We start from the raw sequence: 57,671 nt of genomic DNA on the forward strand, positions 1-57,671 counted from the left end.
CTAAATTATTGTTTATCAAAGGGGGAATTTTATATGACAATCAACAATATTAAAGAAAACAAAATTGCCCCATTTGAAATTGACGATATTAAATTGACAAGATTATTTAGCTTTTTCTTACACTCAGCACCAACGATTGATAGTAACTTAGCGTCAAGAATTGATGATGATAGATTGTTAAGTAATTGGAACAACTTTGTATCACGATTTACAAACGGGAGAATATCATTATATTCAGATTCATATTCTTCCGAAAAACTCATACAACAGTTTGAAAGACACGGATTGAGCGATGAATCAGCAGTCAGTCGCAGGTTAAAAGCCATAGTTTGCAAAAGAAAAAACAAAACAGAAACAGATTATCAATGTGTGCTACGCCATTTGAGAAATTCAATAGCTCACGGCAATCTCTATTTATCAAATGCAGGTAATAGAAAATACATATTGTTTGAAGATTATAATAAAAGAGGAAATATTACAGCAAGGATACTTCTATCTCAGGCAGATTTATCATTGCTTAAACAAGAAATAGTGAAATAAAGGAGAAATGAAAATGTCGGGATTATATACCGAAGCTGATTATGAAAATTCAGTAATCGAGCTGTTCAGAAATGATTTGGGATACGAGTACGCATACGGTCCCGATATAGAAAGGGACTTTTACAGTCCGTTGTATGAAGATGTACTCTATGACTGCATTGAAAGAATAAATTCAAACATGCCTATTTCGGCACTTAATGAAGCAATCTTTAAGTTAAAAAACTTTGAAAACGGAGAGCTTGTTCAGAAAAATGCCGTATTTATGGATTATTTACAGAACGGTATTCCTGTTTCCTACTTTGATGACGGAGATGAACGCAGCGGTATAGTATATCTTGTTGATTACAAAAATCCCGACAACAATTCCTTTATTGTAGCTAATCAATGGACTTTTATTGAGAACAGCAATAAACGACCTGATGTAATTCTCTTTTTGAACGGCTTACCGGTTGTACTGGTCGAGCTGAAATCCCCGTCCCGTGAAGAAACGGACGCTTCCGAAGCGTACAGACAGCTCCGCAACTATATGAAAGAAATCCCATCTATGTTCATTTACAACGCAATTTGCGTAATGAGCGACCAGTTGACCTCAAAAGCGGGTACGATCACCTCCGGTGAAGACCGCTTTATGGAGTGGAAAACAAAAGACGGTGACTACGAAAACACGCAGTATGCACAGTTTGATACTTTCTTTGAGGGTATGTTCCAAAAGGCACGACTGCTTGATATAATCAAAAACTTTATTTGCTTTTCTAACGAGGGTATCAACTCGTTTAAGATACTTGCAGGTTATCATCAATATTTTGCGGTCAGAAAAGCGATTGAATCCACAAAACACGCTACCGTTACCGACGGTAAGGGCGGTGTATTTTGGCACACCCAAGGCAGCGGCAAATCGCTGTCTATGGTGTTCTATGCTCATTTGTTGCAAGAAGCGTTAGAAAGTCCAACGATTGTTGTTATCACAGACAGAAACGACCTTGACGACCAGCTTTACGGTCAGTTTGCAAAGTGCAAAGACTTTTTAAGGCAAGAGCCGGTACACGCTACTTGCAGAAAGTTGACAGAAACTTCGGGTAAAAATGATGTCGGATTAAGGGACTGGCTGGACGGCAGACAGGCAAACGGCATTATTTTTACCACTATGCAAAAGTTTGAGGAGTCCCACGAAGCGTTATCCGAACGCCACAATATCGTTGTTATGGCAGACGAGGCGCACCGTGGACAATATGGACTGACTGAAACTGTGGATGAAAAAACCGGTAAGATTAAAATCGGTACAGCTCGTATTATCCGCAACACTTTGCCTAACGCTACATATATCGGCTTTACAGGCACGCCTATTTCTTCAAAAGACCGCAGTACCCGTGAGGTATTTGGTGACTATATCGACATTTACGATATGACACAGGCGGTTGAGGACGGAGCAACACGCCCTGTTTATTACGAAAGCCGTGTAATTAAGCTCAATCTTGATGAAGCAACGCTGCGGCTGATTGATACCGAGTATGATGTTATGTCCGCCAACGCAGACGAAGAAGTTATCGAAAAAAGCAAGCGTGAACTCGGTCAGATGGAAGCAATCCTCGGCAATGACAACACAATCAACTCGCTTGTAAGTGATATACTCGACCACTACGAGAACAACAGAGAAAACCTGCTGACAGGCAAGGCAATGATTGTTGCCTACTCTCGTCCTATCGCTATGAAAATTTACAAGCGTATTTTAGAGCTGCGCCCTGCTTGGACGGAAAAAGTTGCGGTTGTAATGACTTCCGGCAACAACGACCCGGAAGAATGGCGTGAGATAATCGGCAACAAACACCACAAGGATGAGCTTGCAAAGAAGTTCAAAGACAATAACAGTCCTTTGAAAATCGCTATCGTCGTGGATATGTGGCTGACCGGATTTGATGTGCCGTCTCTTGTCACGATGTATGTTTACAAGCCTATGTCCGGACACAATCTTATGCAGGCAATCGCCCGTGTAAACCGTGTGTTCAGAGACAAGGAAGGCGGACTTGTCGTTGACTATGTAGGAATTGCCACCGCCTTAAAGCAGGCAATGAATGACTATACTTCCCGTGATAAGAAGAACTACGGCGATACCGATGTTGCTAAGGTCGCTTATCCGAAGTTCTTGGAAAAGCTGTCTGTTTGCCGTGATAAATTCCACGGATATGATTATTCCAAATTCCAAAACGGCACAGACCTTGAAAGAGCAAAGACTATCAGCGGTGCTGTCAACTTCATTATGGGCAGAGAAAAAATCGACGATAAGGACTCGTTTGTAAAAGAAGCGCTTATGCTTCATCAGGCTTTGTCCCTTTGCTCCTCTATGGTTGATGAGGATGACCGTATAGAAGCAGCGTTCTTTGAGTCTGTGCGTGTACTTGTTTTGCGGCTTGCCAATACAGGCGTAGGCAAGAAAATATCCTTGCCTGAAATGAACGCAAGGATTAACGAACTCTTAAAGCAGAGCATCAAGAGCGAAGGCGTTATCAACCTTTTCTCGGATATTAAAGAGGAATTTTCTCTCTTTGACCCTAAGTTCCTGCAAGAAGTTGCGAATATGAAAGAAAAGAACCTTGCCGTCGAGCTTTTGAAAAAGTTAATTGCAGAGCAGGTTTCTGTTTACCGCAGGACGAATGTAGTTAAGTCTGAAAAGTTTAGCGAGATTATGCAGCGTTCGCTCAATGCGTATTTGAACGGTATGCTGACCAACGAAGAAGTCATTGAAGAAATGCTGAAACTGGCAAAGCAGATTGCGGCAGCACAAAAAGAAGGCGACCAACTCGGACTTACAGCCGATGAGCTTGCTTTCTATGACGCTCTCACGAAGCCGCAGGCAATCAAGGACTTCTACGAAAATGACGAACTCATTGCCATTACTAAAGAACTTGCCGATACTCTCCGCAGAAACAAGACGATTGACTGGCAAAAGCGTGAGTCCGCAAGGGCAAAAATGCGTATGCTCATTAAGAAACTTTTGAAAAAGCACAAGTACCCGCCGGAGGGTATGGATGACGCAGTTCAAACGGTTATGACCCAATGCGAACTTTGGACGGATAATGTAATGGAAGTATAAGTCGCCTGAAGTTGATGATGAATTATTATTCAAGAAAACAAAAAAAGAATACATATTTACAAATTATTGTATAATATGGTATAATTAATTTACATAGCGAGTCATTATTATTAATTTATTCCTTTGGTAAAAAGTGTAAAACTGTTGTTTGGATTAAAATATTTTTATTTTTGAAAGGGGAAAAGTAAATGTCTTACAGAAACAAAGTATATGTGTCTATGGATGCAGACAATGATCTTAGATATTACTACTTAATGAAAGCATGGAAACAAAACGACAACACATCTTTTAATTTTTATGATGCTCACGATTTAAACAATATTTATGATAAAAGTGAAGCATCAATTAAAGCAGGATTACAGGAAAGATTTATGAATACTAAAGTTTTTGTTCTTTTAGTCGGAGATCATACTAAATACTTATACAAATATGTACGTTGGGAAATTGAGCAAGCCATAAAAAGAGAACTTCCTTGTATCGTTGTAAACCTCAATGGTAAAAGAAGTGCTGATGAATCTCTTTGTCCCGCATTGATGAGAGATAATCTTGCTATATATATTAGTTTTAATGCAAAGATACTTCAATATGCTTTAGAAAACTGGCCTGAGTTTGACGAAAAATATCGAAGAGAAGGAAAAATAGGGGCATATTATTATAAAGAGAGCGTATATGAAAAACTGGGGTTATAAACTATATATTCAATACATATTGCCTATAACTAAAAAACCTTTTGTTTATATTTCAACATTATTTGCAATTGTAGGTGGTTATTACACACTCTGTGAAATTGAGCAAAATGTATTTAAAACGGATTTTTTAATTGGTTGTTTTAGAAAACATATCGCTTGTTTTATAATTGTATTTATATTAATTACTATTTGTATTCTCAAAGAAAAATCTGAAAAAAGTTCTTATATTGGCTCGAAAGATACTATTGTTTCTTTGAAATTGGCTAATTTATTAAGCATAAAAAAATCAGCAATAGTTATTCCTACAAATACTACATTTGACACAATAATTAACGACGAATTTATCAGTGTTAAAAGCATTCAAGGCCAATTTCAAAAAAAGTTTTATGGTAACGACTATTCAGAATTAAATAATTCTATTAAAAGCTATTTAGATCAATTTCACGCTAATAGTTTTAGTGTTTTACAAGATCGAACAAAAACTAATACTAAACGTTATGATATTGGGACAGTTGCAAAAGTCACTCAAAGGGGCCAGCATTTTTATTTTTTAGCCGTTGCTGATGTTTCTCCGACCGGTAAACCTAAAAATGTTACAATGCAAAATATGACAAAAGCTCTTGTTGGATTATGGGATTTTCTTTCGCAAGAAGGGCACAATGAGCCAATCACGATACCAGTTATAGGAACTGGTCGTGGTGGCTTACGAGATGGAAAACTTGAGGATGTTGTTCACGAATCTATTTTTTCTTTTATTACAAAAAGTCAGGATGAATTTGTATCAAGAAAAATGACTGTGTGTATATATCCACAATCTCTTTCAGATGCTAATGTAACTTGGGAAGACTTATGTGATTATTTACAATGGCAATGTAAGTTTAATAATGAGAATATACGAAAAGCACAGAATTCTTCAGTTCACGGAAAAGGTATTACTTAAGATTTATTACTTTAAAGTATTGATACTAAACAAGCGCTATGGTATAATATCATTACTTCGTGGCAACGATATGGCAACAAAAAATCGGATAGCGTATGCTTTACCGATAATTCAAATAATATAAATACTCTCTGATAAATTTCATAAACAAATGTGTTTAAGTTTAATTTACAGGGAGCGAGTGGGAATAACAAACAGTAATGCCGAAAGCCTGTATTTATGCAGGTTTCCAGCTTTTGTTTTATTAAATGATTTGCTCAATTTGTGGCGGAGTAAAGTTGAGCTTTTTGATAGAGAGTAGTATAAAAGAGAGGGGATAAAAGTGTTTAAGATTGCAATCTTACAAAAAAGAGCCACTAATGCGCAAATAGATAAGAATATTGAAACTATCATTATGGCAATGGAAGAGGCTTCGGTAAACCATGCAGATATTCTATTGTTGCCAGAATGTTTTATTACAGGATATGATTTGCCTATGTCATACGAAAAAAGCATTGCAGATGATGATATAAGAATTGCAATAATATGTGAGAATGCTAAAAAATATAAAATTGGTGTGGTACTCACTGCATTTACAAAAGGTAATAAGCAACCACAAAACTCAGCTTTTGTTATTAATAAGTCGGGCGATATATTAATGAAATACTCTAAGGTGCATACCTGTGATTTTGCAGATGAAAGAAATGTTGAATCAGGTAAAGAATTTAAGGTGTGTGATTTTGAAGGAATACAATTAGGTATTATGATTTGTTATGACAGAGAGTATCCCGAAAGTGCAAGAATACTGATGCTAAAAGGTGCTGAAGTTATTCTTGTCCCAAATGATTGTGGTTCTATGCAACCAAGAATCAGAGCACTTTCTACAAGAGCATATGAAAATATGGTTGCAGTTGCTATGGCGAATCCGAATGGAGATAACGCCGGATGTTCTTGTGCATTTAGTACAATTTGTTGGGATGAAAACGGAAAGTGTGTTGATAACACAGTTTTGTTGGCTGACGATAAAACTGAGGGGATTTTTTATGCTGAGATTGATATGGAAGATATAAGAAAATACAGAAATCGAGAAATGTTAGGAAATACATTTCGTAAAGTAGAGGCGTACGAGCAATTACTAAGTGATGAAATCAAGCCACCTTTTATAAGAAATGGTCAGAATAGATAATTATGTAGGAGTTTGTTTTTTGCCGTTAGAATTAAAAAGAAGAATGGTACAATTTTAAAAGAACAATTCTTTAAAAATACGGTCATAAATTTTATCTTTAAAAACTAAACTTTGCGTCAGATAATAAAAAATCCAAAGTCGATTTTAGTCGGCTTTGGGTTTTTGTTTATTCGTTATATGGTTTATAATAGGTGTCAAGTATTAGCTTGTAGAACTCGTCTTCGTTTATATGAAACTCTGTATATCGCTCGCCTTTTTTTAATTCACCGGGTACAGATACCATTGTCATATTCATACCGTTGTGGCTGAGCATATTCTGCGAAAGGTAACATATTTTAGACGGGTTTAGGTTCGTGCATGAGTATGGGGCAGAGGCGTTGAACAGACTTACAGGAGTTGTAATATCCTTTTTGGTCTGCGCAAGAACCGTATTCATAAATGAATCAAGGTAAACCTGCTGTCTTTGCATACGCTTGCTGTTTGCGTCAACACTTTCGCTATCTCTCACACGAACAAAATTTTCGGAGTCTTTGCCCTCAAGATGATAGCTTTCGCCTTCTTTAAAATCACCTATCGTTTCGGGAGATACGACATCAACTCCGCCGACTGCATCATTGATAGCTGAAATTCCGTCAAGGTCAAGCGCAAAATATGAATTAATGGGAATATTGTAGAAAAGTCTTTCGACCGCTGTTACGGTGTTTGCACAGCTTGAATCTTTACCGTTACCGTAAGCGTAGGCAAGACAAATCTGCTCATTTACTGTTTCTACATAATAACCGCTTGCCGAATAAACCGCAACATCGGTCATTGTATCTCTTGAGATATTAATGAGTTTTGTTTCGCCTGTTGAAGTGTCTATCGCAGCAAGAATGAGCACATCGGCTTGTCCATTTTCGCCTTTAATATTGCTTGCACTGTCAAAAGTGGACTTATCTACACCCATACAGAGAATGCTCGTCATACTATTGTTAAATTCATAGGTCTGTCCGTTATACACAACATACTGACCGCCGTTTTGCACAACGACATTTGTCGGAGCGGATATTATGTTGGTATTATTAAGTAGCTCCTTTGAGCCGTTGTAGACAAACCAAACAAGCAGTCCGCTAACTATAATTACAAGAGAAAGAATTACGCTTGCAATCGTGAGAATTACTCTCTGCCATCTTTTAAAGCGCCTTTTCTTTTTCTTCATGACTTTTCGCTTTTTTTTAATAACTTTTTTTTGCTCTTTAGAACCCATTGCAGGATGAGTGCTTTTTACGAGCTCATCGTATTCCTGTAAATATTTTTCGTTGCCTGAGCTTTTTGTACTGCACTTATGAGCACTTCCTTTTGCAGGGCGTGAGCTTTGCACCAGCAGGGTATCTTCGGCATTTTCTGTATTTGAATGATGATGGTGGTGATGATGATGACTATGACTTCTATGAGCCTTAGTGAATATATAATCATCTATATCATCATTTATACTGCGTTCGGCATATTTTACCTCGCCGAGTTCACCGTCGCTTGCCACGCCCTCCTCGGTTTGAGGTGGCAATTTGCTTGAGTAGCTGTATATATCATCAAAGTTATTAGTTTTGTTGTCAGCAGTATTTTCCGCATTACTGCTGTTTTCACTGCTATTTTGTGAGTTCATCCTTTATTAACACCCCCTGTAAAAGAAGTCTTCCTTCACCCGAATTTAAACAGGTGCTGAGTGTAACAATTTTATCGTTTGTTGTCAGCTCAAGATTATCTCTTACAACTTTTGTGAATGACCTTGGATTCTGTATATAATCAAGGTACTCCTGAAATACCTCGTCCTTATCAAAATCAAAGGAGTTCATAATGTGTCTGTCATCATATGAATATACCGAGGCGATACGATAGGTTAGTTTGTGCTTAGGTCTGTAAATATAAAAATATTCGTGATTGTTAAAAAAGTCACTATCGGTAAATTTATACAGATCGGCAAACATACTTCCGTCTGCCATATTGTGACCATAGAGCACCGTTACCCTGTCGTGCATATAAATGGAATTGCAGTACTGCGAATATATCGAGCCTGAAAAGCTGTAATTTCCGTAAATATCATGGTCGAGATAAAAATTATCATTACTGTTGCTTCTGCATACTGGATAATTTATATTGGTATCGGGAATATATATCCACGAATAAATTTCATCATTTTGCTTTTGCAGAGAAGTAAAGTCGATAGGATTATCGGCAAGTGCTTCATCTATTGACGGAGTTGTTACTTCGTTTGAAATACTCGGAGCAACCGAGCTTGCAAGATTATTGTATTCCTGCTGTGTTTTTTGCTGAGAATTCATACGGTACATAACATACACAATACAGCAAATAAGCAGAATTATTGTAATGATAAGAATTGTTATTAAAAATTTATTTCGGTTTCTTTTCATAGGTAAATCTCTCATATAATTGTAACAAACATCGACAACAAAGTCAACATTTATCCAATATCATATAGGAATATAGCGTTTATAAGCATTAAAAAACAGCTTCCGTTTTGCGAAAGCTGTTTTAAAAGCAAATTAGTTTGATTTCTTAGACTTAACAATAGTTACGCTGACAGCAACAGCAATAAGTGTTAAGCTGATCATCACATAAGGCATTGCGTTTGAAGGGCCGGTCTGAGGTGATTTGTCAGAAGTATCAGTTGTAACAGACTGTGTAGGTGACTCGCCGTCCTTTGTGTAGTAAGGAGTTACTTTAATATCACCTGTGATAATAAGATCAAGATCTTTATCTGTGAGTGGCTGATCTGTTCTGTAAGGACCGTCGATTACCCAGTGGTCAAAAGTATATCCGGGATTTGGTTTTGGAGTAATATGAACATTCTGGTTACCGTCCTCGTCAATATCTGTTGTAAATTCATAGTCACCGCTGCCACCCGGTGTAGGAACAACAACAACTACATAAACATATGTTCCGGTCGGACTTGGTGCGGCAAATACCGGAACTGCCGCTACAAGCATCAGCACAAGTGCCAACGCAATTGAAACAACCTTTTTCATTGTACTAACCTCCTGTTTAATCCATAATAAATTAAGATAAAGCAGAGAAACCCTACTTTTACATATTCATTATTATATCACAAGTAAATCATAAAGTAAAGACAAAAAAGCAAATAAATTTCGTCAAATATGCTAATATATAATTATTATTGCAACTAAAGACTAATAATATTTACAAATTAAAAAGACCTATTGCAATAGTAGGCAAAAAAATGTATAATTAAGTATATTATGTAAGAAAAAATGTGAAAGGAAATGTATATATGAATATTTCTGAAGTTCAAAATAAAATTCTTGAGTTGAAAAAGGAAAAGGATGTTTGTATTCTTGCACACAGCTATCAGGCAAGAGAAATTTGCGAAATCTCCGATTTTACAGGCGACAGTTACAAGCTCAGTGTAGATGCAAGTAAGGTGAAAAATAAAAATATTCTTATGTGCGGAGTTCGCTTTATGGCAGAAACCTGCAAAATTCTCTCACCCGACAAAACAGTTTATCTCGCTCAGCCGAGCGCAGGCTGTCAGATGGCTGACCAGATGGATAAAGAGATGATTTCTTCTGTAAAAGAAATGTATCCCGATTATGCAGTTGTTGCATACATAAATACTACCGCAGATTTAAAAACTATTTGTGATGTTTGCGTAACAAGCTCATCTGCCGTAAAGATTGTAAGCAATATGCCTGAAAAGAATATTCTTTTCATTCCCGACTGCAATCTCGGCGACTATGTAAGCCGTCAGCTTCCCGACAAAAACTTTAAGCTTTTGCATGGCGGCTGTCCTATTCACGCTTGCGTATCGGCAGAAGATGTTAAAAAGGCAAAGGCTCAGTTTCCAAACGCAGAGCTGCTCGTTCACCCTGAGTGTCAGCCTGCTGTTGTTGACCTTGCAGATTATGTCGGCTCAACATCGGGCATTATGAATTACGCAAAAAACAGCGACAAAAAGGAGTTTATTATCGGTACAGAAATCAGCATTGCAGAGCATTTGCAGTTTGACTGCCCTGATAAGAAATTCCATATTCTTACACATAAGCTCATTTGCCCTAATATGAAAGCTACTACACTTATGGATGTATTTAATTGCCTTAACGGCGAGGGCGGCGAGGAAATTATCCTTGATGAGCAGACTATTACAGACGCAAAGAAATGTATTGACGAGATGATAAGACTTGGCGGTTAAGGAGAATAATATGACCGAAAGGGCATTAATAGCAATGAGCGGAGGAGTAGACAGCTCGGTAGCGGCTTGCTTAATAAAGGAGCAAGGCTATGACGCTACGGGTATTACTCTCAAGCTTTTTGATAATGAAGATATAGGCGAAAAGAAAGAAAAAACCTGTTGCTCGCTTGACGATATTGACGATGCAAGAAATGTTTGCAGAAAAATAGGTATTCCGTACTATGTTTACAACTTTAAAGACAGCTTTAAGGAAAATGTAATAAACCGTTTTATATCGGCATATGAAAACGGATGCACACCTAATCCTTGTATTGACTGCAACAGATATATTAAGTTTGAAAAGCTAATGCAGAGGGCAGACGAGCTTGATTTTGACTATGTTGTTACAGGGCATTACTCTGTCATTGAGTATGACGAGGGATTGCAGAGATACTTACTGAGAAAATCTCCCGATGTAACAAAGGATCAGAGCTATGTGCTGTATTCGCTAACTCAAAAACAGCTTTCAAGAACCTTACTTCCGCTCGGCAAACTCACCAAGCACGAGGTAAGACATATTGCGGAAAAATATCACCTTATTAATGCTCAAAAACATGACAGCCAAGATATTTGCTTTGTACCAGATGGCGACTATGCAAAATTCATTGAGCAATATACGGGCAGAAAGTATGAGTTTGGCGATTTTGTAGATGAAAACGGAAAGGTTCTCGGAACGCATAAGGGCATTATCAGATACACAATAGGTCAGCGCAAGGGACTTGGTCTTGCTTTGCCGCACCCTATGTATGTTAAGGAAAAGGATATTGCAAATAACAAGGTAATTCTTTGTGAAAATGAGAGCCTGTTCTCAAGAGAGCTTTATGCAAAGGATATTAATCTTATAGCATATGAAAAACTCGACAAGCCTTTGCATATAAAGGCAAGGGTGAGATACAACCAGCCCGAACAGGATGCAACCGTTGAGCAGTTGTCGGATAACAGACTGCATATTGTTTTTGACAAGCCGCAAAGAGCTATTTCAAAGGGACAAGCAGTTGTTTTGTATGACGGCGATGTTGTTATCGGCGGCGGAACAATAGAATAATTACAGGCAAAGGCAGTTGGAAAATATACAACTGCCTTTTTAAGTAGCAGAGGGGTGGATAAGGTGCTGATAAAAATAGGTGATTTTGAATTTACGAAATGTTGGGACGGGGTGTTTTATAAAAAATTATCCGATTATCCTAAAATATCGAATTGGAAAATACAGACAATTACAGCGGTTTTAATTGTAACGATTTGAACCGCTGTATATTTTTTGAGATAAAAATAAAAAAACACTTGATTTTCTTTTGAGTGTAGTATAAAATGTGTATGGTTAGTTAAAACTAACCTGTTGAATAAATCATGTGGACTTCCCGAGAATCCTCTACTTCTGTTCACCGGAGGGAGTTGCTAACCTTCCGGAGGGGAGTCTGCGAATACGACTATAAGGAGATTGTTAAAATGGCTTATTTGGAAATTGAAAAAGTTATTGGCAGAGAAATTCTTGACTCCCGAGGAAATCCTACTGTTGAGGCAGAGGTTACACTCATTGACGGTACGGTTGCAAGAGGTACTGCGCCAAGCGGTGCGTCAACAGGCGAGTTTGAGGCACTTGAACTTCGTGACGGCGACAAGTCAAGATACCTTGGCAAGGGTGTTTCAAAGGCAGTAGAAAATATTAATACAGTAATTAACGATACAATAAGCGGTATGGACGCATCGGATATTTATGCGGTTGACAAGGCAATGATTGAGGCTGACGGCACAAAGGATAAATCAAACCTTGGTGCGAATGCTGTTCTTGCCGTTTCTATTGCAACTGCAAGAGCGGCGGCTGCGGCGCTTGATATTCCGCTTTACAGATTTCTCGGCGGTATTTCTGGCAACAGACTTCCTGTACCTATGATGAATATTCTCAACGGTGGCGCACACGCCGCAAACACTGTTGATGTTCAGGAATTTATGATTATGCCTGTCGGCGCTCCGAGCTTTAAGGAATGTTTGCGCTGGTGTGCAGAGGTTTTCCATGCACTTGCCGCTTTACTTAAATCTAAAGGACTTGCTACTTCTGTTGGCGATGAGGGTGGCTTTGCTCCTGACCTTGCAAGTGACGAGGAGGCTATTCAGTATATTCTTGAGGCTGTTAAAAATGCAGGCTATGAACCCGGCAAAGACTTTATGATTGCTATGGATGCTGCATCATCTGAGTGGAAAGGCAGCAAAAAGGGTGAGTATGTTCTTCCGAAAGCAGGCACAAAGTTTACTTCTGCCGAGCTTATTGAACATTGGAAACAGCTTGTAGAAAAGTACCCGATTATTTCTATTGAGGACGCTCTTGATGAGGAAGATTGGGAGGGCTGGCAGCAGCTTACAAAGGAGCTTGGCGACAAGGTTCAGCTTGTTGGCGATGACCTCTTTGTTACAAATACAGAAAGACTTGCAAAGGGAATTGAGCTTGGATGCGGCAACTCAATTCTCATTAAACTCAATCAGATTGGCTCGGTTTCAGAAACACTTGAGGCTATCAAGATGGCTCACAAGGCAGGCTATACCGCAATTTCTTCACACCGCAGCGGCGAAACAGCAGATACAACTATTGCAGACCTTGCAGTGGCACTTAACACTTGTCAGATTAAAACAGGTGCTCCAAGCCGCTCGGAGCGTGTTGCAAAGTACAATCAGCTTTTGAGAATTGAGGAAGAACTCGGCGAAAGCGCAGTTTATCCACAAATGAATGCTTTTAATGTTAAAAAGTAAAATTTTTATCTTGCATTAATAGTAATTAAGAGAGAGCAGGTAGCATGCAGCTGTCTGCTCTCTCTGTTTGTGAGGATTATATGGCAAGAATGTTTTGTTATGTTTAATGCCGAAGAAGTATTTTTAAATTATGGTTTAGCGCATAGCTTTAGCTAAATAATTTTAAAATTTAGGTCAAGCCTTTTTAAAGGCTTGCGGGTTTGGGCAGCGCCCATAAAAATCTTCCGATATAACAATTCCTCGGGCGCAAACAGCCACGCTGTTTGCGTGATTGTACTTAGTTTGAAAAAACAGGCGACAGCCTTTTATAAAAGAAATTATTAACTTTTCATTATATATAGAATGGCTTTCTTGTTGCTATCGCATTTTTAAAGGCTAACGCCGTTGTGTTCAAGCCGCCAAACAGCAAGCTGTTTGGCTATCGTCAGACTGCATAAACGGAAAGTATTTGTGGGCTTTGCCCACACCCACGACCTTTGAAAAGGTCGACCAAACTTTTATAATTAATTGGCAAATCAATTTGCTAAACCATAATTTATCCCAACTTTTGATAAAGAATTTACTTCCAAACTTCTTCTGCAATTTCTTTTACAAGTGCGAGCTTTGCCCACTGCTGTTCTTCGGTGAGCTTATTGCCGATCTCACAAGACGCAAAGCCGCACTGCGGGCTAAGGTAAAGTCTGTCAAGCGGAATGTACTTGCTTGCCTCGTGTATTCTTTCGATTACTGTCTGCTTATCCTCAAGCTTTGGCGACTTTGTTGTAATAAGACCGAGCACAACCTTTTTATTGCCACTTACATATTTTAAAGGCTCAAAACCGCCCGAACGCTCATCGTCAAATTCAAGATAATAAGCGTCAACATTTTCTCTGCCAAACAGCGGCTCTGCCACAGAGTCATACGCACCGCTTGAAAAATATGCCGAGTGATAGTTTCCTCTGCAAATGTGGGTTGTAATAGTCAAATCATCAGGCTTTCCCTCAATAGCAAGATTGTTTACCTTTAAGAGTTTTTCCTTTATATCGGCAAGGTTGTTTTCTTTGCCATAACGAATTACACTGCCCTCGGCAACAAGAACACCCCATGTGCAGTCATCAAGCTGTATATTTCTGCATCCTGCGTTATACAGGTCATTTATAACCTTTTTATAGCCGTTTGCAATGTCTGCGATAAGCTCGTCATCTGTTGCATAAAATTTTCGTGTGGCGTCTATATTTGCAGGAATAATCATCTGCTGAAAAAACTGAGCAGGTGCAGGAATAGTCTGCTTTGCCACTGCGTTTTCGTCTTCAAGTGCCTTTACAAATTTATAATGTTCAACAAACGGGTGGCTGTCCACAGAAATTTTGCCTGTAAGCCATGTATCGTCAATCAATGCAGGCTCGCCATGAAAAGCAACGCCTTTTTCGGTCTTTTTGTGGGCAACGCCGTTAAATTCCCACATAAAATCGAGATGCCATGTTGCTCTGCGAAATTCTCCGTCTGTAATTACCTTATAGCCAAGCTCCTTTTGCTTTTTAACAAGCTCCGTAATCGCCTTGTCCTCTACGGCTGTAAGCTCTGCCTTTGTAATACTGCCTTTTTCAAAATCCGCTCTTGCTTTTTTAAGATAATCAGGTCTTAAAAAACTTCCTACATAATCAAATCTAAACGGTGCATTTGTTTTACTCATAATATTACCTCCGATTTCTTTTTACATTAGTATAAAGTAATATCAGCTATTTGTAAAATACATAAAAAGTGCAGTTGGCTATAATTTAAAACTATAACCAACCGCACCTGTTTAATTAAAATATCAATTCTTGTCATCTGCATTTGCAGAGTAAACATCGGCTATTTCATTTATGGAGATATAGGCTTTCGGGTCAATATCGTGTACAAGTCTTTTCATTTTATCAACTTGAAAACGGTTTATTACAAAGTAAATCATTGTCTTTTTGGAACCTGAATAGTAACCCTTGGCGTCTATCATAGTAATACCGTTTTCAAATGTTTGCGAAAGTTTCTCACAAACAGCATCTGACTTGGTTGTAATAATAAAAGCGCCTTTTGCACGGTCAAAACCCTCTACAAAGAAATCTATCATTTTAACAGCCACGGCATAAGTTACTATGGAATAGAGCGGCAATATCCAACTGCCTATTACTATGCCGCAAATGATATAGAGAATTACATTGTAAATCATAATGAATGTGCCTATGCTTAAGTGAAGTTTTTTTGCAAACATTACGGCGAGAATATCTATTCCGTCCATAGCGCCGCCAAAGCGCATTGCAAGACCGCTACCGCAGCCTGAGATAACACCGCCGAATATTGCGCATAAAAACAAATCGTTGCCCGCAAGGGGAGATATAAAGCTGACATCTATTGGCAGAATATCTGTGATTATCCATGCCGCAAGAGAGTATATAATTACAGTGTAAATTGCATATATGGTAAACTTTAAACCCTCTCGCTTAAGACCAAGCAAAAACAGAGGAATGTTTAGCAAAATAAGTATTAATGACAAGCTGCACCACGCAGGAGTCTGCTGAGAAATAAGCATTGAAGTACCCGAAATTCCGCTGTCGTAGAGCTTTACAGGAGCAAGAAATACAACTACTCCAAAGGCATTTATACTGCCTGCAAGCGTTAAGAACAGGAAATTTGCTATTTTTAATTCTTTAAATGTACTGATAAAATTTTTCATTTATGCCTCCTTGTATGTAATGTCACTTAATATATTTGTTTAAGTGATTTAAGAATTTTTTGCAAAGCGGACTCAAATTTAATTTTTTGTGACAAATGTATCCGATACGCATATCTCCTTCCTTGCTTAATGGTATTGAAATAATATCTGAGCCGTTAAGACCGCTGTCAATTACACCACTGCAAACGGTGTAGCCGTTAAGTCCTATCAGCAGATTAAAAAGCGTTGCCCTGTCGGTTACACGAATATTCTTTTTGCGCTCAACAGTGCTGAAAATTTCCTCGGAATAGTAGAACGAATTGTGCTCTCCCTGTTCAAATGACAAGTATGGGTAGTCTGCAAGTTCCTCCATAGTTACCGAGCTTTTATTTGCAAGCGGATGCTCCGCCGTTACAAAAATATGCGGCTTTGCCACAAAAAGCTCATTAAAGCACAATCCTTTTGATTTAATGATTTTCATAAGTGCGGACTCGTTGAAAGAATTAAGATAAATTATGCCGATTTCACTTTTCATTGCAGAAACATTGTCTATTATTTCATAGGTTTGAGTTTCTCTTATAGAAAAATCATATTCGTTTTGCGGTAGTTCCTTTATCAAATCCACAAAAGCATTCACCACAAAGGCGTAATGCTGAGTAGAAACAGAAAAGCGTTGCTTATCATACGGCGAGGTTTTATAAGCACTTTCAAGCAGGTTGGCTTGTTCAATCACCTGTCTTGCATAGCCTAAAAATTGTTCTCCCTCGTTAGATACAGCAACGCCTTTGTTGGTTCTGTTAAATATTGTGATGTTCATTTCTTTTTCAAGTTCACGAATTGCATTGGTAAGGCTCGGCTGAGAAACAAAAAGCTCCTTTGCCGCCTCGCTTATAGTACCCTTTTGTGCAACCGTTATTACATATCGCAGTTGTTGCAAAGTCATATTGTTATTTCCTTATATAAATTTAATCTTTACTTTTTTGGTAAGAATTTATTACATTATAGCATAAAAAACAGTTTCTGTAAATCACCTGAGTAAAAATAATTATATTTTTTTGCTTGCGTACTTGATATTAATAAATAAATAAGCAAAAAAGTATATAAATATAATTTGATATAATTAAATATCGGATATAGTCAATTTACAAATGGGAATAATGTAAAAAATTTAAACTTTTGTATAGACAACTGTAAGAAATCATAATATAATTAATATTACTGCTGTAATATAATTCTTGTTCGGCAAACAATATAATAAAGGAGAAAAAATATGGGCGGATATATGGGAGTAGCAGCCAAAGAGGACTGCGTTTTTGATTTGTATTTTGGTATTGACTATCACTCACACCTCGGCACAAGAAGAGGCGGTATGGTAGTTTATGATGACGAAAAGGGATTTGACAGGTCTATTCATAACATTGAAAATGCACCTTTCAGAACTAAGTTTGATAAAGATATGCAGAGTATGAAGGGCAGACTTGGCATCGGCTGTATTTCCGACTATGAGCCTCAGCCGCTTATGGTTCGCTCGCACCATGGTACATATTCTATCACAACTGTAAGTAAGATAAATAATACCGATGAGCTTGTAAAGGAGATTTTCTCAAACGGAAATTCTCACTTTCTTGAGATGAGCGGCGGCGAAATCAATCCGACCGAGCTTGTTGCCACACTCATAAATCAGAAAGAAAACCTTATTGACGGCATTAATTATGCGCTCGAAAAGGTAGACGGCTCACTTTCACTTTTGCTTATGAATCCAAACGGCATTTACTGCGCAAGAGATAAGTACGGCAGAACTCCTATTGCTATCGGCAAGAAAGAGGACGCTTTCTGTGCCGCTTTTGAGAGCTTTTCATATAAAAACCTCGGTTACAGCAATTACAAAGAGCTTGGCCCTGGTGAGATTGTTGTTATTACAGATAAAAACTGCGTTACCTTAAAACAGCCCGGAAATGATATGAAAATATGCACATTCCTTTGGGTTTACTACGGCTACCCTGCAAGCTCATACGAGGGAATGAGCGTTGAGCAGATGCGTTACCTCTGCGGTGCAAAAATGGCAAAGAGAGATAATGTAAAGCCTGATGTTGTTGCAGGTGTTCCTGATTCGGGTATTGCACACGCAGTCGGATATGCTAATGAGTCGGGTATTCCCTTCTCAAGACCGTTTATTAAATACACACCAACATGGCCGAGATCCTTTATGCCTACAATTCAGAGCCAGCGTAATCTTATTGCAAAAATGAAGCTGCTTGCTGTTGAGGATTTAATCAGAGGAAAAAGCCTGCTTTTGATTGACGATTCAATCGTGCGTGGCACTCAGCTCAGAGAAACAACAGAGTATCTTTTTGAAAGCGGTGCAAAGGAAGTGCACATCAGACCCGCTTGTCCTCCGCTTGTGTACGGCTGTAAGTACCTTAACTTCTCACGCTCGTCATCTGAAATGGATCTTATTACAAGACGAGTTATTGAAAGACTTGAAAACGGCAATGTTACCGATGAAGTTTTAAAGGAATACACAAATCCCGATTCTGAGAAGTACGAAAAAATGGTTGACGAAATCTGCAAGGAGCTCAAGTTTACTTCACTTCGATTTAACCGCCTTGACGATATGCTTGATTCCTGCGGTATTGATAAATGCAAACTTTGCACATACTGCTGGAACGGTGAGGAATAATTTATATTTTTATCAAAAGGGCAGTATTTACTGCCTTTTTGTTGTTTAAACGATATGGTTATGAATATTTAGAATATTTAGAAAATTTTAATAAATGACAGTTTAATTTAATTCTTGCATATGTTATAATAATCAGTGCTGTTTATTATAACAAAAGTAAAAACAGTCTTTTATGTGACAGATTGTTTTTGTATTAAAAGTTACGGAGTTAAAAATGGGTAGGAATAATTTAATAAAATCTAACCGTAAGGTTATAAAAGAGGGTATCCGAGATGGTATTCCGATAGGACTCGGCTATCTTGCGGTATCATTTTCGCTTGGCATTGCGGCAAAAAACGCAGGTCTTAATTTTTTCCAGAGCTTTTTGGCGAGCTTGCTTTGCAATGCCTCGGCGGGTGAGTATTCAGGCTTTACCGTAATTGCGGCAGACGCTACATATTTTGAAATGGCAGTGGTAACTCTCATTGCAAATGCAAGGTATTTGCTTATGAGTTGTGCTCTCAGTCAAAGAATGAAAAGCTCAACCTCGCTCATTCACCGACTGCTGCTTGGTTTTTATATAACCGATGAATTTTTCGGAATTACAATTTCCCGAAAGGGGAGTGTGAATCCGTACTATACCTATGGTGCAATCCTCTTTGCAGGGCCATGCTGGGCGGTTGGTACGGCGCTCGGCACGATAGCGGGCAATGTTTTGCCGCTCAGGGTTGTAAGCGCTTTAAGCGTGGCATTGTTCGGAATGTTTCTTGCCATTATTGTGCCGCCCACCAAGGGCAACAAACCTCTTATGGGCATTGTAATAGTCAGCTTTATATTAAGCCTTGCCTTTGCGTATCTGCCTGTAATAAGTGAAATTTCCGAGGGCACAAGGACTATTATTCTTACTGTTGTTATATCTGCCGTTGCAGCCTTGCTGTTCCCTGTAAAGGATGAGGAGGGAAACGAAAATGTCGCATAATCCGTATATTTATATTTTGATAATGGCAGGCGTTACCTTCGCAATCAGAGTTCTGCCGCTTACTCTTGTAAAAAAGCAGTTCACAAATCAGTTTGTAAAATCGTTTCTCTACTATGTGCCGTATGTAACACTTTCGGTTATGACCTTTCCTGCAATTATCAATGCTACCCAAAGTCCCATAGCAGGCGCAATAGCCTTTGCCGCAGGTCTTGTGGCGGCGTGGTTTGACGCAGGTTTGTTTAAAGTATCGGTAATCTGTTGCGTGCTTGTTTTTGTGTGTGAATTTATAATCTGTTAAAAGTAAAATGAAGGTTTGAGTTTTGTAAATTGCATTTTGGCAAAAAATGTAAACAGGCTCAAGCCTTTTTGCTTTATACTTAATAGGTGAAAACAGGGTGATTTTATTGAAATTTACCACTTTAATTCGATAAAGGAATTGTGAAATTGCAATCTGTAAAAATTGGTACAAAATATACCTTTATACACTAATAATCCTACTTTAATTGTTGACAAATTACGATAATAAGTATAATATATACTTATAACAGATTTTGCCTACATTGAAAGGAAGTAATATATCATGGGAAAGCAGAATATTGATTGGGCAAATATCGGCTTTGGCTATATGCCTACCGGTGAAAGATTTGTAGCAAATTACAAAGACGGCAAGTGGGACGAAGGTGCAATGACAACTGACGCAACAATCACAATGAGTGAGTGCGCAGGTGTTTTGCAGTATGCTCAGACTTGCTTTGAAGGCTTAAAGGCTTATACAACTCAGGACGGAAAAATCGTAGTTTTCAGACCTGACCTTAATGCAGCAAGAATGCAGGATTCATGCAAAAGACTTGAAATGCCTGTTCTTCCTGAAAATATGTTTGTTGACGCAGTTTGCAAGGTTGTAAAGGCTAACGCAGACTATGTACCTCCATACGGCTCAGGTGCAACACTTTATCTCCGTCCGTATATGTTCGGTATCGGCCCTGTTATCGGTGTTAAGCCATCAACAGAGTATCAGTTCAGACTTTTCGCAACTCCTGTCGGCCCATACTTCAAGGGCGGCGCAAAGCCAATTACAATCAAGGTTTCTGACTTTGACAGAGCCGCACCACACGGTACAGGTCACATCAAAGCAGGTCTTAACTATGCAATGAGCTTGCACGCAATCGTTACAGCTCACGAAGAAGGCTTTGCTGAGAATATGTATCTTGATGCCGCTACCCGTACAAAGGTAGAGGAAACAGGCGGTGCAAACTTTATCTTCGTTACAAAAGACGGTAAGGTTGTTACTCCAAAGTCAAACAGTATTCTTCCTTCAATTACTCGCCGTTCTCTTATGTATGTTGCAAAAGAGTATCTCGGTCTTGAGGTAGAGGAGAGAGAAGTTTACTTTGACGAGGTTAAAGATTTTGCAGAGTGCGGTCTTTGCGGTACAGCAGCAGTTATCTCACCTGTTGGCAAAATTAACGACCACGGCAAGGAAATTTGTTTCCCAAGCGGTATGGAAGAAATGGGCCCTGTTACAAAGAAGCTCTATGAAACACTTACAGGTATTCAGATGGGCAGAATTGAAGCTCCAAAGGGTTGGATTAAGGTAATTGAATAATTACACATAACTTATAAAATTTGTGCCTGAGTATTATTGCTCAGCCCCTTTTTGTTGTATATTGGGTTATATTCTAAATGTTGGGGTGAAATTCAGAATAATGGTTTAGCGTAAAAAGTTTAGTTTTATAAATTTTACATTGGGGACGGAAACATTTTCTTTTGCCGTACTTTGTTGCCCGACCGAAAGTTGGCTAAACTGCAATTCCCCCACTATTACAAAAGAATTGAATATTATCATAAATAAAAACAGTCCTCAATTTATTTTGAGGACTGTTTAACTTTAAATTATAAAAAATGATAAATAGCCGTAAAGCAGTGAGATTGCCATTCCTGCGAGCACATCACTTATAAAATGCACTCCCGATAGCACCCTTGAAACCATAATAAAAAAGCTGATTATAAGATAAGCAATTCCGAGAGGGATACTTACATACATAAAAGCCATTGCAATTATAAAGGCGCAGGCTGTGTGTCGGCTCGGCATACTTTCTCCGCTTTTGTCTTTGCCAAATACAGACGGTGTGGCAAATTTTTCGTACGGTCTTGCCCTGTTAAATATTTTTCTGAATACGGTTATTATCGCAAATACCGTCATTGGCGACAAAGTGATTCTTGCAAAAATTTTTGCGTCTGAAAAAAGCATAAAAACCGCAAGCACACCGTACGATAAAAACATTACAAATGGCAGAAAGTTGTAGCAGAATTTTAATATTGCATTACACAACTTATTTCTTTTAAAGAAACTAACCATATTAATATACATTTCCGCACTCACAACAATCACCCAGTTTTAACATTCTTATGCTATTTTAACACAATATTTACACTATTTCAACATTGTATTTTTCAAACCAATAGTCAAGCTCAATAATATATGCGAGTATCTGCGGTGCTTTCATAAGCTGACCGTACCATGGTGTGGTTATGCTGTCGGGATTTTCCGCTATTTTCATTATGCTGTCTTTGTTGAGCATTTCGGTGAGAATATTTTTCTTTTGCAGAATATTCTTAACTCTTTCTTTACAAATATCAAAGTAAATCGGATTATGCGTTTTTGGATAAGGACTTTTCTTTCTCCAGCATATTTCATCGGGCAAAATATCTTCAAAGGCTTTGCGCACAATTCCTTTTTCTCGGTTATTGTAGGCTTTGATTTCCCAAGGCATATTGTACGCATATTCCGCAAGCCTGTAATCGCAGAACGGCACACGCACCTCAAGTCCGTTATACATAGAGCAACGGTCTTTTCGCTCAAGCAGGCATTGCATAAACCAGTAAAAATTGAGATAAAACATTTCTCTCATTCTTGCGTCAATTTTTGAATCGCTTTTCAACTTTGGAGCAAGATTAATTGTGTCGAGATACTTTTGCCGTACATATTCTGCACCCTTTGGCAAAACTCCTTCTTTTAATATTGATGAGCGGACATCCTGACTTTTTGACCACGGAAAATTATCTTCAAATAGAATTTCTTTATTGTGGTACCACGGATAACCGCCGAAAAGCTCGTCGGCACATTCGCCCGACAATGCAACGGTATAGTCCTTTTTTATTTCTCCGCAAAACAGCAAAAGCGAGGAATCTACATCAACATACCCCGGCAAATCCCTTGCGATTACGCTGTCATACAGTGCATCTGCAACCGCCTTATTGTCAAGTATAATTTCTCTGTGCCGACTGTCGGCATTGCGTGACATAAGCGATATATATTCAAAATCCGCATTCGGCTGAAACAGGCTTTTTTGAAAATATTTCTCATTGTCACGATATTCAACCGAGTAGGTGTTGATTTTGCCGAGCTTATTTTCCTTGTAGTATTGCGAGGCGGTTTTTACTATGATACTGCTGTCAAGACCGCCCGAAAGGAAAAAGCAAAGCGGCATATCGCTCACCAGCTGACGATTTATAGCATCTGTCAGCAAGTACCTTGTTTTTTCTATACTCTGCTCAACTGTGTCTGTGTGTTCCTTTGCCTGTATGGAAAAGTAAATTTTCTTTGTCAGCTTTTTATCTTTATAATAAGCCATTTCCCCCGGCTTTAATTCCTTAACCCCCTTAAACACTCCGCACGATGGTGTTCGGGCAGGTCCTAAAAAGAAAATTTCGTAAAGTCCGTTTTCGTCAATTTGAGGTTTTACCGCCTTGCTTGCAAGCAAAGTTTTTATTTCCGAGGCAAACAGAATACCGCCGTCATATTCATAATAAAACAAAGGCTTAACACCGATTTTGTCACGACACAAAAACAGGCTGTTTTCGCTTACATCGTATATCGCAAACGCAAAAATACCGTTGAGCATATCGGCGCATTTTTCCTTGTATTTTATATATGCTTTAAGCACAACCTCTGTGTCGCTGTGACCTCTGAAATGGTAGCCGCTCGCTTTCAAATCTTCTCTTAGCTCGTCAGTGTTGTAAAGCTCGCCGTTATATACAATTATATAGCTTTTTCCTCTGTGCCTTGCCGCCATAGGCTGTTTGCCGTTTTCTTTATCAATTACTACAAGCCGCCTGTGCAGCAGGGCACAGCCTTTGTTAATGTAAAGTCCGTTTTCGTCAGGCCCTCTCTTGCTGAGGGTTTGCGACATTTCGTACAGAACAGGAATCTGCTTGCTCATTTCTGTTTCATTGTCAAACCAACCTGCAATACCACACATGTGAAACCTCCGTCAATTATTTCTGTAATTTTTCAGTAAACATAAAAAGCACACCATAAGTGCCGTAAGCACAATTCCCGACAGAGCAGTTCCGCCGTAAACAGAGCCGCCCGAAACCGTACCCACCGAAAATACGCTTTTGGTATCGTAAAAAATAAGCATACCTATATAAGTAAAAGCCGCCGTTAATATTCCTTGAATTATTCTGTAACAGAAAAATATTATTTTATTTATCTTCAGGTTTCCGAGTACCGAGAAAATCTGAAAATGCACGCATATTCCGCCAAATCCTGCCACAAATGCAACCGCCCATACAGGCAGTTCGGCAGAAACGGCTTTTACTCCTGCGCACACCTCAAAAGTAGCGATAATCATTGCTTTTGCAAAATCATCTGTAATTAATGCGGAAATTATCCCCGTCAATGCCGAAAAAGCTATAACAAACGAGCATATCGAAAACATCCCCTTTGAGGCGTCATATACAGACTCAACAACAGATTTTGTGAAATTCATTTTGATTGTTTTATTTGTCTTTGTGCTTACGGTAATTTTGCCCCTGTTTATTATTCTATTCGCAATGCCTGTAATAAGTACCGATAAAATCTGCGAGCATAGCATAATTGTGCCGATTTTTTTATCGTTGTAAATTGACATTCCTATAAAGCTGATAAGAAATCCCGGCCCTGCGCATACCATAAACACCCCCGCTCTTTTACATTCGTCAATATTGGCAGTACCGCTTTTGTAAACTTCGTTACAGCTTTTTGCACCAATCGGATAACCGCCCGTAACCGACAGCAAAAGTATGGGCGCAAAGCAAGGACTTAGTCCGAATACGGTTTTCGTAATTTTGCCAAATGGTTTGCCTAATAAATCGGCAATACCGCTTTTTACTATAAAAGAAGATACCGCCATAAAGGGAAAAAGCGAGGGAATAAGAACATTCAGGCACATTTCAATTCCCGAAAGCGCACCGTTTGCACATTCTTTTGAAAAAACCAAAAGCATTATACACACTATAATTATTCCGGCTGAAAGCACAACAGCCGCCGGTTTGTGAAAATTTGCCTTTATAAACATAGCAATCACCATTAATATATATGTATCACTCTGCATAAAAATAATAATAAAGCGTTGAATTGGGAGAGATATATTTTGCAGAGAAAAAGCGATAAGCCTAAAAATCAATCGGCAAATTCAATAGCGCTTGACCTTAATTCGGGATTGCCGATACTCGATATGCTCGGCAACAGGCGAATAACTATTGAGGGCTCAACGGGTGTGCTCAGATATGAAAGCGAAAATATCAAGATTAACACAAACAAAATGGTAGTGTCGGTATGTGGCAGAGGTCTTACGGTAAAGTGCATTTCTGCCGTTGATGTGGTTATAGAGGGATTTATAACAGGAATTGATTTTATTACATAAAGCGAGGCGGTAATATGCTGTTAAGGCTTATCAGGTGGAGCAAAGGCTATGTTGATTTTTCGGCATACGGAAAATTTCCCGAACGGTTTATTAATCTTACTACCCGAAACGGAATAAATGTGTGGAATTTAAAGCCTGTTCAAAACGGCTTGACCGCCACAATGCAGGTTTACGATTACAAAAATATACGCAGTATTGCCTCAAAATCAAAACTCAGAATGCGTGTTACAGGCAGGCATGGACTTCCGTTTTACGCACAACGCTACAAGCAAAGGGCAGGACTTCTTATCGGCGCTGTTATCGGTATAGTTTTAATTGCTGTATTGTCAAAATTTATATGGTATATTGACGCACCGCCTACAAAAAGCCTGAGTACCTCGCAGATACTTTCGGCGCTTGAGGAAGATAATGTAAAGGTCGGTTCGTATATCAATTCTATTGATACCGAAAATACAGAGCGAAAGCTGATTTTGAAAAACGAACAGATAGGCTGGATAAGTCTTAATATTATGGGCAGTACAATGAGTGTTAATATTGAGGAAAAAGCACCAAAGCCCGATACTCCCGACTTTAAAACGCCCTGCAACATAAAAGCTAACAATGACGGTGTAATTACAAGCATAAAAACCGCAAGAGGAGAAACCAAGGTGATGAAAGGCAGTGGAGTTGTAAAGGGAGATTTGCTTGTAAGCGGTATAGTTGAAACTAAGCAGGAAACAATAGAATATGTGCACGCAAGTGCAGAAATAATGGCGGATGTAATATATAAAAAGGAATATACCATACCCCAAAGCTATGAGTATTATTCGCTGACCGGCAACCGAACAGACAGATATATGTGCGGTATTCTTAATTTTTACTTTCCCTGTTCGCTTAGTTTTAAGTCATACGATGACAGCGTGTTTGCAAGCCGTAAAGAAAAGCTGAGCTTTAACGGCACAAACATACCGATAGAATTGATTACACAAAGTGAAACAGAGGTAAGCAGAACTGAGGTTAATCTTGACAAAGCGACACTTGATAAAAAAATACTTGCTCAGTCTATGCTATATGAGGTGTTTGAAAAGCCCAAAAGCAGGCTTGTAAGCAGAAAAATTACCACAAAAACAGGCAGTGACAGCATTATTGCGGAAATCAGCTATATTTTTAACGAAAATATTGCACAAACATCAGAATTTAGTGTGACAGATTAAAATATATGTGGTATAATTAACCTATCAGATTATTATAGGGTGGTATTATGCGGATTTTATGTATAGGCGATGTCGTGGGCAGTATCGGTTGTCGCTTTTTGCGTGAAAAATTGCCGACATTAAAAAAAGTAAAGGGTATAGACTTTGTTATGTGCAACGGAGAAAATTCGGCAGACGGCAACGGAATTACGCCGTCATCGGCAAATTATCTTTTGGACAGCGGAGTCAATGTAATTACACTCGGCAACCATTCGTTTAGGCGCAAAGAGGCTTATGACTTTATTGATGAAAATCCGTTTATAGTTCGTCCGGCAAATTTTCCAGATTCAACTACTCCGGGAACGGGTATAAAAAATATTGATACGGGAAGAAAAATCATTACCGTTATTAATATTATGGGCAATACATTTATGGATAATAACCTTGACTGCGCTTTTGCGTGTGCCGACAGTATGTTGAAAAAGGCAGAGAGTAATATTATTATTGCAGACTTTCACGCAGAGGCGACAGGCGAAAAAAGAGCGATGGGATATTACCTTGACGGCAGAGTTTCCGCAATGTTCGGCACGCATACTCATGTGCAGACCTCGGATGCTCAGGTATTGCCAAATGGCAGCGGATATATTACAGATGTGGGTATGACAGGCACAATTCAATCGGTTCTCGGCGTAAAAAGCGAGATTATTATTAATAAATTCCGTACAAAATTGCCTGCAAGGTTTGACCTTGCGGACGGCGACTGCAAAATGGAATGTGTACTTTTTGATATTGATGACAAAACAGGCAAAACTTTGTCGGCAGAGTCATTGAGAATTGAATAAGGTGACTAAAATTATTATTTTACTAAATTTTTGCGATTTTCTCTTGCAAAATTTCGCTCTAAAATATATAATAACTATGTCTATGAATTAATTGTATTATAAAGGATGTGCTCGCAATGTTTAATGGCGAAATCTTAAAAAATGCGATAATTTCCGGTGCGAATAATATAAGCACTCAGAAAAATCAAATCAACGATCTTAACATTTTCCCTGTTCCCGATGGTGATACAGGTACAAATATGTCTATGACAATTATGGCTGCCGCAAAGGCTCTTGCCGATTATGACGGCGATGATGCGGGCGAGGTAGCACAGATTACAGCCTCAGCAATGCTCAGAGGTGCAAGAGGCAACTCAGGTGTTATTACTTCTCTTATTTTCCGTGGCTTTGCTCAGGGATTAAAGGGAATGAAAGAAGTAAACGGCAAAAGTCTTGCCGCAGCTCTCGGTATCGGTGTTGACGCAGCTTACAAGGCTGTTATGAAACCGACAGAGGGTACAATTCTTACAGTAGCTCGTATGGCATACGAGGAGGGCGTAGAGGCGTCAAGAATTAACTCAGACAGCCTTTATGTATGGCAGTGCATTTGCGATAAGGCAAACGAGGCACTCGCTATCACTCCTGAGCTTTTGCCTGTTCTTAAAAAGGCAGGCGTTGTTGACGCAGGCGGCAAGGGACTTTGCGTTATATTTGAGGGTATGCTTTCTTATTTCAAAGACGGTGTAATGGTTGAGTACACTGAGAAAAAGGAAGAGGCTACTGTTGACAATTTTGAGAGTGCAACCGCTGAATTTGACGGTGATATTGAATTTACTTACTGCACAGAATTTATTGTCGGCAGAAATATTGAGGACGCTCCCGATCCTGACGAGCTCAGAGCTTATCTTCAGACTATCGGTGACTGCGTTGTAGTTGTTAATGATGAAGAAATTATAAAGGTTCATGTTCATACAGAGCAGCCGGGTAAGGCGCTTACTAAGGCACTTTTATTCGGTCAGCTTTTAACCGTTAAGGTTGAGAATATGAAGGAGCAGCACAAAAATGCTAAGACTGCCGCTAAGCCAAAGAAAGAAATCTTTGAGCCGGCAGAGCCTGTTGAAGATTTCGGCTTTGTTGCTGTTGCGGCAGGCGAGGGATTAAAGAACCTCTTTAAGGATTTAGGTTGTGCTAATGTTGTATCGGGCGGACAGAGTATGAATCCGAGCACAGATGATATTTATGCCGCAATAATGGCTACACCTGCTAAAAATGTATTGGTGTTCCCTAACAACAAAAATATTATTCTTGCAGCCGAGCAGACTGTACCGATGGTTAAGGACAGAAATGTTGTTATCGTTCCTACAAGAACAATTCCTCAGGGTATGACAGCACTTCTCAACTTTGACTCTGAAATTTCACCCGAAAGCAACGCTCAGCTTATGATGGACGCCGCAACAGGCGTTGGCACAGGTCTTGTAACTTTTGCAGCAAGAAACAGCGAGTTTGGCGGTAAGAAAATCAAAGAGGGCGACATTATCGCTCTTGAAAATGGCAAACTGACTATTACAGAGAAAAATCCTGTTAAGGCAGTTGTTAAGCTCGCTAAGAATATGGTAACTCGTGATACTTCATTCATCACTCTTATTTATGGTAATGAAATCAGCGAGGACGATGCAAATCTTGCATTCAACGAGCTTTCAGATAAGTTCGGTTCACGCACAGACATTACTCTTGTAAAGGGTGATCAGCCGGTTTATTACTTTATCCTCAGTGTAGAATAATTCTGTAAGCGTTTGAACTTGCCCGGTGACTGAGATAAAAGTAGAAAGTGATTTGTAAAGGGCGTGTCATCACGCCCTTTTGTTGTATTCGGTGGTACTATGGCATCTCTGTATAAAATTTCTATTGATAAATTAAACGGAATAGGCAAAAAAAGAGCCGAGCTTTTTAATAAGCTGGGCATTTACAGCATTGGCGATTTACTCAGCTTTTATCCTAAGGGTTACGAGGATTGGAGCAATACCACCAAAATAGAAAGCGTGCAGGACGGTATGAATGTCTGCATAAGGGCGGTTCTCGGAACTCAGATAAGAGATGGTGTATTGCCCGGCGGACGCATAATTTCAAAGGGTATGGTATATGATGATACAGGCACTTTACAGCTTGTGTTTTTCAATAACCGATACATAAGCGCCATGATTCACGCAGGTGAGGAGTATTTTTTTTACGGCAGGGTTACAGGCGGCATTGGCGGTTGGCAAATGATTTCTCCAACCTTTTCTCCTGTCAGCGAGGGAACTAAAATTCACCCTGTATATAAACAGACAGTGGGTCTTAATTCAAAAATTATCGCAAATGCTGTAAAGCAGGCAGTGTCTTATTTGCCCGAAAAGGTAAATGATCCGTTGCCCGAAAGTGTACGCAGTACATTTTCTCTTTGCAATTTAAAATTTGCCATACAAAACATTCACTTTCCCGAAAATTCTGAGGCACTCAGTCAGGCAAGGAAAAGGCTTGTTACGGAGGAGCTTTTGGTGCTTAATCTCGGTATGCGCTCGCTAAAAGAGCAAAGCCGAGGAGAGAGCGGAGCAGATATTACAAAAAGCTATTTTGATGAATTTAAAGAGCTGTTGCCGTTTACCTTGACAAATGCGCAAAGCAGAGTTGTAGGCGAGTGTATCTCGGATCTCACAAAGGGCAGTAAGTCTATGAACAGGCTTGTTCAGGGTGATGTAGGTTCGGGTAAAACAGCGGTTGCCGCCGCAGTTTGCCATACGGTGATACGCAACGGATTTCAGGCGGCTTTTATGGCGCCCACCGACATTCTCGCAAGACAGCATTACAAAACCTTTTCTCAGCTTTTTAAGGATACGGATATTAAAACGGCATTGCTGACAGGCTCAATGAAAGAGTCCGAAAAAAAGGCTGTAAGGGCAGGACTTGAGAGCGGCGAAATTTCTTTTGTAGTCGGCACTCACGCCTTGATAACCGAGAAAACCAATTTTTATAATCTTGGATTAGCCGTAACAGACGAACAGCACCGTTTTGGTGTATCGCAGAGGGCAAAGCTGTTGTCAAAGGGAAGTAATCCGCATTTGCTTGTTATGAGTGCAACCCCGATTCCGAGAACACTCGGACTTGTGATTTTCGGCGACCTTGACATATCAATAATTGATGAGCTGCCGCCGTCAAGAAAGCCTGTAAAAACCTATGCAATAAATACGCTGAAACGCAAAAACTGCTATGAGTTCATAAAGAATGAAATAAAGCAGGGCAGGCAGGCATACATAGTTTGTCCGCTTGTTGAAGAGGGCGAGCTTGAAAATGTTGCCTCGGCAGAGGAATATGCCGCAGAGCTTATGCTAAATGACTTTTCGGATATATCCGTAGGCATAGTGCATGGTCATATGAAATCAGCCGAAAAAGACGAGGTAATGAAAAAATTTGCAAATAACGAAATTTCTTTGCTTGTAGCCACAACGGTAATAGAGGTCGGAGTAGATGTTCCGAACGCAACCGTTATGGCAATAGAAAATGCCGAAAGATTCGGACTTTCTCAGCTCCACCAGCTAAGGGGGCGAGTGGGCAGAGGCAAGTATGATTCGTATTGCTTTTTGATAAGCAATAACCGCAATCTCGAAACTATGCAGAGGCTAAAGGTTATGTGCAGTACAAATGACGGCTTTAAAATTGCCGATGAGGATTTAAAGCTGAGAGGTCCGGGCGACTTTTTCGGTGAGCGACAGCATGGACTTCCGCAAATGGCTATTGCGGATTTTGCAGATACCAAAAGTCTTGAGCTTTCTCAAAAAATAGCCGATTTTATTATTTTTAATTATAAAAATCTATATCACGATGATTTAAGACTGTTGAAAGCAGAGGTTCAGCGCCTTTTCTCTTCAAACGGTCAGAATTATCTGAATTAATATATCAGGGAGTATTTGAGTTTATGAAAAGGAAATTTATCAGGGTATTATCGGTGCTTTGTACATTGGTTGTAATAGCTTGTGCATTTGCGCCAACAGCAGCGGCTGTTTCTTTTACAAACAATGTTGCAACTAAATCGGAGTCTATTTTGCTTGTAAATACGGATACAGGTCAGACTGTTTACGAAAAAGAAGCTGACACTAAGCGCTATCCTGCATCTACAACTAAGATTATGACTTACATAGTTGTTATTGAAAATGTTGACGACATTGAAAACACAAGGGTGACCATCAAAAAGGCAGTTCTCGATAAGCTGAAAGGTACAGGCAGTTCAGTAGCTAATCTTGAGGCTCATATAGGCAAAACAATGTCTGTTAAGGATTTGCTTTACAGTATGATGGTGCCTTCGGGAAATGACGCCGCAATGACGCTTGCCGATTATGTAGGCGGTGGCAGTATTGACAAGTTTGTTGATATGATGAATGAAAAAGCCAAGGAGCTTGGGTTAAAGAATACTCACTTTAAAAATCCTGACGGCTTGCACGATGAAGACCATTACACAACAGCAAGAGATATGTATACAATGGCTGCATACGCTTTAAAGCTGCCACATTTTCAAGAAATTACAAATACCACAGAGTATTACTGCGAGGGTGATGACGAGCCACTTACAACTACAAACTATCTTATTGACGAGTGGCGTGGCGGTGATTATTACTATATGTATGCAAACGGAATAAAGACAGGTACAACAGATCAGGCAGGCAGATGTCTTGTTACTTCTGCCTCGGCTGACGGATATTCCTACCTGCTTGTCCTTTTAAAAGCGCCTTACAAAGAGGGTGTTGATGAAGAATATTACACCTTTACAGATGCGGCAAATCTTTTCCGCTGGGCGCTCACAAGCCTTGAGCTTAATACGGTAGCCTCAACAAAAACTCCTGTTTGCGAGCAAAAGGTAAAGCTTTCGTGGGGTAAAGATTCGGTTTTGCTTGTGCCTGAAAAGAATTTCAGCGCAATAGTGCCGTCTGATTATCAGGAAAAATGGATTACGGTAGAAACAAATGTGCCCGATGAGGTGAATGCTCCGCTTGATACTGATACGGTTGTAGGTACGGCTACTATATATTATCAGGACGACAAAATGACAGAAAAGCAGGAGCTTGCAACAGTAAACCTTGTGCCGAGCGAAAAGGTAGAACTTAGCGGATTCCTTTATGTGCTTGATGTAATCGGTACAATTATGAAATCATATTGGTTCTTGGTTGCCGTTGGTGTTATTGTGGTAATTCTCATAATTTACTACATTACTTCCAAAATCAACCGTAAAAAGGCAAAAGCCGAAAAGAGAGTTAAACATTATCGCAATCTTTAATTTGTAATTAAGCCACCGCTTTTGCGGTGGCTTTTGTAGTGCAGTAAAAGCGAGATTTTTATCAAAAGTTGAGTTGTATTATAGACTTAACTTAGTTTAAGTCGGGCAACAAATCAAAGTGAAAAACATACTTTCCGTCACGAATTTAAGAAGTTTGGTCAACCTTTTCAAAGGTTGTGGGTGTGGGCAAAGCCCACAAAACTTTATGCTATCGCAAATTTTTGAGAGCCAAACGGCTTGCCGTTTGGCGGATTGAACACAATGGCGAAAGCCTTAAAAATGCGATAGCAACAAAGTAAAAGCTACGCTACTAAACTACTAATTTGCCGCTTTTCAAGGGCAAATTAGTCGCACACAAAAACTTTTGTATCCTTTAGAATATTTTTTCTCTACTAATACTAAAAAGCAACTTTCTAACTTTGTGCCACTCATTAGTCTTAACTTTTGTTTTCTACTAAAGTCTTGAATAATCTAAAGTTTAGTTATGCTAATGTGCAATTACAACTGTTTGTTTAAATTTAAAATAAGTTCATTTTTATTATTTTATTGGCTCTGCCCAAACCTGCAACCCTTTAAAAAGGGTTGACCTGAATTTTAAATTTACTAAACTAAACTTTCAGCGCTAAGCCGTAAAACTTCTCCTACAAATAAGACTTTAACTCTCCTATGTTTTCTTCCTCTGTATCAAGCATTTTTTTGGCAAGCATAGTTACCTGCGGATCACTTCCGTCATATTCACGCATATGTCTTGCCATTTTGTTTACGCCCATTGTGTTGCCCTTTATCATCATTTCTGCAATATGTGACGGCGAAGAATCTCGCTTTAAATCCCTGTTTGCGGCATAGCTTGTCATTGCCTTTGTAACAGGGCTCACATGGTGTACCTCCGCTCCACGCCTTTTCAGCATTGTGTTGGCACAATGATACAGTTTGCTGTATTTTATAAGCTGTTCGCACAGCACACCGTCAACTCTGTTGTCTTTTAGCTGTTTTCTCACTGCCGAGATACCGTTGCACCCCATCTCTGCATTTTGTAATACATAGTTGAGCATTTCATTATCGTTAATCACAAAAATCACCTCTGCAAATATTATTATTCAACATTTGGAAAATATACATCTTGCAAGAGGCTTTGATTTGTGGTTTAATATTATTGGTGATATTTTATGATTAATTCAGAATTAAAGACTTTTACACTTCCTTTTCCTAACGAGAGGGGAGAGCGTAAAATTTGGGTATATGTTCCAAGTCATAAAGAGGGCGAAACTTTGCCTGTAATTTATATGACTGACGGACAAAATCTGTTTGACGAAGAAAGTACGGAATACGGAAGTTGGAATGTTATTCCTGCCGTAGAAAAAGAGCAGAAAGATACAGGATTTTCTGCCGTTATTGTCGGCATTGACAACGGCAATGTTTATCGCGACAGCGAGCTTACCCCGAAGTGTATCGGAGAAATTCAGCACAGAGAATATTTCAACGATATTTTCACTCCCGAGGGCGAGGTGTTCGACAGCTTTCTTATGGATACGGTTATTCCGTATGTTGAAAATAATTTTCCTTTAAAGAAAAATAAAGGAAGCGTTGCCGTTTGCGGAAGTTCATCGGGCGGATTGCAGGCTTTTTTTGAGGGAATAGAGCATAGCGACAAATTCAGCTTTGTGGGTGCGCTGTCGCCTGCCTTTGTTGTGTATAAGGAGGACGATTGGAGAGCGTATTTGCTTTCAAAGGTGAATGATGATATGCCGTATATTTATATGTATTGCGGAAATGCCGACCCGCTTGAGGAAATACTTATGCAAAGCACAGAGATGATGTATGACCTTTTGCCTGAAACAGGCTATCCGTACGATAGGTTTAACGAGATTTTACTTTTTGAAAATTCGCATAATGAAAAGGCCTGGAGAGAAATATTCCCTGATTTTCTCCACACATTTCTTGAAAAAGCAAGGTAATAAGGGCAAAAAAACGCTCTGCCAAAAGACAGAGCGTAAATTTTGATATGGAAATATTAAAGAATAACCTCGCCGTCAACAGTGCCGCTAAGACCTGCTGCGTTTGATTCATCGGTATCAATGTGCATTGCAGGAGCGTAGCTTGGGCTTACTCTTACAACAACATCACCGAATGTTGTTGCTCTGCCTGTATTTTCGCCAACCTTAACAGAAACAATCTGCTTGTCGGTTACGCCAAATTCAGCGGCAGCCTCCGGAGTAAGGTGAATGTGTCTTTTAGCAGCGATTACACCGCACTCAATTTCGCACTCGCCAACAGGGCCAACGAGCTTGCAGCCCGGTGTGCCTGCAATATCGCCTGACTCACGAACAGGAGCAGCAATACCGAGCTTTCTTGCATCTGTAAGTGCAACCTCAACCTGAGTAGCACTTCTCTCAGGGCCGAGAATTGACATCATCATTTCACCCTTAGGGCCAACAACCTTAACCTTTTCAGCACAAGCAAACTGACCGGGCTGAGAAAGATCTTTTTTCTTAGTGAGAGTTGCGTCTGCACCAAAAAGTGTTGCGAAAACTTCCTTTGTCACATGAATGTGACGAGCAGAGGTTTCTACCATAATTTTCATATTTTTTACCACCAATCATAAATAAATACAGCCAATGGCTTTGAATATATTTTACTACTAAATTATTGAAATTTCAACACATTTACGATAATGTATTGAAATTTCAGACATATTTCAGCAGAAAAATTTTTGAAACAGATATTTAACTTTTCTGAAAATAAAGGAATGATAAGAAAATGTATAGAACATGGGAAGAATTATATAACGAGTGCAAGGCTTGCCAAAAGTGCGAACTTTGCAAAACACGCACAAATGTAGTTGTGGGTGTGGGCAACCCGAAAGCCGACATTATGTTTATCGGCGAAGGCCCGGGAGAGAACGAGGACTTACAAGGCGAACCTTTTGTGGGCAGAGCAGGCAAGCTGCTCGACAAAATGCTTGCGGCGGTTGACCTTGACAGAAACAAAAATATTTATATTGCCAATATAGTAAAATGCAGACCGCCCAAAAACAGAGATCCAAAGCCTGAGGAGCAGGAGATGTGCATTGATTGGCTGCGCTCGCAGGTAAAGCTCATTAATCCTAAGATTATAGTTTGCCTTGGCAGAATTGCTGCGGCAAAGCTGATTAAGCCTGACATTAAAATTACCAAGGAGCATGGAATGTGGTTTAAAAAGGGCAATTTTGAGATGATGGCTATGCTGCACCCTGCGGCACTTTTAAGAGATCCACGCAAAAAGCCCGAGGCTTTTGACGATTTTTTAAAATTGCGTGACAGACTTGAAGAATTAAACAAAGGAGATAATCAAAATGAATGAATCGGTAAACAAGATGATAACAAGAAGAAGTGTAAGAAAATTCAAATCTGATATGATTCCTAAAGAAGTAATTGACGAAATCGTTACAGCGGGCACATATGCGGCATCGGGCAGAAATATGCAGTCGCCGATTATTATTGCCGTTACAAATAAGGAACTCAGAGATAAAATTTCAAAAGTCAATGCTGAAATTATGGGAAAATCGGGTGACTTTGACCCGTTTTACAACGCACCTGTAATTCTTATAGTCCTTGCAGACAAGAGTGTGCCTACTTATCTTTATGACGGCTCGCTTGTAATGGGCAATCTTATGCTTGCGGCTCACGAGCTTGGTGTTGGCAGCTGTTGGATTCACAGAGCAAAGGAATTTTTTGAGAGAGAAGAGGGCAAAGACTTGCTTAAATCGCTCGGTATTGAGGGCGACTATGAGGGAATTGGTAACTGCGCACTCGGCTATGCTGACGGCGAATATCCTCCAACACATCCACGCAGGGAGAACAGAGTTTTTTACATTGATTAAGGAGTAGTTTTTATGATTATTCTTGCATCGGCATCTCCTCGCAGACAGGAGCTTTTAAAGCTGATTACAAAGGATTTTGCGGTAATGCCGTCTGACATTGACGAGAGTGTGCCAAGCAATATTGAAACCGAAAAAAGTCCCGAATACCTTGCAGAGAAAAAGGCAAAGCATATTTTTGAAAACGGTCATAAAAATGATACTGTAATCGGTTGCGATACAGGTGTTTTTATAGACGGCAAAATGCTTGGTAAGCCAAAGAATAAGCAGGACGCAAAGGATATGCTTGCAGAGCTTTCGGGCAGGACGCACAAGGTAATTACAGGGTGCTGTATTTGCAAAAACGGCACAGTCAACAGCTTTTCGGTGGTTACAGAGGTTGAGTTTTACCCTCTTACCGAAAAAGAGATTGAAAGTTATATTGCCACAGGCGAGCCAATGGACAAGGCAGGCTCATACGGAATACAGGGCAAAGGCTCACTGCTTGTAAAGGGCATTGTCGGCGATTACTTTAATGTAGTTGGTCTGCCTGTTGCAAGGCTAAATAAGGAATTAAACGGATAGGATAAAATGAATATTGAATTTAAAAAAGTAACAAAAAAACTTCCCGAATATAAGCAAATCAAACAGTTGTATTTTTCGGCTTTTCCGTCTGAAGAAAGAGCACCGTTTTATTTGATGATAAAACGAACCAAAAGAGAAGATGTCGATTTTCTGTCAATTTACAATGACGGCAAATGGGTCGGAATGATTTATATTATAAATTATCTTGACCTTTCGTATGTTTTCTACTTTGCTCTTGATGACAGTCAAAGAGGGCAAGGAATAGGCTCTGCCGTGCTCCGAGAGATTCATAAACTTTACAGTGGCAGAAGATTTTTTCTTGCACTCGAACAGCTTGATAAAAATGCGGAAAACTATGCTCAGCGCCTCAGCAGAAGTAGATTTTATCAGAAAAACGGACTGAAAAAGCTCAAAATTTCCATTAAAGAGGGAAATGTGGTGTATGATTCTATGGGCTTTGGCGGCGAGGTTAAACCTGACGAATATATGGCAATGATGAAAAATTACACAGGCTTTTTCTTTTCAATGCTCTATAAGGTTGAAATGTTTGAGAATTGATATTTTAAATTAGAACAGTCGCTGAGCGAAAGGTGAAAGGCAATAAAATGATACTTGTAACAAAACAAAAAATTCTGAGTGATTGCAAAATAAACTTTCAGATTGTTGTGTATTCAATACTGACAGCAGTCAGTGCCTTTTTTATGATTTTTCCATTTGCTTTTTCAAAGGACATAAATATAAACACAATATTCCTTTTTTTTGTGCTGTTAGCATTAGTAGGTATTCCGTTCGGTTATGTGTTTGGCTTAAAAAATTTAATCAGAACCATAAAGGAAAGGAACGCTTTTATTAATGACAGCATCAGTATTTCGGTAGACAGAATTACCGATTTATATGCAAACTACAATCAGACTTCAAGCGAAAGCAGAGCATATCAATTAACATTGGAACACTACTCGAGGCGAACCAAAAAGAATGTTTGCGTACCTACCCTTAATGAGTTTAGAAAGCTGAGAGAGGGCGACAGGTGTATTCTGGTGTTTTGCAAAGGCAATAAAGAGCCTGTTGCAATATATCCCGGCAACGAATATGTAATTGATAAATCTTTGACAGACAAAATAGTTGATTTTTAGCAAAGCAAAAAGCTATCACAAATTAATGTGATAGCTTTTTCAGCGTTAATATTCAGTTGTTGGCAAGTGCTCTTTCGAGCCAGATGTCAGCAATATCCATTGCAACAAAAAGTCCGTGCTTTTCGCTTGATTTTACAAGCTGCTTTCTTGGTGAAAGGTCAGGGTCGGTAGCAAGTAACTGAACAGTAACTTTATCTGCCACCTGAAGTCCGTTTACCTCGTTTTTGCTTTTTACCTGAAGTCTGATAACATATGGTTCAGACATATTGCCGTAATAAATCTCATCGCCACACCTTACGAGCGGTCTGCCCTTATAGGTGGAAAATTCCTGAGCTGCTTTTTTAGCTTCTGCCACGAAGCATCAGTCCTTTCTAAACATTAAGGTAAGATTTTACGAGTGCTTCAAGTAAGTCGTCACGGTCAATTTTACTGATAATGTTGCGTGCGTTGTTGTAAGTTGTTATATATGTGGGATCCTCACTAAGAATATAGCCTACTATTTGGTTTATTGGGTTATAGCCCTTTTGTCTGAGAGCGTCATAAACAATGGTAAGACTTCTTTTAATAGCATCGTCCCTTTCCTCACCAAGTGAGAAAATCATAGTCTTATCCAACATACCGAAACACCTCCTGTAAATTATTCTTTTTATATTATATACTAAATCGGTTAATATTTCAAGTCCGTTTTCGTGAATTTTATGTGAATTGTTTAAAAATGCTGATTTTTTAGTAAAAAAGCCTCCCGTTTGTGGGAGGCTAAGGTTTGTGCCACTGTATGTAGCACATAATCAGACATTAAGTCCAAAAGAAATTGAAATTGCATCATTTATTTCGCTCATATAGCTTTGGTCAACCGAACCCATTTTTTCTTTGAGCCGTTTTTTGTCAATGGTGCGCACCTGCTCAAGCAAAACTACGCTGTCTTTTGCAAGACCGGAGGAATCTGCGTTGAGCGGAATATGGGTGGGAAGATTTGCTTTTGACTGCTGACTTGTGATTGCTGCAGCAATTACCGTAGGGCTGAATCGGTTGCCTACATCATTCTGAACGATAAGTACAGGTCGTATTCCGCCCTGCTCAGAGCCTACAACAGGACTTAAATCTGCATAAAAAATGTCCCCTCGTTTTATATTCAAGACTTTCACGCTCCAAATAATTAGATTACTGATATTTTTCCCTTCCCGAAAATTTTTATACAGTTACTACATAATATTTTTGGGCGTAAAAATTGTGAAGGCTTTTGCCGTATTTTATTAGCTCAGCGCAAGCTGATTGCGAAAATCTATTCTGAAATTTTTTGAATTTATTTCTGCCGACAATATGTATCCGTTTTCATCAACCGAATATGTGCATTTGCCTTTTGAAGTTTCCAATATATATGTATCTGATTTATTATTTTTCTGAAAAAGAATTTCTCGTCCGTCACAAATTTCAGTTGCCACGCAGTGTATAAGTTGGGGCATATTTTCATTTGGTAAATATGCCTCGTCTGCCGTACTCACCAAATCGTCAATCTCAATGGCTATTTCACCTCCGCCGTTTACTATTTTCAATCCGCTGACTGTTTGCGGATCGGTAAAAATCAATTCTGTTTCACCGTCACATTCAACTATACTTCCGCCTGCCGAAAAATTGCCTTTTTTTGCCGTAAAATCAGCGCTGAAATTTGTAATTATGCTTTTTCTGCTCTCACCGCTTTGGCAAGCCAAAAGCAGCGTTGCCACCGCAAATACAAATATCAAAAGCCTTAATTTTTTCATATTACGCCACACTCCTGTCTTTGTTTAATTATATGAGGGCAGTGTGTTAAAAATAATTTATATTTTTAATTGCGTAAATAAAAAAGGAGCTAAGACTACTATGCCTTAGCTCCAAAATTTAATTACATATTGTCGTCATAAACAGCACGACAGCCGCCAATGAATTTCGGCCTTGTTCTTGCCGCAAGCAGGATTGCGTTGCCGATGTGGTCAAGACTTAATCTTACAGGAACGGCAACTTTTTTCAGGTGCATACCGATTAATGTGCCGCCAATGTCAAGTCCTGCGTCCGCCTTAATTTCCTCAAGCGCAACAGGATTTTTAAATGTTTTGTACGCTGTTGTGGCAAACGAACCGCCTGCCTTTGGCTGAGGAACAACATTTACTATTTCAGCAAACGGAACTGCGTCACGCTCAACTATGATGGCACGATTAAGATGTTCGCAGCACTGAGCGGCGAGATAAATTTTCTTTTCGCTCAGCACTTCATAAATGCCTTTAAAAACCTGCTCTGCTACTTCAAGGTTTGAGTTTTTGCCGATAGTGCCTCCTGCAACCTCACTTGAAGAACAGCCTACTACAACTATACTGCCCTCTTTGAGCTTAGCTATATTGCAAAGCTCTTCGCAAGCCTGCTTTGCCTGAGAATAAATATCAACTGACATATATATCAACTCCTAAATTATAATCTATAATTATTATAGCATTATTTTTGGAAAGTACAAGTGTGTTGCCGTTTTAATGTGAAAGTGATGTGAATAATAATAAAATTTATATAACATTATTGATTTTTTGGTAGAAATGTTATATAATAAAATTACAAAATTTTTTGTAAAGGATGAAAAATAAATGAATAGATTTGTATTGAACGAAACTTCTTACCATGGCGCAGGTGCTATTAACTCTATTCCTGAGGAAATCAAGGGCAGAGGATTTAAAAAGGTTCTTGTTGCATCAGACCCTGACCTTGTAAAGTTTGGTGTTACAAAAAAGGTGACAGATGTGCTTGATAATGCAGGCATTGAATATACTTTGTATTCCGATATAAAGCCAAACCCAACTATTCAGAATGTTCAGCATGGCGTTGAGGTATTCAAGGAAAGCGGCGCAGATTGCATTGTTGCTATCGGCGGCGGTTCATCAATGGATACAGCCAAAGCAGTCGGCATTATTATCAATAACCCTGAATTTGCAGATGTTCGCTCACTTGAGGGCGTTGCTCCTACAAAGAACAAGGCAGTGCCGATTATCGCAGTTCCTACAACAGCGGGTACAGCCGCTGAGGTTACAATCAACTATGTAATTACAGATGTTGAAAAGAACAGAAAAATGGTTTGCGTAGATGTTCACGATATTCCTGTTGTTGCTGTTGTTGATCCGGATATGATGTCAACTATGCCAAAGGGACTTACCGCCGCAACTGGTATGGACGCACTTACACACGCAATCGAGGGCTACATAACCAAGGGCGCTTGGGCACTTTCTGATATGTTCCATTTAAAGGCTATTGAGATTATTTCAAAATCCTTGCGTGGTGCAGTAGATAATACTCCTGAGGGCAGAGAGGGAATGGCTCTCGGTCAGTATGTGGCAGGTATGGGTTTCTCAAATGTAGGACTCGGCATTGTTCACTCAATGGCTCATCCGCTCGGTGCTTTGTATGACACACCACATGGTGTTGCAAATGCAATCATTCTTCCGACAGTTATGGAATACAATGCTCCGGCAACAGGCGATAAGTATAAATACATTGCCGCCGCAATGGGTGTAGAGGGTACAGAGAATATGACAGTTGACGAGTACCGCAAGGCGGCTGTTGACGCAGTTAAAAAGCTTTCTAAAGATGTAGGTATTCCTGCCGACTTAAAAGAAATTGTTAAGCCTGAAGATGTACCTTTCCTTGCTCAGTCTGCTTACGATGACGCCTGCCGTCCGGGCAACCCAAGAGATACAAGCGTAGAAGAAATCGCCGAACTCTATAAGAGCCTTATGTGATTATAATTCATAATTAGAAATTAAATAACAGATAAAACTAAAAGCCTGCGATTTCCGCAGGCTTTTGTTGTGGTTTAACGCACAAATTTTAGCTTAATAAACATAAAATTTAGGTCAACCCTTTTTAAAGGGTTGCGGGTTTGGGCAGAGCCCATAAAAAGTTTTCTTTATAACAAATTATAAGGCGCAAACAGCTCTGCTGTTTGCGTGGCAAAACTAAGTTTGAAAAATAGGAGATAGCCTTTTAAAAATAAAAAAGAAACACTAAAAAGCACTCCGCCAGCGCTATGCGTTGACGGAGTAATCTCTATAATAATGTTTTTCTTTGTTGCTTTCGCATTTTAAAGGGCTTACGCCGCCATTATGCTCAAGTAGCCAAACAGCTAAGCTGTTTGGCTATCAAAAATTTGTGATAGCTTACAGCTTTTGTGGGCATTGCCCACACCCACAACCTTTGAAAAGGTTGACCAAACTTTTTAATTCGGGACGGAAAGTTTGGCTTTTGTGTTACTTTGTTGCCCGACCGAAAGTGAGCTAAACCATAATTTATCTCAACTATTGATACAGAACAAAAAATGCAGTCAACAAAAGCTGACTGCATTTTTATAATTATTTATTTAGCTTTTTTCTTGAAAATTTTATTGTAAAGCTCTGTGTCTTTAAAGCCTTTTGGCTCTTTGTCGGGGATTTCTTTTAGTTTATTTACAACCTTTTTAACATTTGTGTAATCGCTTTCAAGAATTGTGGTCAGCGCATATGCGGCATATGGGAGGAGAAGTACAATGTATGTCAGTACATACTGCGACTTGCCCTCGAACAGCAAATGATAGCCAAATCCGCCGAGCAGTACGAGCGGCAGGAGAGAGGTAACAATATTTGTTTTTCTGTAAAGGAACATAAAGTAAATTCCGAGTGTAAAGAGTATAAACACTGCCATCATATAGAAGTTAAAGTACAATTCAAGAAACTGTCCTGTACTTCCGTCATATACTGCCTTGCCGAGTCCCTGCTGAACATCGGTATCGTGAGTCTTAACCTTGCTTACCCATATGCTTTCGTATGTAGGCTCATTCCATTGGCTGAGAATTTTGTCGCCAAAGAAATTGATTGCATATTCGGGATCTCTTGCCATTTGGCTGAGTCGGTTGTTAATATCTGTCCAAGCCTGTTGCTCGGCAGGTTTGATGTTACAGCCGTTGCTTGTATAAAGACTTAATGCGATATTATTGTACCAACCCGGTGCCATATAGGATTCATTTAATCCCATATCAAGGTAGAGAGTTTGAGAAACGCCGCCTTTAAGCTCGGTGTTTGCTCTTGCCTCATAGCTCTTTATAACAAGATTGATTGAACCTACAACCGCTATGCACAGCGCAAGCGCAAATGCTATGCTCTGCCATTTTTTAGCCTTTACGGTATGTATTATAAGCATAATCACAAAGGCAACGAGGTAAATGAGGTTGTTGTACTTTGAAAGTGCCGACACAATGAGCAACAGTGCGCAGGGAATAAGCAGTAAATATTTGTTTGTCTGAAAATATCTGATAAGAAAATATGATGCCCAAATTGCACAGCACATACCGATAATGTTGCCGTATGTAAATGCGCAGAAAAGAATTGGCTGAAAACAGCCTGCAAGTGCAAGAATTACGATAAATTCAATCTTCTTTCTGCCAAACATATGCTTTGTGATTTTAGTAATGCCAAGGTAAGCCGCCGCAACACAAAGAACATTAATTACCTGAATCGGCATAGCGCTGTCAATACCGAAAATTCTGTAAACAATTTCGCTTATAAGCACAAAGCCAAGCTGGAACGGATAACAGTTGTAGTATGAATATCCGCTGTAAAAATCCTTGTTGTAAAAATCAGAGCCGTTGTGGAATGAATTGTAGTTGCCTTGTGCAGCCTGAGTTGCGGTTTCGTAAATATTGTAGCTGTCTGCCGCAGGAATGGTTTGCACTGAGAATACCCACACAAGACCGATAATTGCCGCAAAGGCAAACAAGCCGACTTCCATATATTTCATATTGACTTTGGCAAAAAAGTCTGTATGCTTGTTTATTTTAAAGAGAATGACTGTAAATATAGCAAGGCAAAAAATATTAATTACCGATAAATCGTCCTGAAAGAGTATGACCTCTGAGCTGTAGTTTGTCGGATCAATAACGCAGGTTTGAAAAATACTCATTATTGCCACATAGCCGAAGATTAAAAACAGCAGACCGCATACAATATTAACGGCAATGCTTTCGGTCAGGCAACGCTTAGGAGTAATTTTCTTTTTAGCACCCTCGCTTTTTTGCACTTGTGTTTTATTATTTTGTGTTTTCGTTTTGGTTTCGCTCATTTTTGCACCTTCCTGTTAAAATTCTTTTTTTACAGAGCGCATAAAGAGCTTTCCAAGTGCATCTTTTGGATCTAAGTTGTCAAACAGAACGCTGTAAACACTTTCTACAATCGGCAATTCAACATTGTTGTCTTTGCCGAGCTTGCACAATGCCTTTGAGGTCATAACGCCCTCGGCAAGCTTATCGAATTTAATACCCTTTACATAATTTTCGCCGTAACTGCGGTTGTGACTCCATTTTGAGAATAAGGTAGCCTCGTAGTCGCCAAGGTGGCAAAGTCCGTAAGCACTCATTTCGTTGCCGCCGAGCGCTTTAATCAGTCTTGCAATTTCACGAGTGCCTCTCGCCATAAGCGCACCCTTGAGTGACGCATAGCCAAAGCCGTCAAGCATACCTGCCGCAATACCAATAACATTCTTTGCGGCAGCGCCTATTTCACTGCCGATAAGGTCGGTGCCGACATAAAATCTGATAAGCGAGCTTGAAAAGCTGTTTACGAGTTTTTCTTTTACCTCGTGATTTTTGCTGTCGATTACCATACAGTTAGGAATACCTTTTACATAGTCCTGCGGATGTCCCGGCCCTACCCAAACGGCAATAGGAGTTTTTTCCTCATCAACAAAATCGCCTACAACCTGACTCAATCTCTGACCTGTTGCAGCCTCAACACCTTTCATACACAGCACAATTATTTTGCCGTCAAGGTTGTTTTGCGCAATGCTCTGCATATATGAGCGCAAATGCTGGGAAGAAATTGAGATAACTATTACTTCTGCGTGATTTACTGCCTTTGCAAGGTCGGAGGTAACCTCTATTGATTCGGGAAAAGTAAGATAGTCATTTTTGTGTGTTGTGCTGAGTTGTATAAATTCTGGTGCGTCTGCAAGTCCGCAAGAAATTACATTGTTGCCGATTTTGTCAAGATACCATGCAATGCAACTGCCCCAACGGCCACATCCCAAAACAGAAATATTCATTTATAATCACCTGAAATTTATTAATATAAAAGCCCGCAAAAGGCACATAGGCACAAATGCAGGCAAAGTCTGCTAAATTATGTATGCTAAAAAACAAAATACCCCGCCTGACCGTATGATTTTTATAATAACCTGCCTACGAGAAAGCAGGTGGGTGCTCTCCTTTAAACATTAGGCTTCCTTCTTCCGCCAAAGCGGGAGGTCTGCACACCGATTAAAGAGCCGGGCTCCCGATTTAAGAGTTGTAGGGTTATTTTAAAATCATTCACGCATCAGGCAGGGAGTTTGTCAAATTACCATTACTTATTATATGAAAGCTAAAGGAGAATTACTCTTCTTCTTCATCTTCCTCGTCTTCGCTGTAATAGTTTTCTTCAAAGATAGCGGCAATTCTGTCGAGCTTTTCGTCATCTTCAATTTCAGCAAGCTCTTCTTCGCCGTCTTTTTCAAATACTTCCATAATGTAGTATTCGCCGGGATCGTTTACAGCGTCAGCCGGATTTTCGTAGTAAGGATAAAGAACATAGAACTTGCCTTCGTCAATCTCGATAATATCGAGAATCTCAAATTCCATTTCTTCGCCTTCGTCATTAATTAAAGTAATAAGATCTACATTAAATTCGTTATCCATAAAAAATATCCTTTCGTATGCACTTGTTAAATAATACAGCGCCAAAAATGCAAAATTGAAAAATTAAGGAAACATAAAAATAATTACTAAGCGCTGTATTAATTGGTTAAGTTTATTTTACAATTTTTTAAGCGATTAGTCAAGCATTATTCGCATTTAATTAAAATATATATTTTTTTTACAAAATATTCAATAAAAATGTTGACAAATTACAATAGATATGATATATTATAGACATATTGAACAACAATTTCCTTTTAATGTGCTTGATTACTCCATAAAATTACCTAAAAACCGGCGACTTCATAGTCGTCGGTTTTTACTTTATGTAAAAAGTGTTCAGTAAAATACGGGCTTTTTTAAATTTAATGGCAATAATTATGCTTGAAAAAATGATTTAAAAGATATATAATGCTAAATAATACTGTCTGTAAACGATTTTTGGCGTTTATAAGGCATTGATTTTTTATTTTACGGCAAAATTGCTGTATGAAGGGTGGAACTATGAGAACTTTTGACAAATTACCTCCTCAGTTTCAAAATGACGAGGTAAAGCATTATTACGATATTATTGCTAAAAAGTCTGTTTCTCTTGCGCTTAAAAGGATTACCGATATTATTTTTTCACTTATTATCCTTATTATTCTTATAATACCCATTGCGGTTATTGCCGTAATTGTTAAAGCAACCTCAAAAGGCCCTGTCTTTTACAGGCAGGAGAGAGTTACTTCTTACGGCAGGGTGTTTAGAATATATAAATTCCGCACAATGGTGCAGAATGCCGATAAAATCGGTACGCTTGTTACCACGAGTGGAGATGCGAGAGTAACCAAGGTTGGCAGAGTATTGCGAAAATATCGTCTTGATGAACTTCCGCAGATTTTTAATGTACTTTCGGGTTCAATGACTTTTGTCGGTACTCGTCCTGAGGTGCAGAAGTATGTTGATATGTATAAAGACGAATACTATGCAACCTTGCTTATGCCGGCAGGAATAACCTCGCTTGCGTCTATTATGTATAAAGACGAGGAAAAGCTTTTGCAAAATGTTGAAGATGCAGACAAGGTTTATGTGGAAACTATTTTGCCTGAAAAAATGAAGTACAATTTAATGTATCTTGAAAATTTCGGAGTTTTGTCTGACATAAAACTTATGCTAAAAACTGTTAAAGAGGTACTTAAGTAACAGGTGGTGTAAAATGGAGGAGCTAAAGAAAAAACTAAAAAGCTTTTCTTATTTCAGAAAAGTTTATATTTTTACTTTGTTTTTTTGTAATATATCATTTTTACAGATTCCGGCTTATATTTTGGTTGCGTTTTTGTTTTGCTGGGGTGTGTGGCTTACATATTATAAACAGAAAACGAACAACACTTTTTTTAAACTCAGATTCGGTTTGTGGGTGTGGGGATTTCTTGCGGTATCTCTTTTGACTATGCTGCTTAATTTCACATACACCATTATATACAGCGCATTTATGTTTTTGCATATTCTTATATGCTTTTTCATATTTTACGGTATGCATACCGAGCCTGACTTTGACTTTAAAAACGAGCTTTGCACAGTTGCACGAGGAATTGTGTATATTGCCACCATTGCAAATTTCATAGGTATTTTCTGCCTTATGTTTAACATTAGATTTGAGTGGTATTGGATACAGTTTACAATATACGAAAACAGATTTACAGGTGTGTATGTAAATCCAAATCTGCTTGGATTTGTGTCCTGCGTTGCAATTTTCTGCTGTCATATTCTTTGCAAGCCTGATTTTCAGAATGCCGTTAATCAGAGAGGAATAAGCAAAATTTGGATTGTAGCCTGCGTTTGCACAAGTTTGTTTTCGCTTTTGCTTTGCGATTCAAACGCATCTATGGTGCTTATGCTTGCATATATGATAGTTTATATTGTGTATCAGTTCTTTGCTGCCAAAGACGGACTTTCTCCTGCAAAGGTAACTATGAGAATAGTTGCGCTGTTGCTTGTGGGCACATTCCTTGTAGGCTCATCATTAATGTTCAGAGAGATTTGCCAGCAGGGATTTTCGGTAGTTACGGCAAAGACCTATTCGTTCCTTGATGAAATTACGGGAAAAACCGAACAGCAGACTTCCTTGCAGAAGCAGAAGGATAAAGAAAATGCAGAGAATAGCAAAAAAGCCGAATCCGCAAGCGAACCGCCTGTTACCTTTGAGCACGAAAACTCAAATATCGACAGCGGCAGATTTAAGCTGTATAGAGAATCCATAGATTTATTTAAGATTTCTCCTGTCTTTGGCATAAGCAACGGAAACATTGTATTTTACAGCCAAGAGTACGCAAACGGCACTTTAAAATATACTTATCATAACAATGATTTGCACAACGGATTTTTAACGATTTTGGTATCAACAGGTGTGCTTGGATTTGTTGTTTTCGGTATATTCGGTTTTCGTTTTGCAAAGCACGCAGCTCAGCATTTGTTTTTGCAGAAAAAAACATTTAAAAACGATGCTTACCCTTGTATGTTTGCGTTCTTGAGTGCGTACCTTTTCTATGCTTTGTTTGAAAAGGCACTCCTTTATGATGTTTCGTTTATGGTAATGTGGTTCTGGCTTATTATGGGCTACACAAGCTGTTACATAGCAAAGTTTGAGCCTATGCTTGAAACACGCTATCTTTTTCATCAAAAAAGACTCCGCAGAAGTCTGCTTTGATACTTGTATATTTACAATTTTTAGGCTATAATAACCGTAGGTATATTTACCTGCGGTTTTTATTTTTCTGAAAAGGAATTGATATAAAATGAAATACGGATTTATAAAGGTGGCGGCGGCTACTCCTGTTATCAGAGTGTCTGATTGCAAAAAGAATACAGACGCAATTGTCGCTCAGATTAAAGAGGCGAGCGTTGAGGGAGCGTCGCTGGTTAATTTTCCGGAACTGTGCATAACAGGCTACACTTGCAGTGACTTGTTTTTACAGAGAACACTTTTGAAATCTGCCGAAAGCTCGGTTTACAGAATTATTGAGGAAACCAAGAATTTGAATATAATTTCCGTTGTGGGTGTTCCCGTAGCGTTCAGAGAGGCGCTTTATAATTGTGCGGCTGTCATTTTTAAGGGCAAATTGCTTGCACTTGTGCCAAAGGTAAATATCCCGAATTATTCGGAATTTTACGAAGCAAGACACTACACAAGCGGTAAAAATACAGATTTTGAAATTGAGTATGCCGGTCAGCAAACTGTTTTGAGTGACAAGGTTTTGTTTCAAAATAAAAATATGTCTGACTTTACCCTCGGTGTGGAAATTTGCGAGGATTTGTGGGTGGCGGAGTCGCCGTCAATATCACTAGCCAAGTCGGGTGCGGTTATCATTTGCAATCCGTCAACCTCGGACGATACAATCGGCAAAGCAGAGTACAGGCGCTCACTTGTTAAAATGCAGAGCGGTAAGTTGTGCTGTGCATATATTTATACGGATTCGGGCTTTGGCGAAAGTACAACAGACACAGTTTACTCCGCTCAGAATATAATATGTGAGAACGCATCTTTATTAAGCGAAAGCGAGCGCTTTACAACAGGCATTACTTATGCCGATGTTGATGTTCAAAAGCTGATGGGCGAGCGCAGAAGAATGAGTACATTTAATTCCGGCAGCGAAAATATCAGAAGAATTTACTTTGATATGCCGCTTACCGATACCAAACTTTCAAGAAAATTTGAGCAAACTCCTTTTGTGCCGTCTGCAAAGGATGACCTAAGCAGAAGATGTAAGGAGATTATTACAATGCAGGCAACGGGTCTTGCCACCCGACTTGCACATACAGGCATTAAAAATGTAGTTTTGGGACTTTCGGGCGGACTTGACAGCACACTTGCGCTTATTGTTTGCATTCACGCCTTTGATATGCTCGGCATTGAAAGAAAGAATATCCACACTGTAACAATGCCTTGCTTTGGAACTACCAAGCGCACAAAGTCAAATGCCGAAAAACTTGCCGAGGCTTACAATGTTTCTTTTGAAGAAATAAACATCACTGCGGCAGTAAGACAGCATTTTATTGACATTAAGCACGATGAAAGCGTAACCGATATTACCTACGAAAATTCGCAGGCGAGAGAGCGCACTAAAATTCTTATGAATCTTTCAAATAAATACGGCGGTCTTGTCATCGGTACAGGCGATTTGTCGGAGCTTGCGCTCGGCTGGGCTACCTATAACGGCGACCATATGAGTATGTATGCGGTTAATGTGTCTATTCCAAAAACACTTGTGCGCTATCTTACAGCGTATGAGGCAGAAATAAGCGACGGCGAGCTAAGAACCGTTTTGCTTGATGTGCTCGATACTCCGGTAAGTCCGGAGCTTTTGCCACCCGACAAAAACGGCGAGATTGCTCAGAAAACAGAAGATGTTGTAGGCCCGTATGAACTGCACGACTTTTTCCTTTATTACTTTGTTCGTTTTGGCTTTACACCGTCAAAAATCTACTACCTTGCAAAGCGCACCTTTGCAGGAAAATATGATAACGATACCATAAAAAAATGGCTTGTAACATTCTTAAAGAGATTTTTCTCTCAGCAATTCAAACGCAGCTGCTTGCCGGATGGGCCAAAGGTTGGTTCGGTTACACTCTCTCCACGCTCAGACTGGAGAATGCCGAGTGACGCAAGCGTGAGAATGTGGCTTGATGAGCTTGAAAATCAGTAAATCTGACTTCAAGGGGGCTTTTTGTGAAATATTTTATAAAAAGAGATGTTTGCGCAGATTTTGGCGCTTTTGAAATATATGACGAAACAGGCATAGAAAAATATCTTGCGGAATTTTCAAAAAGCAAAAGGAGCAGAAAAATAATAATTCATAGTGCAAACGAAATTTATGTGAAGATAAGATGTTTGCAGATGTCAAATATTATTGCCTGCAACATAAAAGCAGGCGGCAAAAGAATGAGAATTCTTATGGGTGCAAACCACGACGAGCTTGTCTGTATGTGTTCGGGAGTGAATTGGAAAATCGGCGGCAATGTTGCGCAAAAATGCTTTTCAATTCAAGATGTGGACAATACGGTGATTGCGGTGCAGAAAAGGACTTTTTCAAGCACAGAAAGCTACGAGCTTGATGTTTATTCGCAGAGCAACGAGCTGTTATCCATATCGGCGGCGGTTTGTATAAATATGCTCAATACAGTTGACAATCCCGTCAGACTGGCGGTATAATTATAGAGAACCTGACTGTCAGGTTTGTTAATTCCCGAATTTTGTCGGGCAAAAGTATAAATTCACAGGGGAGGATTTATTATGGACAGATTACTTCAGCTTTTAAGTACAAACTCAGGCTTTACCACAGCCGAGATAGCGACAATGCTCGGTGAGCCGGAAGATTACATCAAGGCTCAGATAAAGGAATACGAAACTCAGGGCATTATCAAAGGCTACCAGGCAGTTGTAAACTGGGAGAATACCAAGGAAAACTATGTTGAGGCACTTATTGAGCTTAAGGTTACTCCTAAAAAGGATGCAGGCTTTGACGAAATGGCGAAGATGTGTATGGCGTTTGACGAGGTAGATTCTGTTTACCTTATGGCGGGTACATATGATTTTGCACTGATTGTTAAGGGCGAATCTATGCAGGATATCGCTATGTTTGTATCTAAAAAACTCTCCACAATCGACGGAGTGCTTTCAACAGGCACACATTTCATTATGCGTCGCTACAAAGACAGCGGAATGAATCTCATCGATTTTGAAGGGTCGGATGAGAGGAGTTTAATTCTGTGATTGACTATTCAAAATTTTTAAATAATTCTATACAAGAAATAAAGCCATCGGGTATTCGTAAGTTTTTTGACATTGCAAGCGAGATGGATGATGTTATTTCGCTCAGCATCGGCGAGCCTGATTTTCAGACGCCATGGCATATTCGTGAAGAGGGCATAAACTCCCTTAAAAACGGCAAAACATGGTATTCGCCAAATCGTGGCTTTGCTCAGCTCAGAGATGAAATTTCAAACTACTATAAAAGACGCTTTAACATTGAGTATGTAGGCAAAACTCAGGTGCTTGTTACAGTTGGCGGCAGTGAGGCTATTGACCTTGCCTTCAGATGTCTTGTTTCAGAGGGTGACGAGGTAATTATTCCCGAGCCGTCTTTTGTTTGTTACGAACCGCTTACTCATATGGCAGGCGGTAAGGCAGTTATAATTAATACAAAGGCAGAGGATCAGTTCAGACTTAAAGCTGATGACCTCGAAAAGGCAATTACCGATAAAACTAAGCTCGTTGTTTTGCCGTTTCCTAATAACCCAACAGGCGCTATTATGGAGAAAGCTGACCTTGAGGCTATTGCAGAGGTAATTAAAAAGCACGATTTGTTTGTGCTTTCGGATGAAATTTACTGTGAGCTTACATACGGCGGAAAGAACCACATTTCTATTGCCGCTATTGACGGAATGTATGAGCGTACTATTGTTATAAACGGTTTTTCAAAGTCATATGCAATGACAGGCTGGCGACTTGGTTATGCACTCGGCCCTGTACCGATTATTGCTCAGATGACAAAATTGCATCAGTACGGCATTATGTCTGCACCTACTACCGCACAATATGCCGCTATTGAGGCATTGCGCAACGGTGATGCCGATGTGCAAAATATGCGCAATGAATACGATATGCGCCGCCGACTTGTTGTTGATTCATTTAATGCAATGGGACTTACTTGCTTTGAGCCATACGGTGCTTTTTATGTATTCCCTTGTATTAAGAGTACGGGTATGACCTCAGAGAATTTCTGTACTAAGCTCATTATGGACAAGCATGTAGCCGTTGTTCCGGGTACAGCCTTTGGTGATTGCGGCGAGGGCTTTGTAAGAGTTTCTTATTCTTACTCATTAAATCATCTTAAAACGGCTTTACAGCGCATTAAGGAATTTTTAGAGGAGCAGAAAAATGGAAATTAAGGTTCTTGCACCTGCAAAAATCAATCTCACACTTGATGTTACAGGTAAGCGACCTGACGGCTACCACGATATTATGACGATAATGCAGAGTGTTGATTTGTACGACACCATAACCATTACCGACAATGACAGCGGGCAGATTACAATTTCGTGTAATTATGACGGTGTTCCTTGTGATGAAAAAAATATCTGCTACAAAGCGGCAGAAAAATTTTTTATTGCTACTCGCAACGAGGGACAGGGCGTACATATAGATATTGACAAGGTTATTCCCACACAAGCGGGTCTTGCAGGCGGCAGTACAGACGGTGCGGCTGTTCTTATGGGACTTAACAGAATGTTTGACGCATTTTTAAGTCCGGCGGAATTGCACGAGATTGCAGAGAAAATCGGGGCAGATGTTCCGTTTTGCCTTGAGGGCGGCACAAAGTACGCAACGGGAATAGGTACTAAGCTGCAAAAAATGCCTAACTTTTCTGCGTCACATATTGTTATTTGTAAGCCTGACAATGTGAGTGTTTCAACCGCCGAGGCATACAAAAAGGTGGATGCGTTAAATCCGCACCCACCGTATACAGATGAAATGATAAAGTCACTTTTCAGCCGAGATATGTTTAGAATTACAACAACACTGTTCAATGATTTTGAACTTGCGTTAAAGCTCGAAGAAGTGAATGAAATTAAAAGAATTATGTATAAGCGCAAGGCACTCGGAGCAAGTATGACGGGTTCAGGCTCGGCGGTATTTGCTGTTTATAATTCCGAGCGCAAAGCAAAAAAATGCGTTGATTCTTTGAAAGAAAAATATGATAAAGTTTTCCTTTGTCATCCTACAAAGGAAGGTTGTAAAATAGTCTGATTTTTATCAGGCTATTTTATTTTGCTTTTAAACGAGCAACAGAGAAAAAATAAAATTTTCCACACAAGAAACAAAAAATTCAGGTCAACCCTTTTTAAAGGTTGACCTGAATTTTGAATTTATTAAACTAAACTTTGTGCTCTAAACACCAATTCATTTCGTTTTACCACTCCGTTTATCTTCTTCCTCAGCCTGTATAAACATAAGCAGAAATCCTGCAAAAAGCAATATGCAGCTGCACCATATTGTGTATTGCTGCCAAAAGCCTATAATTATATTTTCTATAACCGCACCGAATGCAAAAAAGAAAATTACACCATAGTATATCAGCGATTTTCTAAGACATTCCTTGTCTTTGTTAAACACATAGTTAAATAAATTTTGTGTTCCCGAACGCAGATTGCCAATGCACATTGTTGTGGCAGAGGCATTTCCTTTTACTTTTCTAAAGCTCTCTACCTGTATTCCGCAGGCAAAAGACACAAGCGAGTTTGCTATCAGATTGTATCGTTGAGATATAAACCCAACCGAAAGCAAAATTATACATTCAAGCAGTACGGTGTATTGCCGCCAATGCAAAATGTTGTCTATATTGCAAAAGCGGTGCACAAGCTCGGCAAGAATTATACCTAATGCAAATGCGATTATCGGGAAGAGATATTGCAGCATTTTTGCATAGTTCCCCTCGGATAAATTTATGGCAAATAATATAATGTTGCCCGTTTGTGCGTTTGCAAATACCTCGCCACGAAAGGTGTAGGTATAGGCATCCATAAATCCGCCCGATACAGCAAGCAATATTGCGAGTCGGCGTGATTCGGATATTTGTCCTTTTAAATTTTTCATAAACTATTCCCCTAAATTTTTTTCCATAATGTATTATAGTCCTTTTTGCAAAAAATGCAAGTGTGTAGTTGATTAAACAGAATTTTTGATTAATTCACAAATCATATTTGTTGCCGATACTAAATGCAGCTTGGATATAGTTTAAAGCTATATCCAACAACGATTTTTAAGTATTGGCGCATTTTTGTTTTAGGCTGTATAATATTTACAGATTTTTTGAAAGGACTTGTAAATATGAAAACTTCAATAATTGGGTATCCGAGAATAGGCAAACTTCGTGAGCTTAAATTTGCAAGCGAAAAATATTTTAGAAATGAAATTGAACAGGCAGAGCTTTTTGATGTGGCAAAAAAGCTGAGATTAGAAAATCTTGCAGAGCAAAAGAACAGCGGACTTGACTTTATTCCGTCAAATGATTTTTCTTTTTATGACGGTATGCTTGACACTGCTTTTCTTTTAAATGCTGTTCCAAAAAGATATAAGAAGCTTGGTTTATCTTTGCTTGATGAGTATTTTGCGGCGGCAAGAGGCTATCAGGGAGAAAAAGGCGATGTAAAGGCGCTTGCAATGAAAAAATGGTTCAATACAAATTATCATTATATGGTGCCTGAAATTGATGACGATACAGTTTTAAAACTTTCATCAAACAAGCCTTTCGAGCTTTTTGTCGAGGCGCTTGAAAACGGGATAAAAACAACTCCTGTTATTATCGGCCCGTACACTTTCCTCAAGATTGCAAGATATACAGGCAAAAAATCAAAGGAAAACTTTTTCGGCGGCATTACAGACTCATACATTCAGATTATCGGCAAGTTAGTGAACCTCGGTGCTGAGTGGATTCAGCTTGACGAGCCTTGCCTTGTTAAGGATATGAGCAAAGCTGATATTGAATTTTTCAATTCACTTTATACCAAAATTCTTGAAAATAAGAACGGCATAAAAATTCGCCTGCAAACATATTTTGGCGATGTAAGAGATTGCTACAATGAAATTTGCGCCCTTGACTTTGACGGAATCGGTCTTGACCTTATTGAGGGCAAAAAAACACTTGAGCTTATTGATAAAAACGGTTTTCCAAGTGACAAGGTACTATTTGCAGGCGTTGTAAACGGTAAAAATATTTGGAAAAATAATTATGCAAAAACTATTGCTTTGTTGAAAAATTTGCAGGAAAAATCAATTAATACGGTAATCAACACTTCCTGTTCACTTCTCCATGTTCCGTATACAGTTAAAAACGAAGTGAAACTTTCCGATACATACAAAAAGTATTTTTCATATGCAAGCGAAAAATTGGTTGAATTAAGTGAAATCAAGAAAATTGCCGAAACCGATAATTTTATCACCTTATCTGAATATACAGCGAATGTCGCATTATTTGCGCAGGCAAGAAGCGGCTGTAATACAGATGTAAAGGAAAAAATAAACGCATTATCCGAAAAAGATTTTACAAGATCGCCTGAATTTGCAGAGCGTGAAAAAATACAGAAAAAAGAGTTTGGCTTGCCGCTTTTGCCAACAACTACCATTGGTTCTTTTCCGCAGACTTCAGATGTTCGCCAAACAAGATCTTCATACAAAAAGGGTAATATTTCTGAGGTTGAATACGAAAAGTTTATGAAAGAAAAAATTTCTGAATGTATTGCTCTTCAGGAAAGCATCGGTCTTGATGTGCTCGTTCATGGTGAATTTGAGAGAAACGATATGGTTGAATATTTTGGAGAATGTCTTGACGGCTATATCTTTACCGAGAAAGCGTGGGTGCAGTCATATGGTACAAGGTGCGTTAAGCCGCCGATTGTGTGGGGCGATATTTCAAGAGCAAAGCCGATGACTGTAAAATGGTCAACCTATGCTCAAAGCCTCACCGATAAGCCTGTTAAAGGTATGCTTACAGGCCCTGTCACCATATTAAATTGGTCTTTCCCAAGAGAGGATATTTCTTTAAAAGAAAGTGCATATCAGATAGCACTGGCTATTCGTGAGGAAGTGTTAGACCTTGAGGCAAACGGAATTAAAATCATTCAGATTGACGAGGCGGCATTAAGAGAAAAACTGCCGTTGCGCAGATGTGATTGGAACGATGAGTACCTCGACTGGGCTATAAGGGCATTTCGTCTTGTGCATAGCGGTGTAAAGGCTGAAACCCAAATTCACACTCATATGTGTTACAGCGAGTTTGGGGATATTATTGAGGATATTGATAATATGGACGCCGATGTTATTACATTTGAGGCAAGCCGTTCAGACCTTACAATTCTTGATGTGCTTAAGGCTAAGAATTTCCGCACCGAGGTTGGCCCTGGTGTTTATGATATTCACTCTCCGAGAATACCTACGGTTGATGAGATTAAATCGGCAATAAACAAAATGCTCTCAAAGGTTGCGCAAAGCAAATTGTGGATTAATCCCGACTGCGGACTGAAAACACGAGGCAACGATGAAACTGTAAAGAGTTTGAAGAATCTTGTTGAGGCTACACTCGAAATCAGAAAAGAGAATAATTTATAATTCTGTTTGAATATTTTTTAGTAACCTGTCCATACTCTAAAAAAAGAGAGGACAGGTTATTTTTTATGAAACTACTTATAAAATCACTTTGCATAGCTTTTGTACTTACTGTTATTTACTCTGTAATTCCTTTTCAAGCGGAGTGCGAGCAGATTTCAACCGAGGTGTTCAGACTGCACATTCTTGCAAATTCAGACAGTGAAGAGGATCAGGCGTTAAAGCTAAAGGTGCGTGACGCCCTGCTTGAGTACACAGATAAGCTTTTCGACGATGCAAAGGACAGAAACGATGCCGAGAACATAGCAAAGGAAAATATAGAAACTTTGCAGAGCGTTGCTCAAAATACGGTGTATAAAAACGGCTGTAATTACACCGTTAATGCCGAGGTTGTAAAGATGTATTTTAATACCCGATACTATGAAAACTACACAATGCCTGCCGGTATGTATGATGCACTGAGAATAACTATCGGCAGTGGCAAAGGGCATAATTGGTGGTGCGTAATGTATCCGTCAATATGTATTTCAAGTGCGATAAACAATGACGAAAAGGTAGAAAAA

At 39.2% G+C, this 57,671-nt stretch carries 54 protein-coding genes and 1 other RNA gene (1 of these 55 running past the window's edge); 34 read left to right on the forward strand and 21 right to left on the reverse strand.

The genetic code is table 11. The features are described 5' to 3' along the window. From DXC23_RS10990 to DXC23_RS11010, 5 genes are all read left to right on the forward strand, one after another. On the forward strand, positions 1-540 hold a 540-nt coding region (locus DXC23_RS10990), incomplete at its 5' end, for a hypothetical protein (protein WP_207658472.1). Positions 541-553: 13 nt separating this feature from the next. Then, positions 554-3,628: a type I restriction endonuclease subunit R gene (locus DXC23_RS10995; protein ID WP_117706358.1), complete on the forward strand. Its 3,075-nt coding sequence runs from the start codon at positions 554-556 to the stop codon at positions 3,626-3,628. 188 nt (positions 3,629-3,816) lie between these two features. Beyond that, on the forward strand, positions 3,817-4,317 hold the full coding sequence (locus DXC23_RS11000; protein WP_117706361.1) for a TIR domain-containing protein: 501 nt from the start codon (positions 3,817-3,819) through the stop codon (positions 4,315-4,317). Then, a complete protein-coding gene (locus DXC23_RS11005; RefSeq protein WP_117706364.1) occupies positions 4,298-5,257 on the forward strand; it encodes a macro domain-containing protein in 960 nt (319 codons plus the stop codon). Before DXC23_RS11000 ends, DXC23_RS11005 begins: the two co-directional genes overlap by 20 nt. Before the next feature lie 322 nt (positions 5,258-5,579). Next, a complete protein-coding gene (locus DXC23_RS11010; protein ID WP_117706366.1) occupies positions 5,580-6,422 on the forward strand; it encodes a carbon-nitrogen hydrolase family protein in 843 nt (280 codons plus the stop codon). Between the two features lie 166 nt (positions 6,423-6,588). On the opposite strand, the gene DXC23_RS11015 is transcribed toward DXC23_RS11010, so the two are convergent. The 3 genes from DXC23_RS11015 to DXC23_RS11025 all read right to left on the reverse strand — a co-directional run bounded on the left by DXC23_RS11015 (position 6,589) and on the right by DXC23_RS11025 (position 9,445). Further along, positions 6,589-8,064, reverse strand: coding sequence for an LCP family protein (locus DXC23_RS11015; protein WP_117706368.1), 1,476 nt, complete (start codon positions 8,062-8,064; stop codon positions 6,589-6,591). Beyond that, a complete protein-coding gene (srtB, locus tag DXC23_RS11020; RefSeq protein ID WP_158552570.1) occupies positions 8,048-8,830 on the reverse strand; it encodes a class B sortase in 783 nt (260 codons plus the stop codon). The genes DXC23_RS11015 and srtB overlap by 17 nt, the downstream gene beginning before the upstream one ends. Before the next feature lie 132 nt (positions 8,831-8,962). Beyond that, on the reverse strand, positions 8,963-9,445 hold the full coding sequence (locus tag DXC23_RS11025) for a hypothetical protein (RefSeq protein ID WP_117706372.1): 483 nt from the start codon (positions 9,443-9,445) through the stop codon (positions 8,963-8,965). 263 nt (positions 9,446-9,708) lie between these two features. Here DXC23_RS11025 and nadA point away from each other — a divergent pair, with 263 nt between their 5' ends. The 3 genes from nadA (at position 9,709) to eno (ending at position 13,407) form a co-directional block, all read left to right on the forward strand. Then, positions 9,709-10,626 (forward strand): quinolinate synthase NadA, encoded by a 918-nt coding sequence (gene nadA, locus DXC23_RS11030; protein WP_117706374.1) that lies wholly within the window; start codon positions 9,709-9,711, stop codon positions 10,624-10,626. A gap of 10 nt (positions 10,627-10,636) precedes the next feature. Beyond that, complete coding sequence (gene mnmA, locus DXC23_RS11035) at positions 10,637-11,710, forward strand: tRNA 2-thiouridine(34) synthase MnmA (RefSeq protein WP_117706376.1); 1,074 nt, start codon at positions 10,637-10,639, stop codon at positions 11,708-11,710. A 401-nt stretch (positions 11,711-12,111) separates the two neighbouring features. Further along, positions 12,112-13,407 (forward strand): phosphopyruvate hydratase, encoded by a 1,296-nt coding sequence (eno, locus tag DXC23_RS11040; protein ID WP_117706378.1) that lies wholly within the window; start codon positions 12,112-12,114, stop codon positions 13,405-13,407. Between the two features lie 559 nt (positions 13,408-13,966). On the opposite strand, the gene DXC23_RS11045 is transcribed toward eno, so the two are convergent. From DXC23_RS11045 to DXC23_RS11055, 3 genes are all read right to left on the reverse strand, one after another. After that, a complete protein-coding gene (locus tag DXC23_RS11045) occupies positions 13,967-15,079 on the reverse strand; it encodes a 5-methyltetrahydropteroyltriglutamate--homocysteine S-methyltransferase (RefSeq protein WP_117706380.1) in 1,113 nt (370 codons plus the stop codon). Between the two features lie 123 nt (positions 15,080-15,202). Continuing rightward, entirely contained in the window at positions 15,203-16,096 is an 894-nt protein-coding gene (locus DXC23_RS11050) for a YitT family protein (protein WP_117706382.1), read from the reverse strand. Between the two features lie 22 nt (positions 16,097-16,118). After that, a complete protein-coding gene (locus DXC23_RS11055; RefSeq protein WP_117706384.1) occupies positions 16,119-17,018 on the reverse strand; it encodes a LysR family transcriptional regulator in 900 nt (299 codons plus the stop codon). 327 nt (positions 17,019-17,345) lie between these two features. On the opposite strand from DXC23_RS11055, the gene DXC23_RS11060 reads away from it, so the two are divergent. The 4 genes from DXC23_RS11060 to DXC23_RS11075 all read left to right on the forward strand — a co-directional run bounded on the left by DXC23_RS11060 (position 17,346) and on the right by DXC23_RS11075 (position 21,319). Then, positions 17,346-18,755, forward strand: a complete 1,410-nt coding sequence (locus tag DXC23_RS11060; RefSeq protein ID WP_117706386.1) for a phosphoribosyltransferase family protein — start codon at positions 17,346-17,348, stop codon at positions 18,753-18,755. Between the two features lie 214 nt (positions 18,756-18,969). Continuing rightward, entirely contained in the window at positions 18,970-19,713 is a 744-nt protein-coding gene (locus DXC23_RS11065) for an AzlC family ABC transporter permease (protein ID WP_117706388.1), read from the forward strand. Beyond that, complete coding sequence (locus tag DXC23_RS11070; protein WP_117706390.1) at positions 19,703-20,011, forward strand: AzlD domain-containing protein; 309 nt, start codon at positions 19,703-19,705, stop codon at positions 20,009-20,011. The genes DXC23_RS11065 and DXC23_RS11070 overlap by 11 nt, the downstream gene beginning before the upstream one ends. Before the next feature lie 282 nt (positions 20,012-20,293). Further along, the gene (locus tag DXC23_RS11075) at positions 20,294-21,319 is read left to right on the forward strand and encodes a branched-chain amino acid aminotransferase (RefSeq protein ID WP_117706391.1); all 1,026 of its coding nucleotides are present in this window, start codon (positions 20,294-20,296) and stop codon (positions 21,317-21,319) included. 282 nt (positions 21,320-21,601) lie between these two features. Here DXC23_RS11075 and DXC23_RS11080 read toward each other — a convergent pair whose 3' ends face one another. The 3 genes from DXC23_RS11080 to DXC23_RS11090 are packed head-to-tail and all read right to left on the reverse strand — an operon-like array spanning position 21,602 to position 25,055. After that, the gene (locus tag DXC23_RS11080; RefSeq protein ID WP_117706393.1) at positions 21,602-22,096 is read right to left on the reverse strand and encodes a phosphatase PAP2 family protein; all 495 of its coding nucleotides are present in this window, start codon (positions 22,094-22,096) and stop codon (positions 21,602-21,604) included. A 46-nt stretch (positions 22,097-22,142) separates the two neighbouring features. Next, on the reverse strand, positions 22,143-23,975 hold the full coding sequence (gene asnB / locus DXC23_RS11085; protein ID WP_117706395.1) for an asparagine synthase (glutamine-hydrolyzing): 1,833 nt from the start codon (positions 23,973-23,975) through the stop codon (positions 22,143-22,145). 12 nt (positions 23,976-23,987) lie between these two features. Beyond that, positions 23,988-25,055, reverse strand: a complete 1,068-nt coding sequence (locus DXC23_RS11090) for a hypothetical protein (RefSeq protein WP_117706397.1) — start codon at positions 25,053-25,055, stop codon at positions 23,988-23,990. Between the two features lie 75 nt (positions 25,056-25,130). On the opposite strand from DXC23_RS11090, the gene DXC23_RS11095 reads away from it, so the two are divergent. The 6 genes from DXC23_RS11095 to DXC23_RS11120 all read left to right on the forward strand — a co-directional run bounded on the left by DXC23_RS11095 (position 25,131) and on the right by DXC23_RS11120 (position 32,698). After that, positions 25,131-25,403 (forward strand): YabP/YqfC family sporulation protein, encoded by a 273-nt coding sequence (locus DXC23_RS11095; protein WP_117706399.1) that lies wholly within the window; start codon positions 25,131-25,133, stop codon positions 25,401-25,403. 14 nt (positions 25,404-25,417) lie between these two features. Beyond that, positions 25,418-26,596, forward strand: a complete 1,179-nt coding sequence (locus DXC23_RS11100) for a sporulation protein YqfD (protein ID WP_117706402.1) — start codon at positions 25,418-25,420, stop codon at positions 26,594-26,596. Between the two features lie 47 nt (positions 26,597-26,643). Continuing rightward, a complete protein-coding gene (locus DXC23_RS11105) occupies positions 26,644-27,417 on the forward strand; it encodes a TIGR00282 family metallophosphoesterase (RefSeq protein ID WP_117706404.1) in 774 nt (257 codons plus the stop codon). 116 nt (positions 27,418-27,533) lie between these two features. Continuing rightward, positions 27,534-29,177, forward strand: a complete 1,644-nt coding sequence (locus DXC23_RS11110; protein WP_117706406.1) for a DAK2 domain-containing protein — start codon at positions 27,534-27,536, stop codon at positions 29,175-29,177. 99 nt (positions 29,178-29,276) lie between these two features. Then, entirely contained in the window at positions 29,277-31,322 is a 2,046-nt protein-coding gene (recG, locus tag DXC23_RS11115; protein WP_117706408.1) for an ATP-dependent DNA helicase RecG, read from the forward strand. A 23-nt stretch (positions 31,323-31,345) separates the two neighbouring features. Then, positions 31,346-32,698 (forward strand): D-alanyl-D-alanine carboxypeptidase family protein, encoded by a 1,353-nt coding sequence (locus DXC23_RS11120; protein ID WP_117706409.1) that lies wholly within the window; start codon positions 31,346-31,348, stop codon positions 32,696-32,698. 641 nt (positions 32,699-33,339) lie between these two features. Here DXC23_RS11120 and DXC23_RS11125 read toward each other — a convergent pair. Beyond that, a complete protein-coding gene (locus tag DXC23_RS11125; RefSeq protein WP_117706411.1) occupies positions 33,340-33,768 on the reverse strand; it encodes a hypothetical protein in 429 nt (142 codons plus the stop codon). 96 nt (positions 33,769-33,864) lie between these two features. Between DXC23_RS11125 and DXC23_RS11130 the strand changes: the two genes are divergently transcribed. Further along, positions 33,865-34,653, forward strand: a complete 789-nt coding sequence (locus DXC23_RS11130; protein ID WP_117706413.1) for an alpha/beta hydrolase-fold protein — start codon at positions 33,865-33,867, stop codon at positions 34,651-34,653. Between the two features lie 56 nt (positions 34,654-34,709). Here the strand turns inward: DXC23_RS11130 and DXC23_RS11135 are convergent, their stop codons facing one another. Next, positions 34,710-35,279, reverse strand: a complete 570-nt coding sequence (locus tag DXC23_RS11135; protein WP_022233983.1) for a phosphate propanoyltransferase — start codon at positions 35,277-35,279, stop codon at positions 34,710-34,712. Positions 35,280-35,455: 176 nt separating this feature from the next. On the opposite strand from DXC23_RS11135, the gene DXC23_RS11140 reads away from it, so the two are divergent. From DXC23_RS11140 to DXC23_RS11160, 5 genes are all read left to right on the forward strand, one after another. Beyond that, positions 35,456-36,037, forward strand: coding sequence for a uracil-DNA glycosylase (locus DXC23_RS11140; RefSeq protein WP_117706415.1), 582 nt, complete (start codon positions 35,456-35,458; stop codon positions 36,035-36,037). Beyond that, positions 36,030-36,557 carry a nitroreductase gene (locus DXC23_RS11145; RefSeq protein WP_117706417.1) on the forward strand — a complete coding sequence of 176 codons (528 nt, stop codon included), beginning with the start codon at positions 36,030-36,032 and terminating at the stop codon, positions 36,555-36,557. The genes DXC23_RS11140 and DXC23_RS11145 overlap by 8 nt, the downstream gene beginning before the upstream one ends. 12 nt (positions 36,558-36,569) lie before the next feature. Beyond that, complete coding sequence (locus DXC23_RS11150; RefSeq protein WP_117706419.1) at positions 36,570-37,118, forward strand: Maf family protein; 549 nt, start codon at positions 36,570-36,572, stop codon at positions 37,116-37,118. 6 nt (positions 37,119-37,124) lie between these two features. Further along, positions 37,125-37,676 carry a GNAT family N-acetyltransferase gene (locus DXC23_RS11155; RefSeq protein ID WP_117706421.1) on the forward strand — a complete coding sequence of 184 codons (552 nt, stop codon included), beginning with the start codon at positions 37,125-37,127 and terminating at the stop codon, positions 37,674-37,676. 143 nt (positions 37,677-37,819) lie between these two features. Continuing rightward, complete coding sequence (locus tag DXC23_RS11160; protein WP_147329141.1) at positions 37,820-38,251, forward strand: hypothetical protein; 432 nt, start codon at positions 37,820-37,822, stop codon at positions 38,249-38,251. Positions 38,252-38,303: 52 nt separating this feature from the next. On the opposite strand, the gene DXC23_RS11165 is transcribed toward DXC23_RS11160, so the two are convergent. The 5 genes from DXC23_RS11165 to DXC23_RS11185 all read right to left on the reverse strand — a co-directional run bounded on the left by DXC23_RS11165 (position 38,304) and on the right by DXC23_RS11185 (position 40,676). Further along, a complete protein-coding gene (locus tag DXC23_RS11165; protein ID WP_117706425.1) occupies positions 38,304-38,606 on the reverse strand; it encodes a hypothetical protein in 303 nt (100 codons plus the stop codon). Positions 38,607-38,622: 16 nt separating this feature from the next. After that, positions 38,623-38,868 (reverse strand): IreB family regulatory phosphoprotein, encoded by a 246-nt coding sequence (locus DXC23_RS11170; protein ID WP_022233976.1) that lies wholly within the window; start codon positions 38,866-38,868, stop codon positions 38,623-38,625. Positions 38,869-39,039: 171 nt separating this feature from the next. Next, a complete protein-coding gene (locus DXC23_RS11175; protein ID WP_117706427.1) occupies positions 39,040-39,387 on the reverse strand; it encodes a type II toxin-antitoxin system PemK/MazF family toxin in 348 nt (115 codons plus the stop codon). Between the two features lie 117 nt (positions 39,388-39,504). Then, the gene (locus DXC23_RS11180; RefSeq protein ID WP_117706429.1) at positions 39,505-40,011 is read right to left on the reverse strand and encodes a hypothetical protein; all 507 of its coding nucleotides are present in this window, start codon (positions 40,009-40,011) and stop codon (positions 39,505-39,507) included. Between the two features lie 122 nt (positions 40,012-40,133). After that, positions 40,134-40,676 (reverse strand): TIGR01440 family protein, encoded by a 543-nt coding sequence (locus DXC23_RS11185; protein ID WP_117706431.1) that lies wholly within the window; start codon positions 40,674-40,676, stop codon positions 40,134-40,136. 184 nt (positions 40,677-40,860) lie between these two features. On the opposite strand from DXC23_RS11185, the gene fucO reads away from it, so the two are divergent. Continuing rightward, positions 40,861-42,006 carry a lactaldehyde reductase gene (gene fucO / locus DXC23_RS11190; protein ID WP_117706433.1) on the forward strand — a complete coding sequence of 382 codons (1,146 nt, stop codon included), beginning with the start codon at positions 40,861-40,863 and terminating at the stop codon, positions 42,004-42,006. A 613-nt stretch (positions 42,007-42,619) separates the two neighbouring features. On the opposite strand, the gene DXC23_RS11195 is transcribed toward fucO, so the two are convergent. The 4 genes from DXC23_RS11195 to DXC23_RS11210 all read right to left on the reverse strand — a co-directional run bounded on the left by DXC23_RS11195 (position 42,620) and on the right by DXC23_RS11210 (position 45,965). After that, positions 42,620-44,356, reverse strand: a complete 1,737-nt coding sequence (locus DXC23_RS11195; RefSeq protein ID WP_117706435.1) for a glycosyltransferase family 39 protein — start codon at positions 44,354-44,356, stop codon at positions 42,620-42,622. 15 nt (positions 44,357-44,371) lie between these two features. Further along, positions 44,372-45,334, reverse strand: coding sequence for an NAD(P)H-dependent glycerol-3-phosphate dehydrogenase (locus tag DXC23_RS11200; protein ID WP_117706437.1), 963 nt, complete (start codon positions 45,332-45,334; stop codon positions 44,372-44,374). A 96-nt stretch (positions 45,335-45,430) separates the two neighbouring features. Continuing rightward, positions 45,431-45,620, reverse strand: a non-coding RNA gene (ssrS, locus tag DXC23_RS11205) — 6S RNA. Positions 45,621-45,662: 42 nt separating this feature from the next. After that, a complete protein-coding gene (locus DXC23_RS11210) occupies positions 45,663-45,965 on the reverse strand; it encodes a DUF1292 domain-containing protein (protein ID WP_117706439.1) in 303 nt (100 codons plus the stop codon). Positions 45,966-46,469: 504 nt separating this feature from the next. Here DXC23_RS11210 and DXC23_RS11215 point away from each other — a divergent pair. The 7 genes from DXC23_RS11215 to ispE all read left to right on the forward strand — a co-directional run bounded on the left by DXC23_RS11215 (position 46,470) and on the right by ispE (position 53,754). Further along, positions 46,470-47,150: a sugar transferase gene (locus DXC23_RS11215; RefSeq protein WP_117706441.1), complete on the forward strand. Its 681-nt coding sequence runs from the start codon at positions 46,470-46,472 to the stop codon at positions 47,148-47,150. Positions 47,151-47,163: 13 nt separating this feature from the next. Next, entirely contained in the window at positions 47,164-48,654 is a 1,491-nt protein-coding gene (locus tag DXC23_RS11220; protein WP_117706443.1) for an O-antigen ligase family protein, read from the forward strand. Between the two features lie 88 nt (positions 48,655-48,742). Then, complete coding sequence (locus DXC23_RS11225; protein ID WP_117706445.1) at positions 48,743-50,650, forward strand: NAD(+) synthase; 1,908 nt, start codon at positions 48,743-48,745, stop codon at positions 50,648-50,650. A gap of 23 nt (positions 50,651-50,673) precedes the next feature. Then, the gene (locus tag DXC23_RS11230; RefSeq protein ID WP_117706447.1) at positions 50,674-51,156 is read left to right on the forward strand and encodes a hypothetical protein; all 483 of its coding nucleotides are present in this window, start codon (positions 50,674-50,676) and stop codon (positions 51,154-51,156) included. Positions 51,157-51,237: 81 nt separating this feature from the next. After that, the gene (locus DXC23_RS11235) at positions 51,238-51,717 is read left to right on the forward strand and encodes an Lrp/AsnC family transcriptional regulator (protein WP_022235051.1); all 480 of its coding nucleotides are present in this window, start codon (positions 51,238-51,240) and stop codon (positions 51,715-51,717) included. Then, positions 51,717-52,895 (forward strand): aminotransferase class I/II-fold pyridoxal phosphate-dependent enzyme, encoded by a 1,179-nt coding sequence (locus DXC23_RS11240; protein WP_242997507.1) that lies wholly within the window; start codon positions 51,717-51,719, stop codon positions 52,893-52,895. Before DXC23_RS11235 ends, DXC23_RS11240 begins: the two co-directional genes overlap by 1 nt. After that, positions 52,885-53,754, forward strand: coding sequence for a 4-(cytidine 5'-diphospho)-2-C-methyl-D-erythritol kinase (gene ispE, locus DXC23_RS11245; RefSeq protein ID WP_117706449.1), 870 nt, complete (start codon positions 52,885-52,887; stop codon positions 53,752-53,754). Before DXC23_RS11240 ends, ispE begins: the two co-directional genes overlap by 11 nt. Before the next feature lie 153 nt (positions 53,755-53,907). On the opposite strand, the gene DXC23_RS11250 is transcribed toward ispE, so the two are convergent. After that, positions 53,908-54,600, reverse strand: coding sequence for a YoaK family protein (locus tag DXC23_RS11250; protein WP_117706451.1), 693 nt, complete (start codon positions 54,598-54,600; stop codon positions 53,908-53,910). Between the two features lie 234 nt (positions 54,601-54,834). Here DXC23_RS11250 and metE point away from each other — a divergent pair, with 234 nt between their 5' ends. Beyond that, positions 54,835-57,111: a 5-methyltetrahydropteroyltriglutamate--homocysteine S-methyltransferase gene (metE, locus tag DXC23_RS11255; protein WP_117706452.1), complete on the forward strand. Its 2,277-nt coding sequence runs from the start codon at positions 54,835-54,837 to the stop codon at positions 57,109-57,111. Between the two features lie 65 nt (positions 57,112-57,176). Further along, a protein-coding gene (gene spoIIR, locus DXC23_RS11260) for a stage II sporulation protein R (protein WP_117706454.1) crosses the window boundary here: on the forward strand, positions 57,177-57,671 show its 5' portion. The gene runs 102 nt beyond the window's last position; the window shows 495 of its 597 coding nt (coding positions 1-495); its start codon is at positions 57,177-57,179; its stop codon lies off the right edge, out of view.

Source organism: Eubacterium sp. OM08-24 (assembly GCF_003438075.1).
Taxonomy (GTDB): Bacteria; Bacillota; Clostridia; order Oscillospirales; family Acutalibacteraceae; genus Ruminococcoides.

Excerpts from the sequence above, each read along its gene's own strand:
- DXC23_RS10995 (WP_117706358.1), top strand. The coding sequence starts at position 554 with ATGTCGGGATTATATACCGAAGCTGATTATGAAAATTCAGTAATCGAG.
- DXC23_RS11000 (WP_117706361.1), top strand. The coding sequence starts at position 3,817 with ATGTCTTACAGAAACAAAGTATATGTGTCTATGGATGCAGACAATGAT.
- DXC23_RS11005 (WP_117706364.1), top strand. The coding sequence starts at position 4,298 with ATGAAAAACTGGGGTTATAAACTATATATTCAATACATATTGCCTATA.
- DXC23_RS11015 (WP_117706368.1), bottom strand. The coding sequence starts at position 8,064 with ATGAACTCACAAAATAGCAGTGAAAACAGCAGTAATGCGGAAAATACT.
- srtB (WP_158552570.1), bottom strand. The coding sequence starts at position 8,830 with ATGAAAAGAAACCGAAATAAATTTTTAATAACAATTCTTATCATTACA.
- DXC23_RS11025 (WP_117706372.1), bottom strand. The coding sequence starts at position 9,445 with ATGAAAAAGGTTGTTTCAATTGCGTTGGCACTTGTGCTGATGCTTGTA.
- nadA (WP_117706374.1), top strand. The coding sequence starts at position 9,709 with ATGAATATTTCTGAAGTTCAAAATAAAATTCTTGAGTTGAAAAAGGAA.
- mnmA (WP_117706376.1), top strand. The coding sequence starts at position 10,637 with ATGACCGAAAGGGCATTAATAGCAATGAGCGGAGGAGTAGACAGCTCG.
- eno (WP_117706378.1), top strand. The coding sequence starts at position 12,112 with ATGGCTTATTTGGAAATTGAAAAAGTTATTGGCAGAGAAATTCTTGAC.
- DXC23_RS11045 (WP_117706380.1), bottom strand. The coding sequence starts at position 15,079 with ATGAGTAAAACAAATGCACCGTTTAGATTTGATTATGTAGGAAGTTTT.
- DXC23_RS11050 (WP_117706382.1), bottom strand. The coding sequence starts at position 16,096 with ATGAAAAATTTTATCAGTACATTTAAAGAATTAAAAATAGCAAATTTC.
- DXC23_RS11055 (WP_117706384.1), bottom strand. The coding sequence starts at position 17,018 with ATGACTTTGCAACAACTGCGATATGTAATAACGGTTGCACAAAAGGGT.
- DXC23_RS11060 (WP_117706386.1), top strand. The coding sequence starts at position 17,346 with ATGGGCGGATATATGGGAGTAGCAGCCAAAGAGGACTGCGTTTTTGAT.
- DXC23_RS11065 (WP_117706388.1), top strand. The coding sequence starts at position 18,970 with ATGGGTAGGAATAATTTAATAAAATCTAACCGTAAGGTTATAAAAGAG.
- DXC23_RS11070 (WP_117706390.1), top strand. The coding sequence starts at position 19,703 with ATGTCGCATAATCCGTATATTTATATTTTGATAATGGCAGGCGTTACC.
- DXC23_RS11075 (WP_117706391.1), top strand. The coding sequence starts at position 20,294 with ATGGGAAAGCAGAATATTGATTGGGCAAATATCGGCTTTGGCTATATG.
- asnB (WP_117706395.1), bottom strand. The coding sequence starts at position 23,975 with ATGTGTGGTATTGCAGGTTGGTTTGACAATGAAACAGAAATGAGCAAG.
- DXC23_RS11090 (WP_117706397.1), bottom strand. The coding sequence starts at position 25,055 with ATGTTTATAAAGGCAAATTTTCACAAACCGGCGGCTGTTGTGCTTTCA.
- DXC23_RS11100 (WP_117706402.1), top strand. The coding sequence starts at position 25,418 with ATGCTGTTAAGGCTTATCAGGTGGAGCAAAGGCTATGTTGATTTTTCG.
- DXC23_RS11105 (WP_117706404.1), top strand. The coding sequence starts at position 26,644 with ATGCGGATTTTATGTATAGGCGATGTCGTGGGCAGTATCGGTTGTCGC.
- DXC23_RS11110 (WP_117706406.1), top strand. The coding sequence starts at position 27,534 with ATGTTTAATGGCGAAATCTTAAAAAATGCGATAATTTCCGGTGCGAAT.
- recG (WP_117706408.1), top strand. The coding sequence starts at position 29,277 with ATGGCATCTCTGTATAAAATTTCTATTGATAAATTAAACGGAATAGGC.
- DXC23_RS11120 (WP_117706409.1), top strand. The coding sequence starts at position 31,346 with ATGAAAAGGAAATTTATCAGGGTATTATCGGTGCTTTGTACATTGGTT.
- DXC23_RS11130 (WP_117706413.1), top strand. The coding sequence starts at position 33,865 with ATGATTAATTCAGAATTAAAGACTTTTACACTTCCTTTTCCTAACGAG.
- DXC23_RS11135 (WP_022233983.1), bottom strand. The coding sequence starts at position 35,279 with ATGAAAATTATGGTAGAAACCTCTGCTCGTCACATTCATGTGACAAAG.
- DXC23_RS11140 (WP_117706415.1), top strand. The coding sequence starts at position 35,456 with ATGTATAGAACATGGGAAGAATTATATAACGAGTGCAAGGCTTGCCAA.
- DXC23_RS11145 (WP_117706417.1), top strand. The coding sequence starts at position 36,030 with ATGAATGAATCGGTAAACAAGATGATAACAAGAAGAAGTGTAAGAAAA.
- DXC23_RS11150 (WP_117706419.1), top strand. The coding sequence starts at position 36,570 with ATGATTATTCTTGCATCGGCATCTCCTCGCAGACAGGAGCTTTTAAAG.
- DXC23_RS11155 (WP_117706421.1), top strand. The coding sequence starts at position 37,125 with ATGAATATTGAATTTAAAAAAGTAACAAAAAAACTTCCCGAATATAAG.
- DXC23_RS11160 (WP_147329141.1), top strand. The coding sequence starts at position 37,820 with ATGATTTTTCCATTTGCTTTTTCAAAGGACATAAATATAAACACAATA.
- DXC23_RS11170 (WP_022233976.1), bottom strand. The coding sequence starts at position 38,868 with ATGTTGGATAAGACTATGATTTTCTCACTTGGTGAGGAAAGGGACGAT.
- DXC23_RS11180 (WP_117706429.1), bottom strand. The coding sequence starts at position 40,011 with ATGAAAAAATTAAGGCTTTTGATATTTGTATTTGCGGTGGCAACGCTG.
- DXC23_RS11185 (WP_117706431.1), bottom strand. The coding sequence starts at position 40,676 with ATGTCAGTTGATATTTATTCTCAGGCAAAGCAGGCTTGCGAAGAGCTT.
- fucO (WP_117706433.1), top strand. The coding sequence starts at position 40,861 with ATGAATAGATTTGTATTGAACGAAACTTCTTACCATGGCGCAGGTGCT.
- DXC23_RS11195 (WP_117706435.1), bottom strand. The coding sequence starts at position 44,356 with ATGAGCGAAACCAAAACGAAAACACAAAATAATAAAACACAAGTGCAA.
- DXC23_RS11200 (WP_117706437.1), bottom strand. The coding sequence starts at position 45,334 with ATGAATATTTCTGTTTTGGGATGTGGCCGTTGGGGCAGTTGCATTGCA.
- DXC23_RS11210 (WP_117706439.1), bottom strand. The coding sequence starts at position 45,965 with ATGGATAACGAATTTAATGTAGATCTTATTACTTTAATTAATGACGAA.
- DXC23_RS11215 (WP_117706441.1), top strand. The coding sequence starts at position 46,470 with ATGAGAACTTTTGACAAATTACCTCCTCAGTTTCAAAATGACGAGGTA.
- DXC23_RS11220 (WP_117706443.1), top strand. The coding sequence starts at position 47,164 with ATGGAGGAGCTAAAGAAAAAACTAAAAAGCTTTTCTTATTTCAGAAAA.
- DXC23_RS11225 (WP_117706445.1), top strand. The coding sequence starts at position 48,743 with ATGAAATACGGATTTATAAAGGTGGCGGCGGCTACTCCTGTTATCAGA.
- DXC23_RS11235 (WP_022235051.1), top strand. The coding sequence starts at position 51,238 with ATGGACAGATTACTTCAGCTTTTAAGTACAAACTCAGGCTTTACCACA.
- ispE (WP_117706449.1), top strand. The coding sequence starts at position 52,885 with ATGGAAATTAAGGTTCTTGCACCTGCAAAAATCAATCTCACACTTGAT.
- DXC23_RS11250 (WP_117706451.1), bottom strand. The coding sequence starts at position 54,600 with ATGAAAAATTTAAAAGGACAAATATCCGAATCACGCCGACTCGCAATA.
- metE (WP_117706452.1), top strand. The coding sequence starts at position 54,835 with ATGAAAACTTCAATAATTGGGTATCCGAGAATAGGCAAACTTCGTGAG.